Source organism: Chryseobacterium elymi, from assembly GCF_003385495.1.
GTDB classification, from domain to species: domain Bacteria; phylum Bacteroidota; class Bacteroidia; order Flavobacteriales; family Weeksellaceae; genus Chryseobacterium; species Chryseobacterium elymi.
Genome location: NZ_QNUH01000023.1, coordinates 1 through 54,936, shown reverse-complemented (window position 1 = coordinate 54,936; position 54,936 = coordinate 1). Strand labels below are relative to the sequence as shown.

The window sequence follows — 54,936 nt, the reverse complement described above, 5'->3', positions numbered from 1 at the left end:
CTAAAACGGTTTCAATTTTTCTAAGTCCGGATAAAAAGCATGCATCCGACACTAATTTCGCTCCTTTTGCATGATCCGGATGCCTATCATCAATGGCATTGGCTAAGACAATTTCAGGGCGGTATTTACGGATCATTTTTACGATCTCTATCTGATATTCTTCAGAATTCACTAAAAAGCCATCTTTCATCTTTAAATTTTCTCTGGCAGAAACACCAAGTATTCTGGCAGAATCTCCTGCTTCTACTTTTCGGGTTTCATCGGTTCCTCTGGTTCCGAGCTCGCCTCTTGTAAGATCTACAATAACGCATGTTTTACCTTCCGAAATCATTTTGGCAATAGTTCCGCCACATCCCAGCTCTACATCATCAGGATGTGCCCCAAAAGCAAGTATATCTGTTTTCATCTGTTCTTTTTATTTTTTAATTTGTCAGATGGAACGCCCAATAATTTTTCTCGCATTTTCGAATTTTTAACCCCGGACGTTTCATATTTTCAAAGATAAGGTTTAAAATAAAAACTTCCCAAACATTAAGAATGGGAAGTTTTAATATCTATAATTTAAATTTTAAATTACTTATTGATTTCTGCATTTAATTTTACAGCATCCTGATAAGTAGGATCAAGCTGTAAAGATTTAGCTACATAATCTTTAGCCTTTGCAAGATCGGTATCTTTATTCATATACGCTACTGCAAAGTAAGCATAAGCTAAAGTCTGCTTGTTAGCTTCCTGATCTGCAGGTTTTACTGTACTGATGAATTTTTCATACGCTATTTTCGCAGCATCATTATTTCCTGCCTGTTGGTAAGAATATCCCTGACTATAATAAGCTGGCGCCCAATCTGGAAGAAGAACGCTCATTTTCTGCCATGTAAGTACTGCACCGCTCCAGTTTTTAACATCCTGGTAAGCTGTTGCCAATTTAAACAGGGAATCTGAATCCTGTGGGTTAGCTGCAACTTTCTTTTTCAATGCTTCAATTTCGGGCGTAGATGGCCCTTTTTCTGCTTCAGCCTGAGAAGCTCCCCCTCCGGCAATGTTTGCAAGTTCCATATCCCACTTCATTGTTTCATCTTTAGCCGCTTTGGCAATAGCAATTTTTTGCTGTGCTTCTGTTGTTAAAGCCGATTTTTTAGCTGCATCAGTTTCAGTTTTTGCCAGTCCAGCAGCGATCAGCCCCTGAAGCCCCTGGTCAGCCGGCTGTATTCTTGTTTTCTCAGCCTGAGATACGAAAGTATCCATGTTCTGTTTTGCTTCGGCATAGTTTCCGTCTGCATAAGACTGATAAGCTCTCAACTTAAATTTGATTGGATCATCAATTTTATCAAAGATTTTATCTAAAACAGTTTTAGAGTTTGCGTAATCTTCGTTGGTAAAATATAATTTAGAAATTTCTAACTGAGTATATGGATCCTCATCAGCATATTTTGTATAGTTGATAAGGTCTTGTGTTGCTTTTGCATTTTCCTGATATCTGATATCGTAAGAAGCTAAAGCTTTGTAAGCAGGAGCATAAGTAGGATCTACACCAATTGCTTTGTCAATGCTCTGTTTAGCTTGCTGCCATTGCTGTGCTGCCATCCATAACGTAGCCATTCTTGTATAAACAGACGCCTTATTTTTAGCTAAAGGAAGAGCTTTGTCATAAGCAGACATTGCTTCACCCGGAGCTCTTTTTATTCTGTAAGCATCTCCAAGAGTATAGTAATAGTGAGCAGGAACTCCTTTTTTCTGAGCCTTTTCAATAGCCTTGTTCAGGAACTGAATAGCAGGATCCGGCGCATTGTTTTTCTCAAATAAAGTTATAGCTTCTGCTGCTCTGAATAATACTTCAGCATCCTTTTCTCTGGAATCCGCTACAATTTTCTGTATTTCAGCGACTGCGCTTTTATCTCCTTTGCCTAACTTTACAGTAGCCAAACCGATTTGGTTAAGATAGCTCTTTTTATCAGCAGCTAAACCTTTGTTAAAGCTTTCAATCGCTTTAGCATAATCAGGCTCTCCCTGCTTTAAGTAAGTATTTCCTAAATAGAAGTAGTTTTCTGCTGTAGGTGCTTTGGCAACCATTTCTGTAAAATTGGTTTTAGCCTGCGCGTACTTATCACTGTCTATACTGTTAATACCATCCTGCAGTGTCTGTGCAGTGGCTAAACCGGAAAAAAATACTACGGCCGCTCCAAAAGCAATTTTCTTTACATTCATAATCATTATATCTTTCATTTTTATATTTTCTATATTTGACTTATATGCTCCACAATTTTCAGACCAAAATAATATTTTTATAAGGAGCATAATGTTTTTTAATATTTTTTAACGCATCTGCACCTCTCTTTTGTATATATTATAGGGTTGCAAGCCTTCTTTCTCTACAACCATCTGGCCTAGCTGCGTACATGAATATCTGATGAATCCGTTAGCTATATTAAAGTTACCTTCGTTTGTTAAAAAATAGAGAACACGTGTAAAAGGGTATTTCATTTCCCGAAGGCCTGCATTATCAGCAGTATATAGTTTTCCTTTGTCCTCTATTGGAAGAATTTTCACCATACCTCTGAGCTTCTCGGACGCTTTATCGTAAGGGCGGCTGAATGTATTCAGTCCTATAACTCCAATTTTACCAGGGTACTTTCCTAATTCTTCTACAATATTCTGATTTCCCGGAATTATGGAAAATTTAAGATCTTTTGGTTGTTTATTCAGTTTTTGTGCAACGAAGTTCAAGTTGCTTGAATTGGTTCCGTCAAAAATAAAATTTTTAGCATCAGATGCTAATCCATTCTTGATCTCATCCATTGAAATACTCTGTTTTGGAGAATCTTTAGGAACAATAAACACGACTGCATCTGCAGCAAATCTGGCAGGAAGAAATTTCAGGTCTACCTGCTCTTCATAAGCCTTTTTCTCTTCAGGAGTCAGATCTCTGGACATTACAGTTATTCTTGCTTTATCCTTCAACAGGTCAAGAAAAGCCAAATCTTCTTTTTGGGTTACTATTTTTATCTGGGTTTCCGGATAATTGATCATATATCCGTCTGCCAATGCTTCGGTAACACTTTTAAAAGATTCATCTGTAAGTATGGTAAGATCTCCTTTATGATAGGAGGGGGATTTATCTTCTTCTTTGCAGCCTGCCGCAATGATGCTCATCATAGAAAGCAACGCAATTTTTAAACTATTCTTCATTTCCTGAATCTTTAATTCTTGTCACTGCTCTATAGATTCTAAATATTCCATAAAGAATAAGCACTGCACCCATGGCGTAGGCAATGGCAGGCTCTAAAATCGTAAAGAAAAACTTGTAGATAATAACTACAATTCCCAATACGATATAAAATAATCCGGTAACTAAGGATAACCAATTGAACATCATGTAACAAAAATACCAAAAAAAATAAAAAGAGAAGCAATTGCTTCTCTTTTTTATTTATAAGTTGAATAAATAAGTTTTATTCAAAGTTCATAGTAAATGGTACGCTATAGTAAGATCTTACACTCTCCCCGTTTCTTTTCGCAGGAGTCCATTTTTTAAGTTTCTTAACTACACGAACCGCTTCATTGTTAAAGTCGCTATTTGGAGATTTCTCTTCAATAGTAACCGCTGAAACAGTTCCGTCTCTCTCTACAACGAACTTAAGCTTAGCTTTAAGTGTTCCTTCACCTCCTTCCATTAAAGAAGTATCAAAGTTTTCCCCAAGGAACTTTCTTAATGCGCCCATACCTCCAGGATATTCTGCAGACTGGTCTACATCTTTGTAGATCTCATTAGGGTTATTTGTTTTTACTTCCACTGTACTTGCTTTAGTACCAGTAGATGGTGGTGGTGGTGGTGGTGTATAAGCCGGAGCTTTTACCCCTTCCTGATTTTGTAAACCAGTCGTCGTTTCCAACTGCTTAGAAATTGGCGGCGGTGGCGTTTCAATCTTAGGAGCTTTTACAGGCTCAGGAACCACGTTCTGGATCACCTCTATTTTTTCCTCCTCTTTTGGTGGTGGAGGTGGTGGTGGTGGTTCTTCTTCTTTCGGCTGATCAATGATTGGATCCTCTTCAATAATATTTACTAAATCTGCCTTCACTTCTTGCGGTGGAGGAGCGTTTAATTTTTTTATAGTTATATAAATTAGAGGAGACAAAGCAGCCAATAAGAATATTGATGTGCCGATAAGAAAAGACTTGGTCAGCATTCTAGGATACTGATGTCTTATATCGTACGCACCATATTCTTTGTTTCTATTTTCAAATACAATCTCGTCTAAAGTAAGATTCTGACTGTATACATTATCATCTGCCATAGATACACAATTTTATGGTTAAATTACTTTGTAGCCGGTACAGCCGTAGCTCCATTATTTCCAACCTTCTTGTCATAAATAGCTTTCTCCCAAGACTTCACATCGGTTACCCCGTACTGCTCGCTTTGAGTAATGGCCATTTCATCAAGAATATCTACAAAGTTTTTATATACAGCATCGTCAGTGGGCTTGATAATAACAGTAAATTTTGTTTTATCTGCTGCGCCTGCTTTTGCTTTCTCAATTACTTTTCTAATTCCTTCTCTATCATATGTAGTCTCATTAAGAGTTTGATCAGTTAAAGATGTATTATCCTGCTGATGCCAAAAAATCTTATTGTCTTTACCCAATAATAAAGAAATTGAGTTGGAAAGTTTAATCTCTGTTGGAGGTGGTTTCGGCTGATCTTCTTTTGGTTTCGCCGGAAGCCCCAAATCCATTACATTCGGTTTACTGAATGTGGTTGTGAACATAAAGAAGGTAATCAATAGAAAACCCAAGTCCACCATCGGAGTCATATCTACTCTGGTATTCTGCTTCTTGGAACGGACCTTGCCGCCCTTGCCGCCTTTTTCCTGTACTTGTACTTCTGCCATTTCTAAATGATATTATTATGGTTTACCTTCTTGTGATGTAATCAACCAGAATTTAAGAAAATCAATATCTCTTAAACCTTCAAATAGGCTTTTAATTTTAGGATACTCAGTGGTAACGTCTCCTTTGATTGCTAATTTGTAATCAGGATTTACGCTTAAACTCTGTTGTACCCAGTCTACTAGCTGCTTATTTGTACTATCCATAGGAATCCCGTTAGGACTCTTAAAATTCTTCTGCTCCTCATCTGACAAATCGAGATAGCTTTTCAGTTGGCTCATTGGAACCCCAATTGCTTGTACTTTTTGAAAAGCAGCTTTTTGGTTGTTATCAAAAGTTATATTATACTTTTGTCCCATTTTATCTAAAAGCTGCAGTCTCTCTGATGCATTTTCTACCGGCTGGAAATAAAATTTCCCGTCCGGAGTAGCGTTGATAGTCATCAAACTTGCATCAGGAAGTAACTTCTCTGATATTGAAGATGGCGGTTTAATCTGCTCCACGTCAGGTTTTTTAAACTGAGTGGTCAATATAAAGAACGTAAGTAGTAGGAAGGCAACGTCACACATTGCCGTCATATCCGTCACTACTCCATGTCTTTTTGGTTTGACTCTCGCCATTGTTTTGAATTATTTTAAAATTAAACTTCTTTTAATTGGAATGCAAATTCCTTGCTACAAATTCTTAGTTGAATTCAGCGAAAGACTGCTGGATACTCATAGCGATCTCATCGATCTTATAAGTTAATCCGTCAATTTTAGATGTAAAGTAATTGTAAAAAATAATTGCAAATGCTGAAGTACCAATACCTAATGCCGTGTTGATCAAGGCTTCCGAAATACCGATTGATAGAGCCGCTGCATCTGGGGTACCACCACCTGAACCTAATGCAAAGAATGCTTTGATCATCCCGATTACAGTTCCTAAAAGCGCGATCAATGTCGCTACAGTACCTAGAGTAGAAAGAATCATCATATTCTTTTCCAGCATTGGCATTTCAAGAGTAGTAGCCTCTTCGATAGCCTTGTTCAGAGCTACCATTTTTTGCTCTTTATTTAAAGTAGTATCGTGAGAAAGTGCTTTGTAAGTAGTAAGACCTTCTTTCACTACATTACCTACAGATCCTTGTTGTCTGTCACACTCTTCTAAAGCTTCATCAATTTTATTCTGATTTAATAAATTTCTTACCTGAACTACGAAATTGTCCAAATTTCCTTTTCCAGCAGCTTTACCAAGAACGAAAAATCTTTCTAATGAGAAAACAATTACAGTGATCATAAATAAAATAAGGATGTGAACAACAGGTCCTCCCATATAAATAATTCCCATAAAGGATTCAGGATGCAGTTCTTTAGATTCAATATCCGCAAAAGCCACAGATGCTCCTGCAATTCTTGGATCTGCCTTAAAATTACCTGGATTACCAAAAACAAATAAATAAATTGCAAGTGCAATCAAATAAAGAATTGGTAAAATAATTGCAGGGTTTAAACCTCCCGCTTTTCTAGCAACTACTTGCTCATCATTTTTTGAAACATTCATTTCCATATTTAACTAAATTATATTGTTTTAAAATTTTACAGGGTGTAAATTAAAGGCAAAATTAATTAAAATGCAAGAGTCTTAAATAAACATTTTGCATTTTTCTGATAAAGAAAATTTAATACGATTTCGAAATAATAATTATATTAAATTATTTTACTTATTTTTCTCAATTTTAACATTTGAGTTAGAAATTTAAAAAAATAAGACCCTCATTTTTTTTAATTTGCCAATGTTAACTTTTTTTTAAATTACGATATTCACAATACGGTGATGCACTACGATGATTTTTTTAGGTGTTTTACCTTCCAAAATCGGCTTCATTCTTTCATCCGAAATCACCAAATCTTCCACTTCTTTGGCCGATAACTGAGCGGAAAGTGAAATTTTGAACTTCATCTTACCGTTTACACTTACCGGATATTCAATTTCATCTTCTGCCAGATATTCCTCATTCAATATAGGAAATTTCTCAAACTCCACAGATTTCTTATTACCTAATAAACTCCAAATCTCTTCACAGATGTGTGGTGCGTACGGAGAGATGATAACGGCTAATGGTTCTAAAATATTGCGCTTGTTGCATTTTATTTTTTGCAGCTCGTTTACAGCGATCATAAATGAAGATACAGAGGTATTGAATGAGAAGTTCTCAATGTCATAAACCACCTTCTTTATTAAGGTATGTAAAACTTTGTATTCTGCTTTTGTAGGCTCTTCATCAGATACTTCAAAAGTATCTCCGTTGAAATACAAGTTCCAAAATTTCTTAAGGAAACCGTACACTCCACTTAGTCCTTGTGTATTCCATGGCTTGGACTGCTCCAAAGGACCCAGGAACATTTCGTAAAGCCTTAATCCGTCTGCTCCGTATTCTTCACAGATATCGTCAGGATTTACAACGTTGTATTTAGACTTGGACATTTTTTCTACTTCGCGGTCTGTGATATATTTTCCCTCCTCTAAAATAAATTCAGCATTGCCATAGTCAGGTCTCCAGGTTTTAAAGGCTTCAGTATCCAGTTCGTCAGATGCTCCTTTTAATAAGGATACATCAACATGGATCTTTTGAGTATGATAATTACCTGCCAGGTTTTTAGAAACATACTGATTAGTTCCGTCAATTCTGTATACAAATGCACTCATTCCCAAAATCATCCCCTGATTGATCAGTTTTTGGAAAGGTTCATCCTGATTGATATACCCTCTGTCTTTTAGAAACATGTTCCAGAAACGGGAATATAATAAGTGACCGGTTGCATGTTCGCTTCCTCCGATGTATAAATCTACCTGTCCCCAATAATCACTCAGATTTTTATTGGCAAAAACCTCATCATTGGAAGGATCCATATATCTAAGGAAATACCATGAGCTTCCCGCCCAGCCCGGCATGGTAGATAATTCTAACGGGAATATGGTTTTATCATCAATAAGATCTGTAGAAACAACTTTTTGATTGGCTTCATCCCAGGCAAATACTTTGGCATTTCCTAATGGCGGATCTCCGTCTTCAGTTGGTAAATATTTTTCAACATCAGGAAGTTCCAGCGGCAAAGCAGAAACCGGGAGTGTGTAAGGCATTCCTTCCTTATAATAGATAGGAACCGGCTCGCCCCAGTAACGCTGTCTTGAGAAAATAGCATCGCGCTGTCTGTAATTTGTAGTTCCGTGGCCAATTCCTCTGTTTTCGATTTCAGCAATTATTTTTGATTTGGCATCATTATAATTTAATCCGTTTAAGAAATCAGAGTTCACACAGACTGAATCTTTGGAGTCGAAAGATTTTTCCTGAATATCTTCATCGGTATCTACTACCTTTTTAATAGTAAGGTTAAATTTCTTCGCGAATCTGTGATCACGTTCGTCATGTGCAGGAACGGCCATTACAGCACCTGTTCCGTAGCCCATCAATACATAATCTGAAATATAGACAGGCATTTTCTCTCCGCTAAAAGGGTTGATCGCATAACTTCCCGTAAAAGCACCACTCACGTTTTTTACGTCAGCCATTCTGTCTCTTTCCGTTTTTTTGGAAGTTTCTTCAATATAAGAATCTACTTCTGCTTTCTGAGCATCTGTTGTAATAGCATCTACTAAAGGATTTTCAGGCGCCAGCACCATAAATGTTGCTCCGAAAATAGTGTCAGGTCTTGTTGTAAATACCTCAACGATCTCGTCATGACCTTCTACCTGAAACCGAACCTGTGCTCCCTGGGATTTCCCAATCCAGTATTCCTGAGCATCTTTAAGAGGCTGCGGCCAGTCTAATGTATTAAGTCTCTGCAATAATCTTTCGGAGTATGCAGAAATTCTCATGCTCCATTGCATCATTTTCTTTTGAAACACAGGAAAACCTCCTCTTTCCGATTTTCCGTCTTTTACCTCATCATTCGCCAATACGGTTCCTAAAGCCGGACACCAGTTCACGGTAGTCTCTGCTCTGTAAGCCAGACGGTAGTTGAGTAAAATATCTTCTTTATCAAGGTCTGAAGAATCTTTCCATTCTTCTGCTGTGAAATTTAATTCGTCGTTTTGATTGGCATTTAATCCCTCTGTCCCTTTTTCTTCAAATTGTTGAATCAAAGTATTGATGGATTCTGCTTTACCTGTATTTTTATTATACCAAGAATGATACAGCTCGATGAAGATCCACTGCGTCCATTTATAATAGGATGCGTCTGAAGTTCTCACTTCCCTGCTCCAATCGAACGAAAAACCGATCTTTTTCAGCTGCTCTTCATATCTGTTGATATTCTCCTCAGTGGTGATCGCCGGATGCTGACCTGTCTGGATCGCATACTGCTCAGCAGGAAGTCCGAAACTGTCGTATCCTACCGGGTGAAGAACATTAAATCCCTGATGTCTTTTATATCTCGCATAAATATCTGATGCAATATATCCCAGCGGGTGCCCCACATGAAGCCCTGCCCCGGATGGATACGGAAACATATCGAGAACATAAAATTTAGGTTTGTCTGTGTTATTAGAGGTTTTATAGGTCTGATTTTCCTCCCAGTACTTCTGCCACTTTTTTTCTATCTGCTGATGATCGTAAAACACTTTATTATAGATATTAGATGTTAGATATTAGATGTTAGATTTTTTCACTTCCATTCTAATTTTCACAAAAATAATGATTTTAAAAGAAATGGAAATTTTAATTTTAATTAATTCACAAATGCCCTTCAACAAAAAATCTCATCCGGAGATGAGATTTGTATTTAGGTATAAAATGTATATTTATTTATTGAGGAATTCTCTTCATTGTAAACGTTCTGGTTTTATATACAGTAGGATCCTGAGTCTCTTCTCTGAATGCTATATTTAAAGTAACATCATTGAGAGTAATTATCTTACCATTGGATGGCTCCACGATACCCTGATACTTAACTATTACTGTTTTTGCACTTCTATCATAGGTATAGGTGAAATTTCTGTCTGACGTAATAGCACATTGCGGAGTTGTACCAATTTCTCCCCATTCAGTTCTTTTTCCGGATGCTTCAGTATTGAATCTCCATCTGGACTCTTTCTGGCAGTCGGTATATGTAATAAGATCTGAAACAGGCTCCTCCCCCACTTCTACAGTAGTAACCACTTCTTTCAACGGCTGCCAGACACCTACAAGAGGGTATTCCATCTCATTATCGCCATCATCATTACACCCTGTAGCTACAAATAATGATAAACCTGCAAATAGTAATGCTAATTTCTTCATATATAAAATTTTCAAGGCCTAAAATTATAATTTTTTTGATTTATAACCTCATTTTTTGTGAAAAATAATTTTGATAAAGTATATTTCTGAAAACTTCAGAGTATTAATCCTCAAAACAGCCATTATTTAACAAAATATTGAATCCCAGTTTTCTTCTCTATTTATTAAAAAAACTATTTTTGCAGAAAGAAACAAAAATGCAGAGTATAACGAAAAATAATTTTGACTTCATCCGTGTTCTTCTTGCTTTCATTGTCTTTGTAGGACATTTGGGAGCTTTAAGTAGTTCCAGCCAGCTTACTTTTTTAACGCACAGCCCTGTAGAAGTTGCCGTTTTTGCATTTTTCGTTGTCAGCGGATTCCTTATTGCAAGGAGCTACGAGAGATCTTCCAGCCTGAAAAGCTATGCGAAGAAAAGATTCAACAGGATTGTTCCTGCCTATTTACTGGTTGTCTTTCTATGCACCATACTTCTGAGTCTGGTAAGTACTCTTTCTTTTTCCGATTATTTTGGCAACGTACAAGTCTATAAATATTTCTTCTGGAACTCTATTTTCATGAATTTTATGGCTCCCTCTCTTCCCGGAGTATTTGGAAATGGGGCGGTCAACGGTGCACTTTGGACCCTTAAGATTGAGATGTGCTTTTATGCTGCTGTTCCAGTGATCTTTTTATTATTCGGGAAAAATAACAGGTACAGGAATACCAGCCTGATCGTTCTGTATTTCCTCTCTCTGATATTTCTTAATTATTTTGAAATGACCGGAAGAGCTGCCATTTCCAGACAGCTGCCGGGTTCATTATGTTATTTTATCGGTGGAATGCTGATTTATTTTCATTTTGAAAAATTCATCAAGTATAAAAATATTCTGTTTATCATTGCCATCATAACAGTTTGGATAGACCTGATCATAGATATCAGATTATTCTCTCCTATTATGATCAGTATTATTGTGCTGTATATTGCGTATTCACTTAAATTTCTTAACAATTTTGGAAAATACGGAGATTTCACTTACGGTATTTATATATTCCACTTTCCTATTATCAGGGTATTTACTACGCTTGGGCTTTTTGCCAACTACAATCCTTTTTTCATGAGCTTTGTGTGTATGCTGATCGTTATTGGAGTAGGAATTGCATCATGGCATCTTTATGAGAAAAAATTTTTATAATTTTACCCCAGTAAAAATGCAAATGAAAGACTTAGTCTCCATCATCACTCCCTGTTACAATTCTGCCGAATTCATCGAAGAAACGATACAATCTGTTTTAAACCAAACCTATGACAACTGGGAATGGCTGATCACTGATGATCTCTCCAAAGACAATACCGTAGAAATTATAAGAAAATATGATGATCCAAGGATAAAACTACAGGTCCTCGAGAAAAACAGCGGTGCCGGAAATGCTAGGAATAACAGCCTGGAAAGAGCCACTGGACGATATATTGCCTTTCTGGATTCTGATGATTTCTGGTATCCTGAATATCTGGAAACGATGACAGATTATATGCAGGAAAACAATGTGGAACTGGTCTACTGCAATTATTCAAGGTGTAATGAGCAGTTACAGCCTGTTTTAAAAGACTTCATGGCAGACAAGGTGGTAACATTCTCTAATCTCCTGAAAACCTGCAGACTGGCCCCGGTTTCTACTATGTATGACACTAAAAGGGTTGGCAAATTTTTATTCCCTATAAAAAGTAAACGTGAAGATCATGTCATGTGGCTGAATCTGCTAAAAGTAATTCCCGAAGGAATGCCTATCAATAAAACACTCGCAAAATACAGGATGCGTGAAAACAGCGTTTCCCGGAAGAAAAAAAATATCATCAAGGATCAGTATCTGGTCTATAAAGATTTTATGGGATTTTCTACGGTGAAATCCTTTTATTATACTGCCAATTGGGCCATTAACGGATTTCTGAAATATTCTAAAATTTTCAATTAATGGAATATTCAAAAGAGTTCAAGGCAGCCTTAAGTGCTTTTTCCAACATAGAAAAAGACCGGCTTATTTTCAGATTGCTAAAAAAGGATAAGCTTTTGTCTAAAAAACTGTACTTTGAACTGATCGATCAGGAAACTACGGATGATAAGAGAAATGCTATGGAAGAGAATGTTGCAGAACAGATTCTTCTGGCCTCAAAATATGTAGGAAACGCTAAATATTTTCTTACCATTATCCGAAAACTGAGTGCAGAAATAACGGAACACATCAAAATTACAACGGATAAATTCGGGGAAGTTTCGCTGAATCTATTACTGGTGAACAGAATACTGGATTCCAACAATGACTTCAGCAGACAACGATTTGATAATGTGTACAAGCTCTACATTTATATCATTAATAAAGTGTTCAAAGCACTGGTATCAACAAAAAAGCTGGACGAAGATTACTGGATGGAGATCGATGAACTTCTGAGAGAAACACAAAGCAAAATTTTAGAAAATCATTATCTGCAAAAACTTTGTATCAATAATGGCCTAGATTTCAACTGGTTTGAAGCCGAAAAGATTCCGGAAGACATAGAGCAGATCATGAAAGACATCAAAAGTCAGGGATTTTTACGATAATGTGAGAGATAAAGATTCCAGACATCAGATTTGGGACCAGCAACACTCCCAAACACTCCGGTCTCAAACCTAAATTCAGATTAAGATAAAATCTTCTGAATGATAAGGTTAGTGGCATCAGGTTTTTCACCTACAAATTTTCTGGTATTGTCAGACATTTCATTAAGTTCCTCCTCATTATTCAGGAGAAACAGTACAAAATCTGCTGCAGCATATTCTTCTCTAAAAGATCTTCCTCCCTCAGCAGCAATAAGGCCGTCTGCCTCAGGATTTTTTCTGTAATGATTTCCAAAGATCACGGGCACACCAAATGTTGCTGCTTCCAAAATATTATGTAATCCTGCATCATGGAAGCCTCCACCTACAACGGCTACATCTGCATAAGAATAAAGTTTTGACAATAAACCAATACTGTCGATGATCAGTACCTGAGAATTAAGATTTGCAGGCTGAGAGTTTTTAATCTCACTGTATAATAAAGCATCAGGAAAAGACTGCTTGAGATGGGCAACCCTTTTCATATCATGAGGAGCAATAATCAATCTCAAATCGACATTCATTCTGGAAATCGTGATTGCTATTTTTTCCTCTGCCTGCCACGAACTTCCGAATACAACAGCCTGATGATCTCCTATAAATTCTGAAATGAATTCAACATAATTATCCCGCATTCTAAGCTGTTTTACCCGGTCAAATCTTGTATCTCCCGTTACTGAAGAATGATTAAGTCCTATACTTTTGGCTAAAGCAAAAGAAACTTCGGTTTGATGAAAGAACCAGTCTACATTTGTTTTGAGCTGCTTTACGAACCATTTTCCATAAGACGTAAAAAAGGCCTGTCTTTCATAGAACAGGGCTGAGATTACATAGGTCTTAGTGCCTTTCTGTTTAAGTTCAGCCAAAAGGTGATACCAGTAATCGTACTTAACGGTGAAAAACAATTCCGCATCAAACTGGGAAATAAATTCTTTTATGGTGCTTTTTTTATCGAAGGGTAAATAGCAGATTACATCTGCGATATGTTTCTTTTTTACAATATTTTCATAACCGGAAGGGGAAAAGAAGGTTACCAGAATCTTATGAGCTGGAAATTTTTCTTTCAGCTTTTCTAAAACCGGAAGTCCCTGTTCATATTCGCCGAGACTGGCCGCATGCATCCAGATCACCTTATCTGAGGGTAAAAATGCCGTTTTCAGCTTGTTTAAAGACTGCTTTCTTCCTTCAACTCCTTTTTTAGTTTTATCATTAAACCAAGAGAAAATTTTCATTCCGAAAATGAGCAGGCTAACGAATATGTTGTATAGGAAAGACATTTAATTTATTTTTCGATTTCAATTCGGTCATTATTTGTAGATGGGCTGGAGATAACCAGGAACTCCAATTCATCCAGAGATTCATTGGAAATAAAATGTTCTGATTTGGGCTGAATGGAAATACTTTCTCCTGCCTTTACTGAAAACTTTTCATTATTAATATCAAATACAGCTTCTCCCCTTAAAATGTAAAAAAACTGCTCTGCTGCTTCATGAAAATGGAGTTTTTCAGCAGTTCCGGCGGGCATTTTTTCCTGCTTCACGGAAAGATTGCAGGAATCATTCAGAACCCAGCTGTCACAACTATTTCCCCCAATATAGTGCACTGAATTATCTTTAGAATATATCATTTGAATATGGCTACAAAAATAAAAACGATGATTAAACTTCCGATCACTGATAAAATAGCTGTAAATAATGGTACTTTTGGCTTTACATTTTCATCAAAAGAATGTCTGAACATATAATCCTGGCCATTCATAAAAATAAGCATGATTAACACAAACAGCCATCTTATAAAAATTTCCATGATCAGAAACTGGGCATATCTGTTCTTATCTGTAATTTCAACCGGAAAATTAGCGGTTTCCAGATGTCTTAATGCATAGGCGAAAAAACAAAATAAAGCCGTCCCAATAATCGGAATTAAAAAAGAATATTTCTTGTTTCCAAAATTATCGGCCTTTCCGTCAAAATCAAAATGTACGGGAATTCTTTCAGGAAGTGTTTTATAATATTTCAGGGTAAACCACCAGAAAAAAACTACTAATCCGAAATTAAAAATATCAAAAGCTGTAAAAATAATATTCTCCATTCAGACCATATTTTGAGGCTAAAGTACTAAAGTACGTTTTTGATTACTCTCAGCTTATGGGTATGCTTATTCATTTCTTTGTTGAAGATCCCGGTAGAGTCCAGCGTATCTATTCTCACCTTTCCTGAGGCATGAATAATCTTCTGATTCTCAAGCATAATTCCTACATGAATAATTTTACCTTCAGGATTTTCAAAAAATGCTAAATCACCGGGCTGACTCTCTTCCACAAAACTCAAAGGTTCACCTACCTCTGCCTGCTGATAAGTGTCTCTCGGTAATTTAATATCATGAATTTTGTAGACAAGCTGGGTAAAACCGGAACAGTCTACTGCAAAAAAGCTTTTTCCACCCCATAAATAAGGTACATTAAGAAATTCCCTGGCAGCTAAAGCTATACTCTCGCGGAGATCATGACTTCTTCTTGAAGCCACAGCAGGAAATTCCACTTCGGAACCCATTGACAGGAGGGTCTTTCCGTCATTCATTAACACTGAAGAAAAATCTTCAGTCACTACGGTAACTTTTCTTTTTGCCAGTTCCTCGTCTGTTACAGGTTTCAGCTGCTTGGTATCCATCCATCCTTCATAACCGTCATAGTGCATTTTTATTCTGGTCCAGTTTTTACTCACTTCCAGAATATCAGCGCTTTCTCCAAACAGTATTTCCGTAACAATTTCCGCTTTGTCAGAATTCTCTGCACGAACCGGTGCTACCGTAACATTACAAATTCCTTTATTCATTCATTCTAAATTAAAAGATTCAATGATTTAAAGATTAAAGAATTAGATTCCGTGAAATCTTTTAATTTTTAATTTTTAAATCTTTTACCTATTTTCTTCTCAGAAAATTCACTCCGTCACGCAAAGGTAAAATAAGATTTTCAAAATCATCGTCTTTTGCAATCAAATCATTGAGTTCTTTGATGACTTGTGTAGATCTCTGTTTCGGATTTTCTTCCAGTACCTTTCCGTACCATAAAACATTATCAAACATCACTACCGAGCCCGTTTTTGTTCTGGGCTTGATCAATCTGAAGTATTCCGCATAGTTTTCTTTATCAGCGTCTATAAAGACAAGATCAAAAACCTCATCCGTATCTCTTAAAAATTCTTTTGCATCCTGAAGTTTAAAGTCTATCTGTCCGGCATATTCACTTTCTTCAAAATATTTTTTAGGCAGATAAGCAAGGTCTTCATTCACATCCAGTGTGGTAATTTTTCCATCTTTAGCAAGCCCTGCTGTCAGACATAATGTGGCATATCCTGTAAAAGTTCCTATTTCCAGCACATTTTTCGGTTGAATCATTTGGGAAATGATAGTTAAGAGTCTTCCCTGCTGATATCCTGATATCATATGTGGCTGTGTAGTTTTCTGATAGGTCTCTCTTCTCAGTTTTTTCAGAATTTCAGGTTCCGAGGAAGCATGTGTTTCCAGATACCTGTCCATTTCAGGATTTTTCTCTTCAAAAAAGCTCATACTGCAATTCTTTTATGTTATTCAAAAGTACTTAAATAACCTGAGTCCGGGGCAAAAAAAAATTAAGATTAAGTGACTGACAGAAGGAAAAAGAAGCTGCAAGTCATCATTGTCTAGGTTTAAAATCTAGATAAGGATCTAGAATATCCAAAAAAGGAGGAACATGAGTTCCTCCTTTTTTGGATATATCTACTTTTCCATTACAAAGCTATACAGTACTCACCTGGTGTACCACATACCCAACCCGGACAACAGTCTTTCGTCACACGACAAATTATTTGTGGATTACAATTTTGAACTGCACCATGTACATTTTTCATTTGACCTCTTGAAAGTTTTTTTAAATTTTTCATATTTTTTAGTTTAGTATTAATTGACTACTCTTTAAGATTTTCGGATATTCCTGTATTTATTTCTCATTGAAGAGATTTAAATATAAACATTTTTTTTAAAACTAAATAATAGAATTAATAACATTATTTAAATGAGCGTACACATTACTGACTGCCTTTTCCTTGCAAAGAAAGAAATATTAATTATCTGCCAATTCATGATTCCGGGAAAACCACGGTGCAAAATACCGTAAAAATACGGATATGTTTGCCTGAAAGAAAGTTCTACATTTGCATAGAACAAGGGGTAAAAACACTAAGACAAAAACAATGAATGCAGGGGGAAAACTAATTAACACTGAGAATCGGAAGACCGCAAGGCCAAAAGGCAATGCGGATTCTTCGTCTAAAAAAACTAAGACAGAAATATCCAATTCATTTTTTCAACGAATTATTTCATTATTGAAAAAAGAAGAATTAATTTGATTAAAAAAAAATCCCGAATGACTTCGGGATTTTTTATGGGCATGTATGTTCAATTACTTCTTAGGAGCAATATCCATTAATTTCATGAATTCATCCAGCTTAGGCATAATGATGATTTCCGTTCTTCTGTTTTCCGCTCTTCCTGAAACACTCATATTGGTTGCTTTAGGATTGTATTCGGAACGTCCTCCCGCAGTAATTCTTGCTGGATCCACTCCAAACTGCGTCTGAAGAACCTTCGCTATTGCTGTACCTCTCAATGCAGAAAGATCCCAGTTATCTCTTGGCAGATTAGGTGAGTTTAAAGGTGCATTATCTGTATTCCCTTCAATCAATACAGAATACTTATCATAATCATTGATTACCTTAGCTACTTTTCCTAATACTTCCTGAGCAGCAGGCAGTACGTTGTAATCTCCCGTTTTGTATAACATTTTGTCAGAAAGCGAGATCATTACCACTCCTTTCAATACTTTCACCTGTACATCGTCATCCGCTACATTATCAAGAGACCTTTTAAGCTTGTTGGATAACGCCATATTCAGACTGTCATTCTTAGCATTGTTTGAGATCAGCTGTTTGATATATGAATTCGAGGCATTAATTTCCCCCACCAGTTTATCAATATTAGCTGAGCTTTTCCCAGTATTTGAGAGACAAGCATCCAGAGATGATTTCAAAGCATCATGCTGGCTTTTTAAAAGACTATTCTCACCTGACAAGGCAGAATTTTGCGACTTTAAATCCTGGATTTCTCGTTGTCTTTCCCCGATATTTTCAATACACTGCTTATAGTTGGAGCTTAATGCATCATACTGCTTTTTAGTGACACAAGATGTCAATGTCAACGCCATTGCAGATACTCCTAAAATTTTAATAATCTTCATATGTAATCATTTTTAGACGAATCAAAGTTAGGAAAATTGAATTGAATTTTATGGATTATCTTTGCATAAAAGAAATCTTCAACATATATTTTGGAAAAAAAAAGTTTTAAAAATCAACTTGAAACCCTTGTCCGAAATCCGGACACTCAGAGTTATCTTTTGGCTATAAGCGGAGGTGTCGATTCTATGGTTTTGGCCTTTCTTTTTAAGGGTTTAAGGCTTAATTTCCAGATAGCTCATATTAACTATAAACTTCGGGGTGAAGATTCTGATTTGGATCAAAAAACGGTTCAGAGTTTTTGTGAGAAAAATCATATTCGTTTTCATTTGTATGAGGTTTCAGAAAAAGACAATAAACCGGAAAATTCCATTCAGCTTTGGGCAAGGGAAATCCGCTACTGCTTTTTCAGGAAAGTTCAGGAACAGGAAAACCTTGAATTTCTTGTTACCGCGCATCATCTGAATGACCAGCTGGAAACTTTCATCATTAATCTTTCCAAAGCTTCAGGCATTAGCGGACTGAGTGGAATTCCGACACATAAGAACAATACGATCCGACCTCTTCTAAACTTTTCAAAAAAAGAAATTTATGAATATGCTGAGAAAAATAAAATTGATTTCCGGGAAGATCTTTCCAACAAAAAAAGTGATTATTTAAGAAATAAAATCAGAAATGAGATCGTTCCCAAGCTTTTGGAAACCAATGAACATTTTTTAGAAAATTTCAAAAAAAGTTCTTCTTATCTTAATCAAACCAGAAATTTTGTAGAAAAACAGATTGGGGAAATCGAAAATAAACTTACGGTATTTAACCCTGAGCACAAAATCTTATCCAAAGAAAAGCTGGGCCAGGAAAGTGCTTTCGTACAATTTGAAATTTTAAAGAAATACGGATTCGACAAACAAGAAGAAATTTCCAAAATCTTTGCAGCGCAAAGCGGCAGTTCTTTTTTTTCAAAAGATTATCAGCTTATGATCAGCCGCGATGATTTAATTTTCATCAGTAAAAGTCAAAAGCAGGAAGCCGAAGATGAAATTTTTCTGATTGAAAATTTTGATTTTTCTGAAACCCAAATGTACATCAGTCTGGAAAACACGATTGAAAATATTGACGGAATCAACAACAGTTTTGAGTGGAATTTTGATGCCTCAAAACTTCAGTTTCCATTACGTTTGAGAAAACAGCAGGACGGTGACGAGTTCTATCCTACTGGTTTTTCAGGCAAAAAGAAAGTTTCTAAATTTTTTAGGGACGAAAAATTATCTATTTTAGCGAGGCCAAAAATTTGGATCTTAACAGACCGTGAAAATTCCATTTTAGGAATTATTCCTTTCAGGCAGGACCGAAGATTTATGGCAACAAAACACACAGAGAAAGTTCTGACCATTACATGAACAAAAGAACGACAAACGCTTTAGCTATCGAAAATTTCCAAAAAGACAGCAATGTTGCCTTTGCCGTTCTGTATCAAAAATATTTCGGGTACACCAGGAAATTTGTTCTTGGAAACAAAGGGAATTTAGAAGATGCGGAAGATGTTTTTCAGGATGCTTTGATTATTTTATACGAGAAATTGTACGATGACGATTTCAAAGCCTACACTTGTCTTGCCAATTATGTCACCGGAATTTCTAAAAATCTGTGGCTGAAAAAACTAAGAAACCGAAACTTTTTTGTGGAAATTCACGAAACCTATTATTTTGAGAACAAGGAAGAGATTAACCAAGCCATAGAAAACGAAAGAGATTATTGGGACAAACTCAATGATTATATCAATAAAATCTCTTCTCACTGCCAGAATCTCATCCACGATATTTTTATGAAGAATAAAAGTATCGGAGAAATACAGGAAAAATACAAGTATTCCAGCAAACACAATGCTCAGAATCAAAAGCATAAATGTGTAGAACAAATACGGAAAATAAAAAAAGAAGATAATTTTTAAAACTGATTATCAATACATTATAGAAAATCACCTTTTCATTGGGTGATTTTTTTTGTTTTTGGGAACTTCATAGTAAATACTTTATCTTATGTTCACAAAAACAATTTATACACTCTTCTTTTTAATTGCAATTTCGTTCAATGCGCAAAGCAAAACCGGAATTAATTTTCAAACTAAAAATTTAGAAGAAGCCAAAAAACTAGCACAACAGGAAAACAAACTCATCTTCATTGATTTGTACACGACTTGGTGCGGACCCTGTAAACTGATGAAAAAGAATACATTCCCGAATCCTGAACTGGGAGAACTTTTCAATAAAAATTTCATCAGCCTTTATATTGATGCTGAAAAAGAGGGAACAGAACTTGCCAAAAAATTCAAAATCGTTAATTATCCTTCCTTTCTTTTTTTAGACCAAAACGGTGAACTGGTGCAGTATGAATATGGATATTACAACGCTGCACAATTTTTAAATGTCGGACAGTCGGTTTTAGAAAAAAGAAACCCGAACAAAAAAAACAAAACGCTGGAAGAAGTAAAAGGCAAAATGGTGGGCGAAACCATTCCTGATTTTACTGCGAAAGACCAATTTGAAAAAACATTTTCGCTGTCTCAGGAAAAAAAGAAAACGGTGTTGGTTTTTATTCGTGGGCAATGGTGTCCGTACTGTAATAAATACATCGAAAGCCTCCAAAATCTTACTCCGGAATTACAATCGAAAAACACAAGATTGGTCATCATTTCTCCCGAAAAACCTGAGTTTATCGAAAAAACCATCAGCAAAACCAAAACTGCCTATTCTATTTTGTATGATGAAAACTACAGAATTGCAGAACTTTTTGATGTTCTGCACACACCAGAGAAAAAAACGCTTGATTTCTACGAAAAACATTTGGGAGACGATTTCAGAAAAAGCCGTTCCGATGAGTCTGGGAGACTGCCGGTTTCTGCCACCTACATTTTAGACGAAAATCAAAAAATAATCTGGAGACATTTCAATCCCGACTATAAAGAAAGAGCTTCTTTGGAAGATATTTTAAAACAACTTTAATATGAAAAATATAATAATCATCCTGACTTTTTGGGTTTCGTTTTCTGCACCTGCTCAAAAAAACGAACACCGAAATTTAGAAAACAAACTGGCAATTCAGGGCTATGATCCTGTTTCTTACATCGAACAGAAAAAAGCGGTAAAAGGTAAAAAAGAATTGGCAGTCAATGTAAACGGAGCTATTTATTACACTTCTTCGGAAAAAAATAAAGAACTTCTGAAAAAAGATCCCGCCAAATACGAACCTGTTTACGGTGGTTGGTGTGCTTTTGCACTTGGAGATTATGGTGAAAAAGTGGAAATCAATCCTACAACTTTTAAAATAATCGGTGGAAAAACTCATTTGTTCTACAATAAATTTTTCAACAATACCCTCTCTTCCTGGAATAAGAACGAGGAAAAACTGAAAAAAAGCGCAGACCAAAACTGGAAAAAACTGACCAATTAATCCCCATCAAAAAATTAAAATTATGAAACCCTTTAAAATTTCCTTGGGAACAGCATTTTTACTATTTCTGCAAAGCAACTATTTATTTGCACAAGGATGCAGTGATGCTGGTTTTTGTACAGTTAACAGCTTTCAGCCAAATAATAATGACAGCGTAAAAACTTATCGTAATCAAATCAAGACAGGGATTTTCTTTGGCAAAGCATATAATTCGATTTCTGTTTTTGGAAATTACGTAGAATACAACAGACAAATCGGAGATAAATTTGGCATTGATGCAAAATTGACCACTTTGGCACAAAACGGAAATAATATTTCCACTTTCGGACTTTCCGATCTTTTTCTGAATGCCAATTATAAAGCCGGTAACAGTTTGAAGTTTACTTTGGGTGCAAAAATTCCTTTGTCAGACGCAGGAAACTCCAATAACAATTTACCGTTACCAATGGATTATCAGTCCAGTCTGGGAACTTTTGACCTGATTCTAGGAATTGGATATGAAATTAAAAAAATACAGTTGGTTGCCGCTCTTCAACAGCCGTTAACACATAATGACAATCAGTTTCTGGCTTCACAATATCCTGCAAGTTCGGAGTTGAGAGGATTTTTATCCACCAATAAATTCCAAAGAAGCGGTGATGTTTTGCTGAGAGTTTCTTATCCTCTAATGATTAATTCAAAAATAAGACTTACCCCAAGCATTTTGCCGATTTATCACCTGAAAAACGATCGATTTACTAACCAAAACAATGTAGAACAAGAGATTAAAAACTCAGAAGGACTTACGCTGAACGGAAATGTTTATCTGGACTACGAAATCAACCGAAGAAATGGCATTCAGCTTAATATGGGTGTTCCTTTTCTTGTGAGAAAATCCAGACCCGATGGATTGACGAGAAGCTTCATCGCCAATGTAGAATACAGAATAAAGTTTTAATACCCTCAATCAGAAAATTTATCACAAATAAAAACATCAGAAGTTATGAAAACAATGATCATTACCTTCATTACAGCCCTTCTTTTGGTTTCCTGCATCCGAGAAAATACCGCAACAGAAGATTTAATGGAAATGGCTCCGGAAAACGCTACGTTAAAATATTCCGGAAACTTTATGCAGGGACCTTATGGAAATAACGTCAACGGAAAAGCTGAAATTTATCAAAAAGAAGGAACTTATACTTTGGTTCTTAATGATGGTTTCACAATTAGCAATGGTCCGGATTTGTATGTTTATGTCAGCAAAGAACAGCAACCTTCACAATTTGTTTCGTTAGGAAAACTGAAATCTGTAAACGGCGGACAAGCCTATACTTTCACAAGCCCGGTAAACTTTGATGAGTACAAATACGCAGTTGTTCATTGCCAACAGTACAATCATTTATTTTCTTATGCCTTACTTGAAAAATTATAATTATACAAATATGAAAAACTTTATCAATTGGGCATTAAGATTACTTCCCGCTATCATTTTGCTGCAAACTTTATTCTTCAAATTTACGGCTCATCCGGATTCTGTCGCTATTTTTTCTAAGCTTCATGCAGAACCTTTTGGACGGATCTTTTCAGGTATTTTGGAACTCATCACGGCAGTTTTAATTCTGAATCCGAAAACTACTTTTTGGGGAGCCTTTTTAGGATTTTTTACGATGATTGGAGCTATAACTTCACACATTTTCATTCTAGGAATTGAAACCAATAACGATGGTGGAAAATTATTTTATCTTGCTTTTACCGTTCTTGTTTTCTGTGTGATTCTTTTATTTAAATTTAAAAAAAGTAAAGTATGAATAAGGACGAATCGGTTTATGCCATCTTACACGAGATTCTTACCGAACAACAGAATTTACTTAGAAAAGTTTCAGCAAAAATGTACACCCACAATATTCCTTCACTGGACGGTTCTACTATTGGTGGTCATACGAGACATATTATTGAGTTCTTGGAAATTTTACTGAACACTTATGATACTAATCAAATTAATTATGACGAAAGACAAAGAAATCTGGAATTAGAAAAAAATCCTGAAAAAGCGATACAGGCTATTTCCGAAATACTTGCCAACATCAACTTGCCAAACAAAAATTTGATGATGCATCAGACCGTGGGAAATGTTTCTTTGGAAATCCCCACCAATTTCTTTCGGGAACTTTTGTACAACATCGAGCATTGCATTCATCATCAGGCATTGATAAAAGTGGCTTTTAACGAGATTAAAATGAGTCATTTACTCAACAAAAATTTCGGGGTTGCACCTTCAACTATTCAATACAGAGAAACTCAAAACCTAAACTAAATGTGTACTGTAACGTATTTTCCGCTGAAAGACAAAATCATTCTGACTTCCAACAGAGACGAAAAACCCAATCGCTCTGCACAGGAAATTCACAATGAAAATCACATCTTTTATCCGAAAGATGCCACAAAAAAAGGAACTTGGTTTGCGGTTTCAGAAAATGGGAATGCTCTAATTTTATTAAACGGAGCTTTCGAAAATCATCAAAGAGAAGCAGAATATCGAAAAAGCCGAGGAATCATTGTTTTAGATTTAATGGAGAAAGAAAACATCTCCAACGCATTACAACTAATTGATTTGCAAAACATTGAACCTTTCACTTTGGTTGTTTTTCAGGAAAATCAATTGGCAGAATTCCATTGGGATGGTTCGGAAAAACATTTTAAAATATTAGATTTAAATCGTCCATACATTTGGTCTTCCGCTACTTTGTATGATAAAACTGCAACAGAAAAAAGAAAACAAATTTTTAAAGAATTTCTGAAAAACAAGACGATTTCTGAAAAAACGATCTGGGATTTCCACCATCAAAAAACCGATGATCTGGAGAACGGAATTACTATAAAAAGAAAAAACACGATACAAACCATCAGTACAACACAGCTCGTTATTTCTGGTAAAATCACATTGAAACATCACAACCTACTTAATCCATTTTCAAAACCTGAAAAAATTTCCCTTAAAAATGAAACTCAAACATCGCCTTCATAAACTTGCACATTGGGAATACTGGTCAACTTTTTCCATTTATTTACCACTTTTTCCGGTTTGGCTCTACTGTGCCTGGAAAGCAAGAACGCTCTTGTTTTTCCATGGTGCAAATCCTTCCATAAAATATGGCGGAATGGCAATGGAAAGCAAAAAAGAAATCTATGATTTGATTCCCGAAAACTGGATTCCGAAAACCATTTTTGCTTCCTCAGAAACTTCATTTCAGGAAATTTTATCTGAACTAACATCACAAACGATCAACTTCCCTGTTATTGTAAAACCAAACATTGGATTGAAAGGTTTAGGTGTTGTTCAGCTCGAAGATTTAAATGAATTAGAACGGTATCAAAACAATAATGATTGTGATTTTTTAATTCAGGAAAAAATAAATTACCGGAATGAAGTTGGCATTTTTTACCATCGTTTTCCAGACGAGAAAAAAGGAAAAATTACCGGAATGGTGAAAAAGGAATTTCTTTCTGTAAAAGGAAACGGCAAAAAAAACTTGAGAGAACTGGTAATGGAAAATCCTAGAAGCGCTTTTCAAATCAAAGCTATAGAACAAAAAATGGGGAATGAAATGAAAAAAATAGTTCCTGAAAACCAGGAAATTGTTTTAATTCCGTTTGGAAGCCATACCAGAGGAGCTAAATTTATAGACATTTCAACTGATGTTACAGAAAAATTAGAGCAAAAAATAAATGAAATCTGCACCAAAGTAAATGGCTTTTATTTCGGAAGGCTGGATGTGATGTTTGAAAATTTAGAGCTGTTACAAAAGGGCAAAAATTTCAAAATCATAGAGATAAACGGTGCTAAAAGTGAGCCAACTCATATGTATGACCCAAAACATTCCTTATTTTTTGCATGGAAAGAAATCACCAAACACTGGAAAATAATGGCGGAAATCAGCAGGAAAAATCACGAAACAGGTTTTCCTTATTTGGAAATAAAAGAGGGATTTTTAGCTTTAAAAAATAATCTGGCTATAGAAAAAAAGCTGAGGAAGATTTCTTCGGTTGATTAGTGTGTAAAAAACAATTACTTTTGTATAACAGTATTTACTTAAAATAAAAATATGCGATTCTCTTCGATTTATAAAATTTCGTTTCTCCTTTTCTTTTTTCTTACTCTCGGATTTTCGGCACAGATCAAGAACCCTGTAAAGTTTAAGTTCACTGTAAACGATTTAGGGAACAACCAATATGAAGCGGTTTTAAATGCTACGATGGAAAGCGGCTGGCATATTTATTCCAAAGATCTTCCTGAAGACACAGGAATTCCTACTGAATATAAGGTTTCAGGGAAAAATATTGAACTGATCGGAAAGTTTACTGAAGTCGGCAAAAAACACGAGGAATTTTCAGAAGCTTTTGGAGGGACGATTGTTTTTTATTCCAATTCTGCTGGTTTCAAACAGAAGTTTAAATTAAAAGACCCTACAAAACCTGCTGACGTTACTTCTGAAATTACTTATCAGACCTGTGATGACAGGGTTTGTCTGGCCCCGAATACTTTAGAATTCAATCAGAAAATAACCCCAAAAGGAGCTACTGAAGAAACGGTAGAAGAAAAAACTGAAACCATAAAAGATTCGGTAAAAACTATAGAAACGGTTGCTACAGCTCCTGAACAGGGAGAAGTAGTGGTTACAGAAACTTCAAAACTGGATCCGAAACAGTTGAAAATAGCAACAATAGATTTCCAAAAACCTTTGACGGACTGCGGAACAGCCGTGGAAGAAATCGGAGAAAATTACTGGACTTATTTATTCTTAGGATTTGTAGGTGGTCTAATTGCTTTGCTGACACCATGTGTTTTCCCTATGATCCCTCTGACGGTTTCTTTCTTTACAAAAGGAAATAAGAATAAGGCAAAAGGTAAAAGAGATGCTATGATCTATGGATTTTTCATCCTTCTGATCTTTGTCCTTCTGAGTCTTCCTTTCCATCTGATCGATGGAATTGCCGGGAATATTTTCAATGAAATATCTACAAGCGTATGGCTGAATATTGCCTTCTTTATCATATTCATTTTCTTCGCAGGAAGTTTCTTCGGATATTATGATATCACATTACCGAGCTCTATTGCCAATAAATCTTCAAAAGCAGAAGAAGCAGGAGGAATCATCGGGATTTTCTTTATGGCACTCACGCTGGTTATTGTTTCTTTTTCATGTACCGGACCTATCCTGGGAAGTCTACTGGGAAGCGCAGTGACGGGATCTACCAACGTTCCTATGCTGCTTACCTTTGCGCTGGCAGGATTCGGACTTGCATGGGCCATTGTTTTTGGATTGCTGGCTTTATTCCCACAGGCTTTACAAAGTCTTCCAAAATCCGGCGGATGGATGAATACCGTGAAAGTAGTTCTTGGTTTTGTAGAATTGGCTTTAGCTTTAAAATTCTTATCCAAAGCGGATTTAGTTTCAAAGACTTTCTTATTAAAAAGAGAACTTTTCATTGCTATCTGGATAGTCATTGCATTGGGACTGGCCCTTTATTTATTTGGATTGATAAGATTTCCGCACGATGATAAAAAACCGAAGATTTCTATTACAAGAAAGATATTAGGCGCTTTGGGAATAGGTTTTGTGATCTATCTGATCCAGGGATTAATTCCGGCAGAACGTCCAAAACTACAGCTGTTAAGCGGAATTCTGCCTCCTTTGAACGTAAGTTATCTTCATGATGAAAAAGACGGAATTCTGGGAATGCATCCCGAGCATGATTTCTTTAAAGCTATTGAACTGGCTAAAAAGGAAAACAAACCAATTTTGATTGACTTCACAGGTTATGGCTGCGAAAATTGCCGAAAAATGGAGGAATTCGTATGGAGCGAGCCGGATATCCTTCCGATTTTACAGAACGATGTTGTATTAGCATCTCTATACGTAGATGATAAGGAAGAGCTTCCTGAAGATCAGAAAACAAAAATAGATCTTGGAGAAGGACAGGTAAAAAAGGTAAAAACGATTGGTGACCGTTGGAGCTTATTCCAGCAGGTGAATTTCAACAACAATTCCCAACCTCACTACGTTTTGATAACACCGGACGGAAAAGTAATCAATACGCCTGTATCCGGATATATGCCGAAAGAAGATTTCAAAAAATTCTTAGAATGCGGGGTTAATTATTACAAGACAACGAAGTAAGATTTAATCTAAACATAATGAGCCTTATCAATTTATTTTGGTAAGGCTTTTTTGTACACCTATTAGAAACATGATGGCATTTACTAATTTATTGAATAAAAAGAGTAATTTTTCGTAGATTCGACAAAATTTCAAATAAATACAAATGAAAAAATTATTTTACATTCTGGCAGCCTTAGGCTGCTCTCTAACTCTTTATGCCCAGGCCCCTGCTATTCAGTGGCAAAAAACCGTAGGCGGAAGTGAATTTGATTATGCCCGGGAAATACAAAAAACCACAGATGGAGGTTATATCACCATTGGATTTTCAAACTCTGCTGATAATGATGTGACCGGAAGTCATGGCGGAGAAGATTGTTGGGTAGTAAAAATGGACGCCTCAGGTACTGTACAATGGCAAAAATCCCTAGGGGGCAGCAGCGATGACAAAGGCTCAAGTATTAAGCAAACTACAGATGGAGGATATATCATTGTAGGATCCACATCTTCTTTAGATGGTGATGTGACCGAAAATAAAGGGATGAGTGATTACTGGGTAATAAAACTAGATCCCTCAGGAAATATACAATGGCAAAAAACTTATGGGAGCAGCCAGGAAGATCAAGGATTAAGTGTTGCCCAAACTACAGATGGTGGATATGTTGCTGCAGGAACTGCAGGAGCTCCTGATGAAGATGTAATAGGCAATCACAGCAACGACTTTTGGATACTAAAATTAAACTCTTTAGGTAATATACAGTGGCAGAAATCTATAGGTGGAAGCGGTTATGAATATCTGAAAACTATTCAGCAAACTACAGATAACGGATATATTATTACTGGGTGGTTAGGATCCAACGATGGAGATGCAATCGGAGGACATGGCAATGACGACTATTGGGTAATAAAACTAGATTCTTCCGGAAATATTCAATGGAAGAAAGCCTTAGGTGGAAGCGGTAATGATTATTCCATGGATATTAAACAAACTACCGACGGAGGGTACATAGCCGTTGGAACCAGTAATTCTACAGACGGCGATGTAACCGGAAATCATGGAGATAGTGATTATTGGGTTGTTAAAATGGATTCCTCGGGAAATATGCAGTGGCAAAAATCTTTCGGAACAAGTAATGAAGACGTTGCCATGAGTGTTCAGCAGACCACAGACGGAGGATATGCCGTTGCGGGGTATTCTAATCAATATTCAGGATTTAACATTCACGGTACTAATTATTGGATAATAAAATTAAATAGCACAGGTACTCTTCTATGGGAAAAGACATTGGGAGGTAGCGCCAGAGATGAACCAGTAAGTATACAGGAGACAGGAGACGGAGGATTAATCATTGGCGGATATTCAGCCTCATCTGATGGCGATCTTACTAGCAACAATGGAAAGGTAGATTACTGGGTAGTGAAATTGGGAAGTTCTTTAACACTGGGAACATCAGAAGCAAGCAAATCCAATTCGCTTTCATTTTATCCCAACCCTGCAAAAGAACTTGTTTATGTAGATCATCTTCCTACGGAATCCACTATCAGCATTACAGATCTTTCCGGAAGAAAATTATTCTCTGAAAAGTATAATAATATAAAAGTTTCTATAAATATTGCTCAATTCATAAACGGAACCTACATTATTCAAGTAGAAAACCAGGGAAAGATTATTCTATCTGAGAAATTACTCATAAACAAATAATAATCACCCTCTTAAAAACTCATAAAGCCTTGCGAATATAAAACCCCATAAGGCTTTTCTATGTCAAACATTTTATAAATTTAAAATTTTCTTACCATTTATTAATTTTAGGTATAAACTTTGTATAGATTCCTCCAAATAAGTATCAACACTTTATTTTCACCAAAAACCGTTTAACATTTAAAATATTAATTATGGCTGAAGTAATTGCACAAGACAAGCAGGGAGGCAAGCAAAAGAAAAAATTAATCCTGGTAGACATGACTCCAATGGTGGATCTGGGATTTTTACTGATCACATTCTTTATGTTCACTACCAATTTTACAAAACCCAATGTGATGGATCTGGGACTTCCGGCAAAAGGCAATCCCCCTACAGGACCTGTTGTTGACCAAAAAAATCAAGTTACCTTTATTCTCGGAAAAGACAACAGGGTATTTTACCACCAGAGTAACGAGAAAGATCTGAATGCCGGAAATTTGAAAGAAACAGATTTCAGCGGGGTGAAAATTTCTAAGATCATCTCTGAGGCTTATAAAAACGCTCCGGTGCCGGAGAACTTTACAGTCATTGTAAAACCAACCGATGATGCCAATTATAAAAACTTTGTGGATGTACTGGACAATATCGCAATCTCTAAAAAAGAAAGATACGGGATCACAGATATAAAACCATGGGAAGAGAAAATTTATACTGAATTAATCAGATAATACAAAGGAGCATTTTTACAATGCTCTTTTTTATTTAAATTTGAAGAAACAACTAAGATTATGCTGAATTTTGAAAGAAAAGGAAACGGAAAAGAAACTTTAATACTGCTTCACGGCTTTATGGAAAACCTTTCCATCTGGAGCGATATGGAACCTCACCTTTCCGATCAATTTTCACTATTGAAGATCGATCTTCCTGGCCACGGTCAGTCTGATATTTTAGCTGAGGTTCACACCATGGAACTGATGGCTGATGAGGTGAAAAAAGTTTTAGACCAGGAGAAGCTGGATAAAGTACATCTTTTGGGACATTCCATGGGAGGATACACTTCTCTGGCTTTTGCAGAAAAGTATCCTGAAACTCTTAAAAGTCTTACCCTATTCTTTTCCACCTATTTCCCTGACGATGAAGAGAAAAAACAGCAACGGATAAAAAGCTACAGGATCATCAAAGATGCTTTTGCCCATTACGTGCGGGCAGGAATTCCGAATCTTTTCAATTCTAATGAAAGAGATGTTTTGGAAGGTAAAATTGAAACCGCGCTTGAGACCGCACTTTCTACAAATAATATCGGAGCTCTTGCCTGCGTAAAAGGCATGGTGGAAAGAACGGACAAAAAACATATCATGGAAAGCCTGGAAGCGAAAATTTTAGTATTGGCAGGAAAACATGATAATGCCGTAAAAACAGATATAATGATCAAACATCTACCGGACAGAACCAATATAAAATCTTATATCCTGGACTGCGGGCACAACGGGCACTGGGAAAGGCCTAGCATCTGCGCGGAAATTATCAACACAGAACTTCTTCACAACCTTCCCAAGAAATTAGTCCTGTAAATACAGGCAATGACTCCTTAGCCGGTATATATTCAAAATTTCTTGTATCTTAGTAAGGAATAATTATTTCAATGGGTCTATTCTCGTTCAAAAAAAAGAAACCGCCGGTCATCGGCCTTACGCTTTCCGGTGGGGGTATGCGTGGAATTGCCCATATCGCAGTACTGAAAGCGCTGGAAGAATATAATCTGAAACCGCATATCATTTCGGGAACCAGTGCCGGCTCTATTGTGGGAGCATTTTATTCCTTCGGGAAGTCACCGGATGAAATGATGGATATTGTAAAACAAACGACGTTCTTTTCAAGATCCTACCTGAAACTTTCTAAAAACGGTATTTTCAGCTCAAATTTCATAATAAAACTTTTTAATGATCATTTTCCCGAGAATGATTTTAAGATCTTAAAAATTCCTGTTTACGTTACTGCTACAGAAATGACCCACGGAATTGTAGATTTTTTTTCGGAAGGTGAGCTTTTCGGACCGCTCTTGGCCTCATCAAGCGTTCCGTTCATTTTGCCTCCTGTGAAAATAGGTGAAAAAATATATGTTGATGGAGGTGTTTTAGATAATCTTCCCATAGAACCTATTATCGACAAATGCGATTTTTTAATTGCCTCACATGTCAATTCAATAAGCTATGATGGATTAAAGAAAATGAGCCTGATGAAGGAATTCGACCGTATTCTCCATTTAGCGATTGCAAAATCAGTCTACTCCAAAGCAAAGTCCTGCAACATTTTTTTAGATCCGCCTAAAATGACGAAATTCAGCTTATTCAGTAAGAAAAATCTTGATATTATGTTTCAGGAAGTGTACGAGTACACCTGTCAAGAGCTTGAAAGCAAAGGATATACTAAAGATTCAAGTACCGGAGTGTAAGCGTTGAAAGTTTAGTTCATAAGTTTACTGACCGAAAATCAGTCCTGTATTCTCATACAATCCTTTTCCTTATAGCTCCTCCTGCTCCAGTCTTTTCTTGAATGTTTCGATCGTATCCGGGAGAGATTCGTTAGATTTTCCACCTGCTGCATTGATGTGTCCGCCGCCACTGAAATACTTTCTGGAAAACTGGTTCACATCCACATCATCCTTACTTCTGAAAGAGATCTTGATAAAATCATCATACAGGTCTTCCATAAAAAAGGCCGCCATTTTTACTCCTGCAATGCTCAGTCCATAGTTAACAAAACCTTCTGTATCCCCTTTCTGGAAACCAAATTCCTTTAACTCATTTCTTGTGAGGGACAGTACGGCTACTTTGCCATCATTTACCACCTCTATCCTTCCCAGCACGAGAGCAAGAAGATGAAGACGGGAAACCGTGTTGGTATCCCACGTATTTGAGGTTATAACGGAAGGATCAGCTCCTTTCTCTATCAGATTGGCAATAATCCTGTGCGTTGTTGCGCTTGTAGAACGGAAACGGAAACCTCCTGTATCTGTCATGATCCCAGTATAAAGACATTCTGCAATATCATGATTCACCAGCTTTTCATCTTCCATTGCTTCAATAAAATGATAGATCATCTGTGAAGTGGCAGGAATTACCGTATCGGAATACACAAAATCAAAATTCTCCGGCTGCTGATGATGATCGATGAGAATCTTCTTAGCTGTAGATTTGCTCAGCCATTCACCTAATAATCCTATTCTTGAAGCAGAATTAAAATCAAGACAGAAAATCACGTCTGCACCACTAATCAGATCAAATGCATATTTTCTTTTATACTCTCCGATGATCACCTTTTTAGATTCCGGCATCCATTTCAGAAATTTCGGAAAATCATTGGGAACGATTACTTCCGCCGGAATTCCCTTTGCCCCAAGATAATGCTTTAATCCCAGACTGGAGCCTATAGCGTCACCATCCGGATTATAGTGGGTAAGGATAATTATTTTATTTTCGGGTGTAAGTAATGTATTGATATCTAAAAGTTCTGCTGGTGTAAACATCGTGTGTTTATTTTCTTTAAATTTGAGTTTTCAAAGATAGAGCTTTTAAATAAATCAGCTAAATATTATTTCTTTACATGAAATTTCTTTTCTTGGCGCAGTTTGTCAATATTGGAATAAAAAGCATTTCAAATAATTTCTAAAAAAAGATGAGTAAAATTTGTAACTTTTAAAAATTTCTATATCTTTGCAACCTGAAAATTAATAGATTAATTACGATTTAAATATATAGTAATGAGTAAAAGAACATTCCAGCCATCAGAAAGAAAGAAAAGAAACAAACACGGTTTCAGAGAAAGAATGTCTACGCCAAATGGTAGAAGAGTTTTGGCAGCAAGAAGAGCTAAAGGCAGAAAGAGTTTAACTGTTAGTGCAGCCCGCGCTAAGAGATAATATCTCGAATTATCATATACAGATCATGCTTGAAAAGAAGTTTTTCAGGCATTTTTTGTTGTTAAAATTTCCTAAAGTTTAGGGTTTTTAAGCTTCTTTTTTCTATTTTTAAGATCTGAAAAAATATTTTAGAAATAGCTACTATAAAATTGAATTATGCCGCATACACATATCTCCGGAGATAATATTATAAGCTTACAACACGCAAAAATTGCGCAAAAAAACTTTACTGTTCTTTCTGACGTTAATCTTAACATCAAAAAGGGCAGATTCTGTTACCTCATCGGAAAAACAGGTTCCGGAAAAAGCTCGCTTCTGAAAACACTTTACGGACACATTCCTTTAGCATCAGGACATGGAGCTGTGGTAGGCTTTGAACTTGCCAAACTGAGACCATCTGATATTCCTAACCTGAGAAGAAAACTGGGGATTGTATTCCAGGATTTCCAGCTGCTTTCCGACAGAACGGTTGAGAAAAACCTAAAATTCGTCCTTGAAGCAACAGGATGGAACGATAAAATAAAAATGGAAGACCGTATCAATGAAGTTCTGGGTAGTGTAAACATGAAAAGCAAAAAGCACAAGATGCCGCATGAACTTTCAGGTGGAGAGCAGCAACGTATTGCTATTGCAAGAGCTTTACTGAATCATCCGGATCTTATCTTAGCGGATGAGCCTACAGGAAACCTTGACCCGGAAACATCCAACGAAATCATGACGCTTCTGAAGCAGGTAGCCCTTGAAAACGGTGCTGCTGTAGTAATGGCGACACATGATTACCATATGATCCAGAATTTTCCGGGAGAAGCGATCAGATGTGAAGACGGAAAAGTTTCCGTGTTGGATACTGCAGAATTATTTGAATAAGATATAAAATAAAGAATTGAAAATTGGAGGTACAGGCTGAATATGACCTTCTAACTTCTAACCTCTAGTTTCTAACTTCTACTTTTAAAGACATGAAACTCCTTCGTGAGTTCAAGATATTGGTCCGAGTATTGTCTCGGACTTTTTTCTATGACAAAATCAGATTCTTCAATAGCCCTTTCTATGAAAGAAAATTCCAGAACTAATCTTTTCGTTTTTGAATTCTCAATTCCTTTAATATTAACTTTTCGATTTAAAAACAAATGATTTCCAAACGCTATTTCAATAAAGATCCTTCCGGCTTCAACAGGAATAATCACTGACAAAACACCATGATCAGACAGAAGTTTTGCAGAAGCAGAAACAAGCTGCTGAAAATCCAGCTCTACAGTCTGACGTGCTATTTTATCTTTATCAGACTTGGATTCTTCGAAATAAGGAGGATTTGAAATGATCAGATCAAATTTTTTTTCTGTTTCAAATGTTTTAAGATCCTGATGAATATTCTTCAGCCTTGAATGAAAAGGAGATTGTTCAAAATTCGTTTTAGTCAGCAAAGCGGCATCTGCATTGATATCAAGACCCAGAAAAGAAGCGTGATCATTTCTCTGGGCAAGCATTAACGAAATCAGGCCGGTTCCGGTTCCTATCTCCAAAACTTCCGAAGCACTCTTTACATCAGCCAGAATACCCAGCAAAACGCCGTCTGTTCCTACACGAAAGACCTCTTTCGACTGTTGAATTTCAAAATATTTAAATTTAAAAGGCTTCACTATAAATTCGTAGGTAGTGTAATAGTAAATGTTGACCCCTTCCCTACTTCTGATTTTACCGCGATTTCTCCTTTGTAATCTTCTATCATTTTTCTTACCATAGAAAGTCCAAGACCCATACCGCTGTTTTTAGAGGTGAAATTGGGTTCAAATATTCTTTCATACATATTTTCAGGAATTCCAATCCCATTGTCCTGTACGGAAATCATTACCCTTCTCTGATGCTGTTCCACATCTACGTTGATGATCAGTTTCCGTTCTTCACTCTGGGCTTGCTTAGCATTGGTGACAAGATTGGTTATGATCCGGGAAAGATAAATCCTGTCCATATTAATCATAATATTTGATTTATTGGAGTGCATAAAAATACTGTCATCATTGAAAACACGCAGAATATCTTCAACTTCGCTATTAAGATTAATGACCTCGTTATTTTTTTCAGGAAGTTTTGCAAATTCTGAGAAAGCTGAGGCCACCGTAGCAATCAGATCGATTTGATCTACCATAGTTTTGCTCATCAGTTTTACCCTTTCTCGGATGTTTGGGTCTTCAGGATTAAATTTTCTTTCAAAATTCTGGATGGTAAGCTTCATTGGGGTAAGAGGGTTCTTAACCTCATGGGCTACCTGTTTTGCCATTTCCCTCCAGGCTTCTTCAGACGCTTTGAAACGCAGTCTTTCTTTCTGGTCCTGGATCTGAAGAATCATTCTGTTATAAGCTCTTGCCAATGCATTAAGCTCATCGTTTTTATAATATCTGATAGGCCGCATTTCATTTTCAAACAATGTAATACGGGTGATCATATCAGAAAATTTAGTAATATTTTTTGCCAGACTGTTAGAAGTTACCCAGCTTATCCAGATACTGAACAGAATCAGGAAAATATCTACCAATAGGATATATTTAATGTATTGATGAAGAACATCAAGATAGGCAGATTCATTGTGATATAAAGGAATATATACAATCCCTATAGGTTCGAGCTCATTGTTTTTTAGGAGAAGATAAGATGAAGTAAGCCTTGCATCTTTTGTTTTGTCATAGCCCTTAATATCAACTCTGGAATCGGTGGCCAGGATTTTATTGACAATATTGAGCGGGATGGTTTTCTGGTCAATAAGACTTTCATCTTTATTGGAAAGAAGGTAGCTTCCCTTCAGATCATAAATCACAATATCGTGCTGGTTGATATCTGCTATTTCAAAAATTTTATTTCCCAGAACCTGCGGCAGATCTTCCGTTTCAACAAGGGTACGGCTGACTGCATAATCCAGATATCTCATCACCGCGTTAGTCTTCTCCTGCATATCAATATTACTCTGCTGCAGGGAATTATTTCTTAAAACAAAATAGGGAACCAGTGATGTACCAACAACACTTAAAAAACATACGAGTAAGAACCCGAAAAATACCCGGTTCCTTAAGCTGTATCCTCTGTATCTACTTACTGGCATCCTATTTTTTAATTAACCTAGCAATATACTTACCAATAATGTCAAATTCTAAATTAACTTTATCTCCGATTTTCAAATGCTGCATATTGGTAAACTCCCAGGTATAGGGAATAATCGCTACAGAAAATTGTGTATCCTCACTTTTTGCTACCGTAAGGCTTATCCCATTCACCGTAATAGAACCCTGTGGAACAGTTACAAAACTACCATCGTCTTCATATTTAATGGTAATAAAATAACTCCCGTCTTTATTTTCAATTCCTGCTACTTCACCTGTTTTGTCAACATGTCCCTGAACAATATGCCCGTCTAACCTTCCATCCATTTTCATGCATCGCTCAAGATTTACCACGGTTCCTACATCCCATTTACCAAGATTGGTCTTTTCCAGTGTTTCATTGATTGCCGTTACCACATATTGGTTATCCTTAATCTCAACAACTGTAAGACAGCACCCGTTATGAGCAAGGCTTTGGTCTATTTTCAGTTCGCCTGTAAAAGGGCATGTTAATGTGAAATCTATGTTACTTCCTTTTTCTTCAATCTTTTCAATAACGCCAACTGCTTCAATAATTCCTGTGAACATATTATTTTTTGCTAAATTTGTAAATTATAATCTTCAAAGATAATCAAAATGAGCCCAAAAAACCATAAAGTACGAGTAGGAATTTCAATCGGTGATTTTAACGGCATCGGTCCGGAGATCATCATGAAATCCCTGAGTGACAAAACCATTACGGATTTTTTCACTCCGGTGATTTTTGGCTCGGGAAAGTTATTTACCTTCCAGAAAAATATTTTCAAGCTGAATCTGAATTTCAACTACATCAATGAAGCATCGCAGGCTCATGCAGGAAAACTAAATATGGTGAACCTCACCAAGGATAATGTGAATGTAGAATTAGGTGTTCCTACAGAAGAATCAACCAAAATGGCTATTGATTCCCTGGAACTGGCCACCGAAGCCTTAATGAAAGGAGAGATTGATGTGCTTGTCACTGCTCCTATCAACAAGGATGAAATGGTAAAGATGGGCTTTAAACATGCGGGACACACAGGATATTTCGAGGAAAAATTCAGTAAAAAAGGACTGATGTTCCTGGTTACAGAAGGTCTGAAAGTAGCTGTTTCTACCCATCATATCCCGATTGCCAGTGTTGCAGAAAATATTTCCAAAGAGAAAATAAAAAAACAGATCAGAGCTCTGAATCAGACGTTAATTGAAGATTTTTGCATACAGAGACCAAAAATTGCAGTATTGGGACTGAACCCACATGCTGGAGACGGAGGCGTGATCGGAAAAGAAGAGATCGAGATCATAGAACCGGCAATAAAAGAACTTTCTGATAATGGAATACTGGCCTTTGGACCTTATCCTGCTGACAGTTTCTTCCAACCTAATAAATACAAGAGTTTTGATGCTGTTTTAGCCATGTACCATGATCAGGGGCTTGCCCCATTCAAAACATTAGCCTATGAAGAAGGTGTAAATTATACGGCAGGACTTCCGTTTATAAGAACTTCTCCGGACCACGGAGTTGCCTACGATATTGCTGGAAAAAACATTGCTGATGAGCAGAGTTTTACTGAAGCCATCTTTACTGCTATTAAAATTTTCAGGAACAGAAGCGAATATAACGATCTGATGAGCAATCGTATGCAGCCGAGAAAAATGGTTGTTGATAACGGAGTAGATGAAGATCTTCCGGATGAAAACGAAGGATAAATTGTTAAAACAAATTTTAAATTAATTTGTTATGGATTTTATTTGTTATTATAAAAAAATTGCATATTTTTGCACACTCATTTTATGGACAAGTTAAGAAACTATGACGTAAGCTTTTCCGGACTTAAAAACGGAAAGCATGTGTTCAAATTTGAGATAGATAAAACGTTCTTTCAATTATTTGACACTGAACAGGAATTTACAAATCCTAAAATAACAGCAGATGTTTTTCTTGAAAAGCATACTACATTTTTAGAATTTGAGATCAAAGTACATGGAACAGTAGAGCTTATTTGTGATATCACAAATGATGTATTCGGCTATCCTATTGAAAACGAGATCAGAATTTTGGTGAATTTTGGTGAAGAATACGACGACAGCAATGAAGACGTCATTACCATTCCAGCCTCAGATCACGCATTCAATGTGGCACAGCTGATCTACGAAAACGTACAGCTTTCTATACCAATGAAAAAGATTTCACCGAATGTAAGCGATGAAGATCTGGAAATTCTAAACAGGTTCAGTCCAAAAGATATTGAGGAGCCCGAGGAGGAAAATCATGAGAGTGATCCCAGATGGGACGCGCTGAGAAAGTTAAAAGACAATAATTAAATAAAATAATTTAAATATGATGAGATGATGAATCTCATCGCTCATCAATTAAAAAAGTTATTCAAAATGGCACATCCTAAGAGAAGACAGTCGTCCACAAGAAGAGATAAGAGAAGAACTCATTATAAAGCAGTAGTTCCTCAATTAGCTAAAGATGCAACAACTGGTGAACTTCACCTTTACCACAGAGCTCACTGGCATGAAGGAAAACTTTACTACAGAGGTAAAGTAGTATTGGAGAAAGAAGTAGCAACTACAGAAGAAAACTAAAGAGTCGCTTTTCACTGAAAAAGCCTCATTTTAATACAAAAACCGCTCAATTTTGATAAAATTAGGCGGTTTTTTGTTGTTTTTTGTGTTTTTTTGGTATCTTTGGGACAAAATCAAATATCAAATTTATGGACATTAAAGACATACAAAATCTTATTAAGTTTGTATCTAAAGCTGAAGTTTCAGAGGTAAAATACAAAACTAAAGATTTCGAAATCACTATTAAAACTCCATTAGCCGGTAACGATGCGGTTTATGCACAGCCAGCAGTTTACCATACGGCCCCTCAGGCTGCAGCAGCGCCTGCCCCTGTAGCAGCTCAGGTAGCGGCTCCTGCTGAAAAAGCAGAAGTGGCATCTGATGACAGCAAATATGTGGCTATAAAATCTCCTATGATTGGTACTTTCTACAGAAAGCCTTCACCGGATAAAGATGTATTTGTAAATGTTGGTGACGAAGTTTCTGCAGGAAAAGTAGTTTGTGTCATTGAAGCAATGAAGTTATTCAACCAGATCGATTCTGAGATCAGCGGAAAAATCGTGAAGATCTTGGTAGACGATGCTACTCCGGTAGAATATGATCAGCCATTATTCTTAGTAGATCCATCTTAATTTAGAAGTTAGATGTTAGACATTAGATGTTAGACTTAATTCTGCATTCAAAATAACATTACCTAATTTTCAAATTATCTAATTTTCAAATTGAAGAAGATGTTCAAAAAAATATTAATAGCCAATCGTGGCGAAATTGCAATGCGTATTTTACGTACCTGCAAAGAAATGGGGATAAAAACCGTTGCGGTATATTCTACTGCAGACAAAGACAGTCTTCACGTAAGATTTGCTGATGAAGCAGTTTGTATAGGTCCTGCTATGAGTAAGGACTCTTACCTTAAAATCCCTAATATCATTGCTGCAGCAGAAATTACAAATGCTGACGCTATTCATCCAGGTTACGGATTTCTTTCTGAAAATGCCAATTTCTCCAGAATCTGTCAGAAAAATAACATCAAGTTTATTGGTGCTTCTCCTGAACAGATTGAAAAGATGGGTGATAAAGCAAACGCCAAAGCAACGATGAAAGCGGCAGGAGTACCATGTGTACCTGGTTCCGACGGATTAATCGAATCTTACGAGCATGCTGTAAAAGTGGCTGAAGAAACAGGATATCCTGTCATGATTAAAGCTACTGCTGGTGGTGGTGGAAAAGGAATGAGAGCTGTATGGAAAGCTGAAGACCTTAAAGATCACTGGGAATCTGCAATTCAGGAAGCTGTGGCGGCCTTCGGAAACGGAGGAATGTACATGGAGAAACTGATTGAAGAACCAAGACATATTGAGATCCAGGTTGCCGGTGACCAGTTTGGTAAAGCGTGCCACCTTTCTGAAAGAGATTGTTCTGTACAAAGAAGAAACCAGAAACTGACCGAAGAAACTCCTTCTCCGTTCATGACTGATGAACTTCGTGAAAAAATGGGTGAAGCTGCTGTAAAAGCTGCTGAATTTATTGGATACGAAGGGGTGGGAACTATTGAATTCCTTGTAGACAAACATAGAAATTTCTATTTCATGGAGATGAATACAAGAATCCAGGTAGAGCACCCTATCACTGAACAGGTAATAGATTATGACCTGATCAGAGAACAAATTCTTCTTGCTGCAGGAACTCCTATTTCAGGAATTAATTACTACCCTAAACTACACTCAATTGAGTGCAGAATCAATGCTGAAGATCCATATGCAGACTTCAGACCGTCTCCTGGGAAAATTACGGGATTAAACATTCCTGGCGGACACGGAATCAGAGTAGATACTCACGTATATTCTGGATACACAATTCCTTCCAACTATGACTCAATGATCGCTAAGCTTATCACTACAGCCCAAACCCGTGAGGAGGCTATCGCTAAAATGAAACGTGCATTGGAAGAATTCTATATTGAAGGGGTAAAAACAACTATTCCTTTCCACAGACAGCTGATGGATAATGAAGATTATCTTGCAGGAAACTATACGACAAAATTCATGGAAGATTTTGTAATGGATAGAAAATATGATAATCACTAAGATTATTGATATATAAATTTTAACTGCCTCAGAAATGAGGCAGTTTTTTTGTCCAATTTTACAAACCTCATTTTTTTTGAAAAACATTGATATGTGTTTCAAAATCCCTCCATTTGTTCTATTCATCGGGTGTTGACGAATGCTCAGTGTGACAATTTATAAACCACTGATTACCAAACAACAACCCACCTAACAATTGTTAGTCGAAGAATTACGACACTTTTAAAGATTTTCTCAATTTTTTTTTCCTGATAATATAATTACTTCTAAATTTGGTGACATAAGATAATCCAATCACACACTATTAACATTTAAAATTTACTAATCATGGCAGAAAGAAATTCAAGAGGAATTCTAAAATTCAACGGCGGTGAAGGACAGAAGTTATTAAAACTTAACTACAGTGTATCCCGTTCTACAGATGTATCAGGAAGAGTGGCATCAGATCCTTCTAATGCATTGATCAAAATTACAGTTGAAGCTACGGAAAAATCAGATATCCTGGAAAGTCTTCTTAACGGAAAATACAAACCTACAACCGGAGAGGTTACATTCAACAAATCTCACGAAGAAGGAACACTGACTACTTTGAAATGGGAAAACGGATATGTAATCCAGCACGAAGTAGATTTTGACGCGGTAGATGAGAACAGTATGTACATCAGCTTCGTAGTAAGTGCAGAACTTATTGATTTGGGTAATTCTTCTTACAGAGCGGAATGGCCTACATCTTAAGAATGTAATTTCTACATCAAAAAAACAGCAGACAGAATGGTAAACCCGAAGTGAGGGATGCTGTTCTGTCTTTTTTGGCTGTACAGACTGTCTTTATTCATTTTTCTGCAAAAAATAAGCAGATGATATAGAGTTATATTATTCGGTTTATACTTTTTTACACCCAAACACCAATAATCATGGAAAAAAACAACAATTTTCCGTTCCCTCCCAATCACTATAAAGCTTCTGCCAATGCGGATAAGATTTCTGTAAATCATATTCCCGGGATTAACCGTGTGGTAAAACTGGATATTGTAATTGAAGGGAAATCTGTCAATCATTTTAAACATTTCCGATTACAGCAGAGTGCGAGGCGCCATCATCATTTTGAGCTTATTCTCGCTCATGACTCTTTGGGATCCACACAGAACCACAATCTGGAGGAAGCCCGTCAGTTCTTAGGAAAACGGATAACTGTCGTTTTTAAATACAAGGATTACGAAAATGAAAGCCCTGAAAGAACTTTTGTAGGCGTAATCACAAGAGCGGCATTCAGCCAGGAAAAAATGAGCCTGGGTAATATTGTTCTGAAAGGCCACAGCCCGACAATCCTGATGGATTCGGCTCCCCATACACAGAGTTTCGGCGGAACTCAAGCTGTTAATACTGGAATTATTGCAGACAAAATCATTAAAGAAGCATTGGGCTCTTCAAAATTTGATTTTAGAGTTGACACACAAAATAAAAGCTATATCAATTACACCTCACAGTACAACGAAACTCATTACAATTTTCTTGCGAGAACTGCCGAGGCTTATGGCGAACAGTTTTATTACGATGGCGAGATCCTCCACTTCGGAAAGCTTCCGCCATCTGAGAAACCTGTCCGACTTATTTATGGCAGCAATGTAAGCGATGTGCATGTAGAACTGAAAGCAGTGCACACAAAACCTGAATTTTTTGGATATAACAGCAGCAGTCATACTAAAATGGAAGGCTCCGAAAATAATATCAGACACCTGGGAGAGATTCCTGCTAAAGCCTATGAATTGAATAACAATATTTTCAAAACACGTTCGCTCTCTCCTGCTCCGGTTAATGCCAATATGTTCATGGATGTTGATGACTCGCAGAAAAGTGCAGCAGGAAGTGCAGCAGTAGAGGTTTTTACAGTCTCGGGAAACACTACGGTTCCGTTTCTCTATCCGGGATGTTCCGCAGATATTGAAATGCGTAAGCCCGATACAAGTGAAACCTCATATTTTACAAAGGTTACCATTACAGAAGTGCTTCATGAAGTAAATGCAAGAGGATATTATACCGGAAGCTTTGAAGCAGTAGCAGAAGGCACCGGATTCATGCCTAAACCTGATTTTATGATTCCTAATGCACAACCACAAATAGCCACCGTAATTTCCAATACGGATCCTATGAACCAGGGACGCATACAGGTGCAGTTTGACTGGCAGCGAAATCCTGATATGACTCATTATATCAGAATGATGAGTCCTGATGCCGGAGGAACAGATGCCATTACTCAGAACAGAGGGTTCGTGGCGGTTCCGGAAGTTGGAGACCAGGTAATGGTAGGATTTGAATATCATCATCCGGATTTTCCTTTTGCCATGGGTGGAATGTTTCATGGACAGGTAGCACTGGGAGGCGGTCTTAATAATCACATTAAATCCATCCAGACCAGAAGCGGAAACAAGATTATCTTTAATGACCTGGAAGGAAGCATCTTTATAGAAGATCCTAGTGGTAATACGTATTTAATGGATGGAAAGGGAAATATTACCGTCAATGCACCCAAAAACATCACGTTCACCGCAGGGGAAAATGTACAGATCAATGCCGGGCGTAATATTATTGCTTCGGCACAGAGAAATATTAACATTATGGCGGGAGAAGATATTACGGAAACCGCCAATGATGATTATAACCTGACGGCCAGCAACATCATTGAAACCGCGGAAGCCGGAAGAAGCTCGAGAGCAAAAAATATCACGGAGAATATGGAAGCCGGTTCCTACATCAGTACGAAAGACGCAATTAATGTGGAAAGTGCGAAGGAAGTCAATATCAATAGTGGCAAGCAGGTAAAAATGCAGTAATCTTTATGAATCTGCCAAAAAAAATTTTCAGGTCTGTTTTTATCTTAGGCATCATATGGTTTGTCATTCATTCTATTTATATCATTGCCGATGGGCTGCAGGATACAAAACAGAATGCTGATCTGGCAGTCGTATTTGGCAATACCGTAAATAAAGACGGAACCTTATCACATAGGCTAAAAGCCCGCCTGGATGAGAGCATTGAATTACACAGAGATCAGAAGGTAAAAGCAATTCTGGTAAGTGGAGGCTTTGGTAAAGAGGGATATTGGGAAGGAAACGAAATGAGAAAATATCTGATTGAGAACAAAATTCCTTCTGATAGGATCATCACAGACAATTATGGGGATAATACTGAGAAAACAGTTATTAATTCAATAAAAATTGCTGACAGCCTACATTATAAAAGTATGATTTCGGTATCTCAGTATTATCATCAGACCCGGATCAAAAAGTTATTTAAAAAGAATCACTTTGATTATATAAGCAGTTCAAGTCCTGAGTATTTTGAGATCAGAGATATCTATTCAATTTTTAGAGAATTTTTTGCATTCTATTTATAAAAAAGAGATTAAAATCTCAGCAAATAAAATAAAAATATAGCAGAACATCCATTGTAAAACTTTAGAAAACAACCATGGAAGGAGGAAATATCATACGGAATGTCTTTGGCAAATCTTATAAGGAAGCAGAACATATTATGAAAGATGCTTCCAGGGGCACGTTGGATTTTAAATCTCCGCAGGAAAATACCTTTTACGGGAAAAACGGTGGGAAAAAGCTGGATGAATATGAGGCTAAGAAAGACAATACTTTACTGGTCACTAAAGTTGAAGGCCCATTTGATGATAATGGCGGAAAAATAAGCAAGCCCAAAGAAGGCGAAAAGCATTGGTTCAAGGCCACATTTAACAGATCTGCGGAAAAAAGAGAGTATAAAAAACTTCGGTGGCAGCTGAAAATCGGGACTACATTTGTTCCTTTCTTTTTTGATTATTCTTCGATTGAAGGAAGTACCCAAACCATACAGGTGAAACTGTCATGCTATGATATGCGGGTGTATGCATACTTTAAAATCCCAATTGATCAGGTGAGTGTGGAGGTAAGTATCAAGAAACTTACATTTCCTATGTTGATCCTACAGGGAACAAGAAGAAAAGGAAAAAAAATTATTGTTAAGGACGGAAAAAAAGTCAGCAGTAACGACACAGCAATAGATATGCTTTATGGTGACTATCCGGAAAATCAGGTAGGATTTGATAAACTTAAAGCCGAATTATATTCCGAAAATTATGATGTAGAAAAACAGGATAGTTGGTACAATATCACTTCCCGGGAAGATAATGCCACCAATAATGCTGATTCTACTGTAAAAAAAGTAGAAAACTTCTGTAAAAAATCCAGTGACGATCTTTTTAAAATTTTCAAAAGCGAAATTGAATGGTATTCACAAGGTGAAATAGAAACTGTTGCAAAAAAAATGGTTGACAGAATGCAGGCCAGTTCAGGAGGCGAATTTTCAGATAAAACCCTTACAGAAGCTGTTATTCAGCATGAGAAATCACAAGCTTTCATTTCATCAATAAAATCAGTAATAAAGGCTTACCTAACTAAAAATAATGGAGAAATTCAAAATCTGGAAATCACAGACTCTTCAAATGGAATTCTTTATAAAGATCTTGTTGACAGAGGAGTAGACAATCCAAAATTCAGTGATAAATTCAGTGGTTTAGGTATTACAATCAATGACGTCTGGGCTTATCAGGTCTATATAACCCGGTACAAAAAAAACGGACGTAGTTTTGAAATGGGACTGGAATATATTTATTATGATCATTTTGGTTTAGATTATCCTGATATCCAAAAATATGACAAGGATATATTTTACAGTTGGTTTATTTTGCAACATTTCAGAGGGTATAAACCATTTATTACCAAAATAGATATTGTAGGAGAATTTAAAGGTACATTCTAAAAAATGATTAAATCGATGGGCAAAAAAATTTTTACAATCATTATTCTCGCGCTGGCTGTACTTGCTGGTATTATAATTTATAACAATACAAAAATGAGTGACATCAATATACAACCAATAGATAAAGAATTTAATTCACAGTTGGAATTTGGAATTCAATATTATACAATTTCCGGTTACAGTAATCATGAGCCTGAAGAACTGGCTTTATATATTCACAGTTATCTGGATCAAAACAAAAAAAATATTAAGACCGCAAAAATGATTTTATTTTATGAAGACTCATTTTTCAGCAATTATAAAAAAAACATGCGGGAATCTGCAAGAGATAATGAGTTCGGAGGGATTGAAGGCCATCAGGATAATTTAGTCTGTAAAGTATGGTATGATACATCCGGAAATCACTCTGAAGAACATCTTGTGATTTACAAGGATGGTAAGATGATATTGGATAAAGTAAAATAAGAATCTACATTTCATGCCGGAGAAAATAATTATAGACAATTGCAAATAATAAAATGTATGGAAGAAAACCGCGTAAAACCTTTTCAGAAATTTTCAGGAACACATATCTATCATGTGGACAGCTCACTTGAAGTACAGTTTGGTGAAAAAAAAGGCTTTCATTCTTCCTGTAAAATCAATATAGAAGAAACTGAAAATGAAGACCACACAAAAAACTGGCTGATAGAAAAGCTGGAAGACGCACCTCTGCCTTCTGAAAACAGCTTTATGGAAATTCTTCATGAGCTGGAACAAAGCTCTTATCCTATTGAAATACAAGTAGACGAAAAAGGAGTTTTTCTTAATGCTTCAAACCATCACAAAAATGTAGAAAACTGGAAACATAAAACTAGCGGTATTCAGGAAAAATATCAGAATGCAGACCTGTTCAGAAACCAGTATCTAACAGTTCTTGAAGATGAGAATATCTTTTACAGAAATAAGCTGAAAGAACCCTTCTGGAACCTTCTTCTCTTTGCTCCTTCCTATGTGGATAACGGTGGAAAAACCCATGAATCCTTAACATGGAATATAAAAGGAATCGGAGATATAGAATGCACAGGAACTATTATAGCAGAACAAAGGGATTACGGATTTGATGCTTTTTTCACTTCAGAAACCATACTTCCTGATCCTATAAAAGAGGAAATAGAGAAAAAATATCTGCACCATGCAGGGCAATACAAAGCAGAACTCCATATACAGATGGAATATAACTCCCCGAAAAAACAGTATTCAAAAAAGAAGGCAGATTTTGTCCTTTCTGACGGAGACAGGATATTATACAGAGAGACAAGCAGTATTATATAACTTGATGAAAACATGACATGGCGAATAAAGGATTAATCATTGTAGAAGGAGCTACCGCGTTCTGCAGCAGTTCTGCAGCCAACAATTCCAAAGGGACTGCCGTTCCCATGGAAGTAAAAAGCCAGAAGAAAAAACTTGGAAAAAATAAATATTTTGCCCAAAACAAACCTGTAGCTACTTATCTGGACGACAAAGCTGAAAGTTTTGGCGGTGGAAACGGATTTGGCAAATGTAAAGCTCCGGATGGCAAAACTTATGATTGTAAAGACAGATGCAAACTCATATACAAAGACTATTACGAAAATGTAGAGTTTAACAAAAGCATGAAGGTACTGCTTGATGTCTCCACAGCCAAATGTCCCGGATATGGGCTTGAGGGAACTGTTGAATTTGCCACCACAGGACAATCCAACAATGTTTCCCAAATTGATGTAAAGGAAGCAGACGAGTTCTCCGTAGCCAATGCCTCACCGCAATGGGCAACCTCATCAGGAACCTCCTCTTCCACTTCCGTATCATCCATTTCAATGAATCTTCCGATACCTGTAGCTAAACCCACCGGAATCTATTATTATATTTCAATGCCTTCTTCGCCCTGGAATTCATTTTTACCTTCTTTTACTGCCGATAACCTCTACCTTCAGGCACAGTTCAAAGGAGATGTTACAAAAATTATCTGGGTCCTTTTCAAAGGAGAAGACACCAAGGACAAGGTTAAAACATTTATAGGTCTGGGAAGTATTTTCAATCAGCCCATGGCAAAAATCTTTGAAAACCTGCCGGAAGGAAAGTACAGAATAGAAGCTTACGGAAAAAAAGCAGGGGATAAAAACTGTGCCATCATCATTGAAGTGGTAAAAGATTTTGTAAAAAAAATAAGTATTCCGGGAAATTCTACACTGGTCAAAATTCCCATTCCCGTATCCATAGAATATAAACTCAATACCGCTGCGGACCAGATGAAAATACTGAATCGGAGTATTTTCAACCCGCTTGGTACTGCGACACATTGGAGGATAAAGCAAGGGACAACAGTATTGTACAACAGTCTTATCGGAACTTCCGCACCTCATATCGTTGCTGTAAATAAAGTTGGAAATACAGCAATGCTTACATTTAACAATGCGGGAACATATACGGTGGAAGCTTTCACAGATGCCAACGACCCAAAACCTGAATCTGTTCAGATAAAAATTGAAAATACGCTGGGTATTATGGGTGTAACCGGTGAACCGGGAATACTCCGCTCAAGCGATATGCTGAAAGTTCAGGCATCCAGATTCAATGTTGCCTATCTTCCCGCAGCAGGAAAAACAGCACACTGGTATCTGAAAAAGGAAGGATCTGGAAGAATTGCAGCCTTTGAAAACTCTTCTTCCTTCAAGACCCCCATAATTAATAAAAGAGCAGATGCACTTCTAAGCCAGGATGCCCATTTGTCCACCGGGCAGTATTTAGGAAAATACACATTGGAAGCTTACGCTAATCCTATTGGTGCAGGAAAACAACCTGCATTTTCAGGATCGGACACTTTTAATTTTGAGATTATAAAAAATGTCATTGATAAATTTACACTGCCAGCAGGAAATATTCCCAAGGGAACCAAAGTGAAGTACACTGCCGCCGCAAGAATTGCAACACTGACAGGAAATGAAGCTATAAAAATAGAAGTCCCGCAGAACGTTACCGATAATAGTGATGGTACCCTTACGTTCAACGAACTGGGTGAATTTACAATCTCCGCCCATTTAACAGGTGATAACACGGACAGTAAAAAAATTGACACCAAAATAAAAGTTTCTGAACCCGCTGTTAAAAGAGCACTCTGGGCCTATGGAACCGGCGTAAAGCGTACGGAAACAGGTTTTGGAGAAGACACTTACGGCTTTATTGAAATTGACGGACTACAAAATCAGGCTTTGAAAGTGAAAATCTGGGTAAAAGGCGAAGGCGATGATTTTTACAAGGAAAAGGAAAAATATATGCTGGAGGAAAAGGCTGTAACCCTCAATAGCGAAGGAAAAGCCTCTTTCATGATCAACACCACTGAAGACTACAGGAAAAAACTGGATACCGCTATTCCCAAAACAACTGAAAATCCTACTCCAAAGTATCGTCTTGTATTCACCATAGAATTACAGGCATCTACATCCACAGAGGTTGTACTGCCCGCCGGCATTTCAATAGCAGGAACAAAACCCGTAGTGATAGATGCGGCCACGACTTATCTTGAAGTTCTGGACTCCAATGAAGAACTTGTCATCACTTCAGAGCAAAAGATTGTTTCCATCATGTTTTCTACTGAGAATGGAAAAGATATCCAGCGTATGCAGACCTTCTATGGAAAGACCCACAAAATATGGGTCCATACAGTGAATATGACAGAAGAGACTCTGAAAATAGATGTTTTCAAAGAAGTCCCGAAAGAAGGTCTCAACGAACAGGACCACATCATCTACACCCACGAAAGCAAAGAAAACTTCAAAGATGAAAAAGTAGGAAAAGACGGTCTGTTAGAAGTTTCATTTACAGCCAAAGAAGAATGGAAAACCCCGCCTAAAAATTTCGACTACTATATCGCCCAGGTCTCCCGACAGCTGAAAGATCCCGCAGATCCTGCAAAAAAAATATGGAAAGCCGAAAAGATTCAAGTCACCATCAATAATACCCTTCCCGCCGATCTGGTACGCACTGAAGACATGGAAAAACTGGGAATTAAGGCTTACAAACAAGACGGAACTCCTTTCACCCAGCAAGAAATGCTTGAATTACGAAAACAGTTTATCTTTTATGAAAGCGGATGCCTTAAGGTTTCACAAAAGGAAACACCGGAAGTAATTGATAATGATGTAGTGCCTGTGATGGTGGAAATGGCGGAGGTGAGGAAGCAGAAGACTTGTTATTGTGATAGAGATTTTACAGAACAGGAAGTAAGTGATATGGTAAAAAAAATAAAAGGGACTGAATTAATATTTAACCATAAAGATTGTACAATAAAAGATAAAAGCATAAAAAAATTTACGGCTGCACTCAACACTGCTTTCCGAACTCATAATATTAATAAATGTATCCAAAAAATAACCTTCTTAGCCCAAGCATTCCATGAATCAGATGAGTTTAATACTGCCGAAGAATATCCAAGTGAAGAGGCATCCAGTAAAAGTGTTTACAAAGGGAGAGGCTTGATACAAATGACCGGAACAAAGAAAGAAGAAGAAACCTTTTATAACACTCCAGGTCCATATAAAGAATATGGAAAATATATTGGTGATGAAAATAAATTTATAAAAAATCCAAGTTTGATTGCATCTGATTTATTCTATGCAGTTGATTCTGCTGGGTGGCTATGGTCTGTTAATAAAAAAAGTGTAAAGTATTCTAAAAATTCAGATATAGAAGCTCTTAGATGGAAAGCTGAATATTTTAAAGATGCATTAGGTATGTCACTTAATGAAATAGCTATCGTTATGGAAAATGTTGATGAAAGTAAGTATTATTATTTTCAATCAAAAGTACTTAACGGTTATTCTCCAAAACATAAGCTTGAAAAAGACCCAAATGGCTGGGCAAAAAGAAAAAAATATTTTGAATCATTAAAAACTTGGTTTAAATATGACAAAAACATCTGTAAAGAAGGCGGAGTAATAGATCTGGCAGAAGGTTGGCATGAACCAGTAGACAGTCCACAAATAACGATGTATATGCAAAGTGGAGGGTACTGGCCTAAATATGCATCTTTCGGACTAACACGGACACAAACAAGAGCCTCCGGTGTACATCAGGGCTTAGACCTATTTGCTATGGATGATGGTACAACACAAGCATATGCTTGTTTGTCTGGAAAAGTTGTTTTCGCTGACACTGCAGGAGCTTACGGGAAAATGGTAATTTTAGAAATTAGTAAACCCGATCAACTGGAAATTTTTAAGAAAAGAAAAAGGGATTACATTCTTAGGTATTCAGGAGAAGGTGAAAAAAATCAAGGAGATGGTTTTGTTGACACAGGCAAAATATATATAAAATATGCACACTTAAAAGAAATTAAAGTTGAACTGGAAAAAGAGATTGATGCAGGTAAAGTTGTTGGTATTGCAGGAACAACTGGTGTTCCTAATGGAACCTGTGGTCCCCATATTCATTTTGAAATTGCATCTTCTAAATCAAGTTCTGGTCTTGAAAATAGAATCAATCCAGGATATTATGTATATTACAAAAATGAAGATGAAATGACTACAGAAGAAAAAAAGGTACAAGAAGATAGAAAAAAAATAGGAAAAAGATAAAAATTATGAAAAATTACTTATTACTGATAATTCTTATTGGCTTTACCAATTTACATAGTTGTCAAAAAAATAGATCTAACAACACTTTAAGCAGTAATAATAAACAAAGTGATACAATAAAAAAAATAAACATGACAATAGATGAAGATGCCATAAAAGAACTTTATAAACGACATCAGTCTCCAGCAAATAAAGGAGAACATGAAGAAGAAGAAGATTTTTATATTACTGAAAAAGATGTTGATTTGATGATCCCTGTCTTGGCACAGGGGTTAAGAGAGAATGGTTTCAAAGCTTTAAACAATGAAGAATATAGGGCTAAACTAAAAGAAATATTTAATATTAGTGATAATCAAAATTGCCCCATTTTGTTTCAACATCAAAATTTTTCAACTTATGTAATACAAGATTGTAAACATATGACAACATCTGATTGTAATGAAAATGCAAAATTGATGGAGTTCTTGTATGATAACAATGTCTTTTTTATAAATAAAATCAATGCAATAACATCTCTTCCAAAAGTTGAATTATTTACAAAGCTTAAAAATGATAAAATTATTGTAGACATCCCAAACAACATTATTTACCGAAATTTATTTCTTTTCAACAATGATAACAGTAAGTTTTTGTGGCTCGTAAAAAACGACACAAAATTTATGGAAAATCTCGTAAAAGAATTTGGCTATACTAATAATACTGCGCTTTTAAAATGGGTTATAGAGAAAACAAAGTTTGATAAAAACAACGCTTCAGATTATGGAAAATTATTTTGGACAAAAAACTGTAGCGAGAATATGAGACTACATGCTAATACTTTTAAACTCCTACAAAAGCTATATATCCCAAATGATCCTTCTGAAAACAGATTTATCCCTGATAATATAAAAAATTATTTAGAGTATTTGAACAGCAATGAAAATTCAGAAGTCAAAACTTTATCTAAAGTGGAAAAACTAAAAATCATGGCGAATCTAGCTTATTTCGCAGAACAGTATAATTATGATACAAAATTTAATGATGATAATAAAATGATGGCAAGATTGCGTTATTTTCTAAATGATGATGATTTTGAGATCATAAAGAAGAATAATTACTTCAGTCTTCCAAAATTTAAAGAATGGTGGGACAACGCAGACTATGATGAATACTTTGTTACCGAATGTGAATATGAAGGCTCTTGTGGTTCAGGATATCAACCGATGGACTATACAGAATGGCGAAAGCAGCATCCTAAAAAATAACCCAAAAGCATAGCCCCAAACGGTTATGCTTTTTTAAACACAACTAAATGATGACAACTATTTCAATTAAAAAATCCCTCCAATTAGTTTTCACTCTGCTGATTCTTTTACTCCTCCCGGTGTCCGTTTCTGCACAGGAACTGGATCAGGTAATTTTAAAGCAGGATCTCCACAAAATATTACGAAACTATTTTCTTTTCTAAAGAGGGAGTAATAACAAAGAGAGAACTGTATCGGGAGGGAGAAAAAGAAGAAATGGAAACTTCATATTATCATTACAGCAATAGCAAGCTTGACAGCATAACAAACAATACCCATACAGCGAAACAGGTTTTTACCTATGATGATCAGAATAAGCTTGTTAAAAGGGTCAGTTATGGAAGATATGAAGAAAATAAGGATGAAATAGATAAGAGCAAACCTATTTACGGCGCAGCAGCAGTTATTGATTGGGGAGACAATGAGGCAGCAACTGCAAATGGAAGTAGTGTAGGAGGAGACGGACATATCACATTTGTGATTGGAAAAAGTGAAGACGGAAAACATTACTATTGTTTGGGCGGAAATCAGGGCGGAGTAAAAGGTGCCAGAACAGTGAAAATTTCAAAATATTCAGAATCTGATATCGACTGGTTTGTAATTCCTCCTAATTATACCCCTACAGAGGATGAGTATAATCTGAAAGTGATGACCAGCGAAGCTGATGTTGATTCTCAGTCAAACACAAGAAGTAATTAAATATTATATATTATGAAAAGTATTTTGTTATTAGGAATTTTTTTAATGATGAATAAATGTGACTCTCAAACTCCAACTAATACACAAACTATGGATTATACTCAGCAAGATTCTTATATTCCTGTCCTGAAATCTCAGCTATCAGCCGGAGCAAGCGGGGAAAAGAATGAAACGGATTACCCAACCTATCAATTTACATTAAAAGATATAGAAGCCACCGAGTCCATTATATTACAGGAATTAAAAGATAATGGCTTCAAAAAACCTTCAGCGGAAGAATTTAATAACAAAATTAAAGAAGTATTTCATAGGATTATTGATCCGAAATCAGAAACAAAATATCTCCAGATCAAATTTGAAGATAAATGTTCAAAAAACTTCAAACTTTTTAAGAACTCAAATAGTATAGATGCCAATCCTCACAGTACTTACGTTTTTAAGAATGGATTATTTATTTCAGATTTTTATAGCATCCCGGAGATATTGGATTATACTAAAAATTCTGATCTCACAAAATACGAAAGCGAAGCAGAGGCAACTAACCGGTCTACAGATGTAAAAATATATTACTGGAAAGATCTATCTGATTTAAAAAATATCAGGAAACAGAATTTAAAAACTATTGTCGCCAGAAATATGTACTTTTTTAATAACAGTACATCTTCAATCACCTGGCTTGTACAACATGATCAACTTTTTATCAGAAACCTTATTAAATACTTTGGTTACGATAAGGAAGCTAAATTTAATGAATATGTAATTAACTATTTAAATTCTAACCCTCTGGATAATTCAAAAGATCTGTCTGATTATATTGCATCTAAAAACTGTGAGGGAAAACTGGAAATCAGATCTACATTTATCAATTCTTACGAAACCTTATTCAATACTTCGAAGAATGTTAAGGATTTAATTATTTTAAAATATTTAAGCTCAAAAATAATTAATAATGAAATCCAAAACACATTTAATGATCAGGATAAAATGAAGATACTGGCTTTCATGGCTAACACTTATGATCCTCTATTCAAACAATATCATAATCAAAATAATGATTGGGGACAAATGACCATATTAGCGGACTACAGAGATTTTGTTGGTGATGAAGAGTGGATTAAAGCGAAGAATGAATATAAGTCAAATAATTATTACGGATTACCCAACCTGAAATCTATGATTGAATATGCAGATATGTTTGATCGTGTGGGAGCCCCAGATTAAAAACATATTTACTTAAGCAATAAAGCATATCCACGCAGATATGCTTTAAATATCCAATAAAACACAAATAATAATGACCACTATCTCAATTAAAAAATCCCTCCAATCAGTTTTCACGCTGCTGATTCTTTTACTCCTCCCGGTGTCCGTTTCTGCACAGGAACTGGATCAGGTAATTTTAAAGCAGGATCTCCACAAAATATTACGAAACTATTTTCTTTTCCAAGGCGGGAATAATAACAAAGAGAGAACTGTATCGGGAGGGAGAAAAAGAAGAAATGGAAACTTCATATTATCATTACAGCAATAGCAAGCTTGACAGCATAACAAACAATACC

At 36.3% G+C, this 54,936-nt stretch carries 57 protein-coding genes; 36 read left to right on the top strand and 21 right to left on the bottom strand.

Features of this window, described 5'->3' with window-relative positions; genetic code table 11:
• From bshB1 to DRF60_RS18545, 10 genes are all read right to left on the bottom strand, one after another.
• A partial coding sequence (bshB1, locus tag DRF60_RS18590; RefSeq protein WP_116014309.1) for a bacillithiol biosynthesis deacetylase BshB1 occupies positions 1 to 406 on the bottom strand: 406 nt, incomplete at its 3' end.
• Positions 407 to 573: 167 nt separating this feature from the next.
• Positions 574 to 2,223 (bottom strand): tetratricopeptide repeat protein, encoded by a 1,650-nt coding sequence (locus DRF60_RS18585; RefSeq protein WP_116014307.1) that lies wholly within the window; start codon positions 2,221 to 2,223, stop codon positions 574 to 576.
• Positions 2,224 to 2,313: 90 nt separating this feature from the next.
• Positions 2,314 to 3,186 (bottom strand): PstS family phosphate ABC transporter substrate-binding protein, encoded by an 873-nt coding sequence (locus DRF60_RS18580; RefSeq protein ID WP_116014304.1) that lies wholly within the window; start codon positions 3,184 to 3,186, stop codon positions 2,314 to 2,316.
• A complete protein-coding gene (locus DRF60_RS18575; RefSeq protein ID WP_111955508.1) occupies positions 3,176 to 3,373 on the bottom strand; it encodes a DUF308 domain-containing protein in 198 nt (65 codons plus the stop codon). Before DRF60_RS18575 ends, DRF60_RS18580 begins: the two co-directional genes overlap by 11 nt.
• A 76-nt stretch (positions 3,374 to 3,449) precedes the next feature.
• Positions 3,450 to 4,292 (bottom strand): energy transducer TonB, encoded by an 843-nt coding sequence (locus DRF60_RS18570; RefSeq protein WP_116014302.1) that lies wholly within the window; start codon positions 4,290 to 4,292, stop codon positions 3,450 to 3,452.
• A gap of 23 nt (positions 4,293 to 4,315) precedes the next feature.
• Positions 4,316 to 4,888 carry an ExbD/TolR family protein gene (locus tag DRF60_RS18565; RefSeq protein WP_116014299.1) on the bottom strand — a complete coding sequence of 191 codons (573 nt, stop codon included), beginning with the start codon at positions 4,886 to 4,888 and terminating at the stop codon, positions 4,316 to 4,318.
• Positions 4,889 to 4,903: 15 nt separating this feature from the next.
• Complete coding sequence (locus DRF60_RS18560; RefSeq protein ID WP_116014296.1) at positions 4,904 to 5,506, bottom strand: ExbD/TolR family protein; 603 nt, start codon at positions 5,504 to 5,506, stop codon at positions 4,904 to 4,906.
• Between the two features lie 64 nt (positions 5,507 to 5,570).
• On the bottom strand, positions 5,571 to 6,434 hold the full coding sequence (locus DRF60_RS18555) for a MotA/TolQ/ExbB proton channel family protein (RefSeq protein WP_116014293.1): 864 nt from the start codon (positions 6,432 to 6,434) through the stop codon (positions 5,571 to 5,573).
• Positions 6,435 to 6,674: 240 nt separating this feature from the next.
• Complete coding sequence (gene leuS, locus DRF60_RS18550; protein ID WP_116014290.1) at positions 6,675 to 9,488, bottom strand: leucine--tRNA ligase; 2,814 nt, start codon at positions 9,486 to 9,488, stop codon at positions 6,675 to 6,677.
• Positions 9,489 to 9,672: 184 nt separating this feature from the next.
• Complete coding sequence (locus DRF60_RS18545) at positions 9,673 to 10,146, bottom strand: lipocalin-like domain-containing protein (protein ID WP_116014287.1); 474 nt, start codon at positions 10,144 to 10,146, stop codon at positions 9,673 to 9,675.
• 197 nt (positions 10,147 to 10,343) lie between these two features.
• Between DRF60_RS18545 and DRF60_RS18540 the strand changes: the two genes are divergently transcribed.
• From DRF60_RS18540 to DRF60_RS18530, 3 genes are read left to right on the top strand one after another with little or no spacing between them, the layout of a single operon-like run.
• On the top strand, positions 10,344 to 11,321 hold the full coding sequence (locus DRF60_RS18540) for an acyltransferase family protein (protein ID WP_116014285.1): 978 nt from the start codon (positions 10,344 to 10,346) through the stop codon (positions 11,319 to 11,321).
• A gap of 22 nt (positions 11,322 to 11,343) precedes the next feature.
• Positions 11,344 to 12,099: a glycosyltransferase family 2 protein gene (locus tag DRF60_RS18535; protein WP_116014318.1), complete on the top strand. Its 756-nt coding sequence runs from the start codon at positions 11,344 to 11,346 to the stop codon at positions 12,097 to 12,099.
• Positions 12,099 to 12,725 carry a deoxyuridine 5'-triphosphate nucleotidohydrolase gene (locus tag DRF60_RS18530; RefSeq protein WP_116014282.1) on the top strand — a complete coding sequence of 209 codons (627 nt, stop codon included), beginning with the start codon at positions 12,099 to 12,101 and terminating at the stop codon, positions 12,723 to 12,725. Before DRF60_RS18535 ends, DRF60_RS18530 begins: the two co-directional genes overlap by 1 nt.
• Before the next feature lie 80 nt (positions 12,726 to 12,805).
• Here DRF60_RS18530 and DRF60_RS18525 read toward each other — a convergent pair whose 3' ends face one another.
• The 7 genes from DRF60_RS18525 to DRF60_RS18495 all read right to left on the bottom strand — a co-directional run bounded on the left by DRF60_RS18525 (position 12,806) and on the right by DRF60_RS18495 (position 18,036).
• Positions 12,806 to 14,038, bottom strand: coding sequence for a 3-deoxy-D-manno-octulosonic acid transferase (locus DRF60_RS18525; RefSeq protein ID WP_116014279.1), 1,233 nt, complete (start codon positions 14,036 to 14,038; stop codon positions 12,806 to 12,808).
• A 5-nt stretch (positions 14,039 to 14,043) separates the two neighbouring features.
• Entirely contained in the window at positions 14,044 to 14,364 is a 321-nt protein-coding gene (locus tag DRF60_RS18520; RefSeq protein WP_238640242.1) for a cupin domain-containing protein, read from the bottom strand.
• A 20-nt stretch (positions 14,365 to 14,384) separates the two neighbouring features.
• Entirely contained in the window at positions 14,385 to 14,852 is a 468-nt protein-coding gene (locus DRF60_RS18515; RefSeq protein WP_116014273.1) for a DUF1648 domain-containing protein, read from the bottom strand.
• A 26-nt stretch (positions 14,853 to 14,878) separates the two neighbouring features.
• Positions 14,879 to 15,595, bottom strand: a complete 717-nt coding sequence (locus tag DRF60_RS18510; RefSeq protein ID WP_116014270.1) for a C40 family peptidase — start codon at positions 15,593 to 15,595, stop codon at positions 14,879 to 14,881.
• An 88-nt stretch (positions 15,596 to 15,683) separates the two neighbouring features.
• The gene (locus DRF60_RS18505) at positions 15,684 to 16,331 is read right to left on the bottom strand and encodes an O-methyltransferase (protein ID WP_116014267.1); all 648 of its coding nucleotides are present in this window, start codon (positions 16,329 to 16,331) and stop codon (positions 15,684 to 15,686) included.
• 200 nt (positions 16,332 to 16,531) lie between these two features.
• A complete protein-coding gene (locus DRF60_RS18500) occupies positions 16,532 to 16,684 on the bottom strand; it encodes a CCPGW family putative bacteriocin (RefSeq protein WP_116014264.1) in 153 nt (50 codons plus the stop codon).
• A 518-nt stretch (positions 16,685 to 17,202) separates the two neighbouring features.
• Positions 17,203 to 18,036 carry an OmpA family protein gene (locus tag DRF60_RS18495; protein WP_116014262.1) on the bottom strand — a complete coding sequence of 278 codons (834 nt, stop codon included), beginning with the start codon at positions 18,034 to 18,036 and terminating at the stop codon, positions 17,203 to 17,205.
• 87 nt (positions 18,037 to 18,123) lie between these two features.
• Between DRF60_RS18495 and tilS the strand changes: the two genes are divergently transcribed.
• From tilS to DRF60_RS18420, 15 genes are all read left to right on the top strand, one after another.
• Complete coding sequence (gene tilS / locus DRF60_RS18490; RefSeq protein WP_116014259.1) at positions 18,124 to 19,431, top strand: tRNA lysidine(34) synthetase TilS; 1,308 nt, start codon at positions 18,124 to 18,126, stop codon at positions 19,429 to 19,431.
• Positions 19,428 to 19,982, top strand: coding sequence for an RNA polymerase sigma factor (locus DRF60_RS18485; protein WP_116014256.1), 555 nt, complete (start codon positions 19,428 to 19,430; stop codon positions 19,980 to 19,982). Before tilS ends, DRF60_RS18485 begins: the two co-directional genes overlap by 4 nt.
• 88 nt (positions 19,983 to 20,070) lie before the next feature.
• Positions 20,071 to 21,033, top strand: coding sequence for a redoxin domain-containing protein (locus DRF60_RS18480; protein WP_116014253.1), 963 nt, complete (start codon positions 20,071 to 20,073; stop codon positions 21,031 to 21,033).
• A 1-nt stretch (position 21,034) separates the two neighbouring features.
• Complete coding sequence (locus DRF60_RS18475; protein WP_116014250.1) at positions 21,035 to 21,481, top strand: YHS domain-containing (seleno)protein; 447 nt, start codon at positions 21,035 to 21,037, stop codon at positions 21,479 to 21,481.
• Between the two features lie 22 nt (positions 21,482 to 21,503).
• On the top strand, positions 21,504 to 22,418 hold the full coding sequence (locus tag DRF60_RS18470) for a hypothetical protein (RefSeq protein WP_116014247.1): 915 nt from the start codon (positions 21,504 to 21,506) through the stop codon (positions 22,416 to 22,418).
• A 45-nt stretch (positions 22,419 to 22,463) separates the two neighbouring features.
• Positions 22,464 to 22,892, top strand: coding sequence for a DM13 domain-containing protein (locus DRF60_RS18465; RefSeq protein ID WP_116014244.1), 429 nt, complete (start codon positions 22,464 to 22,466; stop codon positions 22,890 to 22,892).
• 10 nt (positions 22,893 to 22,902) lie between these two features.
• Positions 22,903 to 23,268, top strand: a complete 366-nt coding sequence (locus tag DRF60_RS18460; RefSeq protein WP_116014315.1) for a DoxX family protein — start codon at positions 22,903 to 22,905, stop codon at positions 23,266 to 23,268.
• The gene (locus DRF60_RS18455) at positions 23,265 to 23,774 is read left to right on the top strand and encodes a hypothetical protein (RefSeq protein WP_051884457.1); all 510 of its coding nucleotides are present in this window, start codon (positions 23,265 to 23,267) and stop codon (positions 23,772 to 23,774) included. Before DRF60_RS18460 ends, DRF60_RS18455 begins: the two co-directional genes overlap by 4 nt.
• Entirely contained in the window at positions 23,775 to 24,485 is a 711-nt protein-coding gene (locus DRF60_RS18450; RefSeq protein ID WP_116014241.1) for an NRDE family protein, read from the top strand. It begins immediately after the preceding gene.
• Positions 24,460 to 25,512, top strand: coding sequence for an ATP-grasp domain-containing protein (locus tag DRF60_RS18445; RefSeq protein ID WP_116014238.1), 1,053 nt, complete (start codon positions 24,460 to 24,462; stop codon positions 25,510 to 25,512). The genes DRF60_RS18450 and DRF60_RS18445 overlap by 26 nt, the downstream gene beginning before the upstream one ends.
• A 51-nt stretch (positions 25,513 to 25,563) precedes the next feature.
• Positions 25,564 to 27,639 (top strand): protein-disulfide reductase DsbD family protein, encoded by a 2,076-nt coding sequence (locus DRF60_RS18440; RefSeq protein ID WP_116014236.1) that lies wholly within the window; start codon positions 25,564 to 25,566, stop codon positions 27,637 to 27,639.
• Positions 27,640 to 27,784: 145 nt separating this feature from the next.
• Entirely contained in the window at positions 27,785 to 29,320 is a 1,536-nt protein-coding gene (locus DRF60_RS18435) for a T9SS type A sorting domain-containing protein (protein WP_116014233.1), read from the top strand.
• Positions 29,321 to 29,514: 194 nt separating this feature from the next.
• Positions 29,515 to 30,030 carry a biopolymer transporter ExbD gene (locus tag DRF60_RS18430; protein ID WP_116014231.1) on the top strand — a complete coding sequence of 172 codons (516 nt, stop codon included), beginning with the start codon at positions 29,515 to 29,517 and terminating at the stop codon, positions 30,028 to 30,030.
• A 60-nt stretch (positions 30,031 to 30,090) separates the two neighbouring features.
• Positions 30,091 to 30,873, top strand: a complete 783-nt coding sequence (locus tag DRF60_RS18425; RefSeq protein WP_116014229.1) for an alpha/beta fold hydrolase — start codon at positions 30,091 to 30,093, stop codon at positions 30,871 to 30,873.
• Between the two features lie 71 nt (positions 30,874 to 30,944).
• Complete coding sequence (locus DRF60_RS18420) at positions 30,945 to 31,754, top strand: patatin-like phospholipase family protein (protein ID WP_116014226.1); 810 nt, start codon at positions 30,945 to 30,947, stop codon at positions 31,752 to 31,754.
• Between the two features lie 69 nt (positions 31,755 to 31,823).
• Here DRF60_RS18420 and DRF60_RS18415 read toward each other — a convergent pair whose 3' ends face one another.
• Positions 31,824 to 32,828: a DHH family phosphoesterase gene (locus DRF60_RS18415; protein ID WP_116014223.1), complete on the bottom strand. Its 1,005-nt coding sequence runs from the start codon at positions 32,826 to 32,828 to the stop codon at positions 31,824 to 31,826.
• Positions 32,829 to 33,062: 234 nt separating this feature from the next.
• On the opposite strand from DRF60_RS18415, the gene rpmH reads away from it, so the two are divergent.
• Both rpmH and DRF60_RS18405 read left to right on the top strand, forming a co-directional pair.
• Positions 33,063 to 33,221: a 50S ribosomal protein L34 gene (gene rpmH, locus DRF60_RS18410; RefSeq protein WP_034701860.1), complete on the top strand. Its 159-nt coding sequence runs from the start codon at positions 33,063 to 33,065 to the stop codon at positions 33,219 to 33,221.
• A gap of 156 nt (positions 33,222 to 33,377) precedes the next feature.
• Entirely contained in the window at positions 33,378 to 34,088 is a 711-nt protein-coding gene (locus DRF60_RS18405) for a cell division ATP-binding protein FtsE (protein WP_116014220.1), read from the top strand.
• A gap of 71 nt (positions 34,089 to 34,159) precedes the next feature.
• Here DRF60_RS18405 and DRF60_RS18400 read toward each other — a convergent pair whose 3' ends face one another.
• Genes DRF60_RS18400 through DRF60_RS18390 form a run of 3 tightly spaced genes read right to left on the bottom strand, consistent with a single transcriptional unit; the run spans position 34,160 to position 36,901 of the window.
• A complete protein-coding gene (locus tag DRF60_RS18400; RefSeq protein WP_116014217.1) occupies positions 34,160 to 34,861 on the bottom strand; it encodes a tRNA1(Val) (adenine(37)-N6)-methyltransferase in 702 nt (233 codons plus the stop codon).
• A complete protein-coding gene (locus DRF60_RS18395; protein ID WP_116014214.1) occupies positions 34,861 to 36,315 on the bottom strand; it encodes a sensor histidine kinase in 1,455 nt (484 codons plus the stop codon). The genes DRF60_RS18400 and DRF60_RS18395 overlap by 1 nt, the downstream gene beginning before the upstream one ends.
• Before the next feature lies 1 nt (position 36,316).
• Positions 36,317 to 36,901: a riboflavin synthase gene (locus DRF60_RS18390; RefSeq protein WP_116014211.1), complete on the bottom strand. Its 585-nt coding sequence runs from the start codon at positions 36,899 to 36,901 to the stop codon at positions 36,317 to 36,319.
• A 48-nt stretch (positions 36,902 to 36,949) separates the two neighbouring features.
• Here DRF60_RS18390 and pdxA point away from each other — a divergent pair, with 48 nt between their 5' ends.
• The 16 genes from pdxA to DRF60_RS18310 all read left to right on the top strand — a co-directional run bounded on the left by pdxA (position 36,950) and on the right by DRF60_RS18310 (position 54,908).
• Complete coding sequence (pdxA, locus tag DRF60_RS18385; protein ID WP_116014208.1) at positions 36,950 to 38,041, top strand: 4-hydroxythreonine-4-phosphate dehydrogenase PdxA; 1,092 nt, start codon at positions 36,950 to 36,952, stop codon at positions 38,039 to 38,041.
• Positions 38,042 to 38,125: 84 nt separating this feature from the next.
• Positions 38,126 to 38,656 carry a YceD family protein gene (locus DRF60_RS18380; RefSeq protein WP_116014206.1) on the top strand — a complete coding sequence of 177 codons (531 nt, stop codon included), beginning with the start codon at positions 38,126 to 38,128 and terminating at the stop codon, positions 38,654 to 38,656.
• Between the two features lie 66 nt (positions 38,657 to 38,722).
• Positions 38,723 to 38,926, top strand: coding sequence for a 50S ribosomal protein L32 (gene rpmF, locus DRF60_RS18375; protein ID WP_007843326.1), 204 nt, complete (start codon positions 38,723 to 38,725; stop codon positions 38,924 to 38,926).
• A 128-nt stretch (positions 38,927 to 39,054) separates the two neighbouring features.
• Positions 39,055 to 39,537, top strand: a complete 483-nt coding sequence (gene accB, locus DRF60_RS18370) for an acetyl-CoA carboxylase biotin carboxyl carrier protein (RefSeq protein WP_116014203.1) — start codon at positions 39,055 to 39,057, stop codon at positions 39,535 to 39,537.
• A gap of 99 nt (positions 39,538 to 39,636) precedes the next feature.
• Positions 39,637 to 40,992 (top strand): acetyl-CoA carboxylase biotin carboxylase subunit, encoded by a 1,356-nt coding sequence (accC, locus tag DRF60_RS18365; protein ID WP_116014201.1) that lies wholly within the window; start codon positions 39,637 to 39,639, stop codon positions 40,990 to 40,992.
• A gap of 327 nt (positions 40,993 to 41,319) precedes the next feature.
• The gene (gene tssD, locus DRF60_RS18360; RefSeq protein WP_116014198.1) at positions 41,320 to 41,727 is read left to right on the top strand and encodes a type VI secretion system tube protein TssD; all 408 of its coding nucleotides are present in this window, start codon (positions 41,320 to 41,322) and stop codon (positions 41,725 to 41,727) included.
• Positions 41,728 to 41,906: 179 nt separating this feature from the next.
• Positions 41,907 to 43,823 (top strand): type VI secretion system Vgr family protein, encoded by a 1,917-nt coding sequence (locus DRF60_RS18355; protein WP_116014196.1) that lies wholly within the window; start codon positions 41,907 to 41,909, stop codon positions 43,821 to 43,823.
• A gap of 5 nt (positions 43,824 to 43,828) precedes the next feature.
• On the top strand, positions 43,829 to 44,386 hold the full coding sequence (locus tag DRF60_RS18350; protein WP_116014193.1) for a YdcF family protein: 558 nt from the start codon (positions 43,829 to 43,831) through the stop codon (positions 44,384 to 44,386).
• Between the two features lie 74 nt (positions 44,387 to 44,460).
• A complete protein-coding gene (locus DRF60_RS18345) occupies positions 44,461 to 45,798 on the top strand; it encodes a DUF3289 family protein (protein WP_116014190.1) in 1,338 nt (445 codons plus the stop codon).
• Positions 45,799 to 45,813: 15 nt separating this feature from the next.
• Positions 45,814 to 46,263: a hypothetical protein gene (locus tag DRF60_RS18340; protein WP_116014187.1), complete on the top strand. Its 450-nt coding sequence runs from the start codon at positions 45,814 to 45,816 to the stop codon at positions 46,261 to 46,263.
• A 57-nt stretch (positions 46,264 to 46,320) separates the two neighbouring features.
• Positions 46,321 to 47,112: a hypothetical protein gene (locus DRF60_RS18335; RefSeq protein ID WP_116014184.1), complete on the top strand. Its 792-nt coding sequence runs from the start codon at positions 46,321 to 46,323 to the stop codon at positions 47,110 to 47,112.
• A 17-nt stretch (positions 47,113 to 47,129) separates the two neighbouring features.
• Entirely contained in the window at positions 47,130 to 51,395 is a 4,266-nt protein-coding gene (locus DRF60_RS18330; RefSeq protein WP_116014182.1) for a peptidoglycan DD-metalloendopeptidase family protein, read from the top strand.
• A gap of 5 nt (positions 51,396 to 51,400) precedes the next feature.
• The gene (locus DRF60_RS21660) at positions 51,401 to 52,639 is read left to right on the top strand and encodes a hypothetical protein (RefSeq protein WP_238640241.1); all 1,239 of its coding nucleotides are present in this window, start codon (positions 51,401 to 51,403) and stop codon (positions 52,637 to 52,639) included.
• Positions 52,640 to 52,894: 255 nt separating this feature from the next.
• On the top strand, positions 52,895 to 53,377 hold the full coding sequence (locus DRF60_RS18320) for a C40 family peptidase (protein WP_116014179.1): 483 nt from the start codon (positions 52,895 to 52,897) through the stop codon (positions 53,375 to 53,377).
• 12 nt (positions 53,378 to 53,389) lie between these two features.
• Positions 53,390 to 54,598, top strand: coding sequence for a hypothetical protein (locus tag DRF60_RS18315; RefSeq protein WP_123902703.1), 1,209 nt, complete (start codon positions 53,390 to 53,392; stop codon positions 54,596 to 54,598).
• Positions 54,599 to 54,671: 73 nt separating this feature from the next.
• Positions 54,672 to 54,908 carry a hypothetical protein gene (locus tag DRF60_RS18310; protein ID WP_116014173.1) on the top strand — a complete coding sequence of 79 codons (237 nt, stop codon included), beginning with the start codon at positions 54,672 to 54,674 and terminating at the stop codon, positions 54,906 to 54,908.
• Positions 54,909 to 54,936 lie beyond the last annotated feature (28 nt).

What these genes read in the sequence shown, in the direction of transcription:
- DRF60_RS18515 (WP_116014273.1), bottom strand. Translation starts at nt 14,852, where the DNA reads ATGGAGAATATTATTTTTACAGCTTTTGATATTTTTAATTTCGGATTA.
- DRF60_RS18540 (WP_116014285.1), top strand. Translation starts at nt 10,344, where the DNA reads ATGCAGAGTATAACGAAAAATAATTTTGACTTCATCCGTGTTCTTCTT.
- DRF60_RS18525 (WP_116014279.1), bottom strand. Translation starts at nt 14,038, where the DNA reads ATGTCTTTCCTATACAACATATTCGTTAGCCTGCTCATTTTCGGAATG.
- accB (WP_116014203.1), top strand. Translation starts at nt 39,055, where the DNA reads ATGGACATTAAAGACATACAAAATCTTATTAAGTTTGTATCTAAAGCT.
- DRF60_RS18440 (WP_116014236.1), top strand. Translation starts at nt 25,564, where the DNA reads ATGCGATTCTCTTCGATTTATAAAATTTCGTTTCTCCTTTTCTTTTTT.
- accC (WP_116014201.1), top strand. Translation starts at nt 39,637, where the DNA reads ATGTTCAAAAAAATATTAATAGCCAATCGTGGCGAAATTGCAATGCGT.
- DRF60_RS18405 (WP_116014220.1), top strand. Translation starts at nt 33,378, where the DNA reads ATGCCGCATACACATATCTCCGGAGATAATATTATAAGCTTACAACAC.
- DRF60_RS18455 (WP_051884457.1), top strand. Translation starts at nt 23,265, where the DNA reads ATGAATAAGGACGAATCGGTTTATGCCATCTTACACGAGATTCTTACC.
- DRF60_RS18430 (WP_116014231.1), top strand. Translation starts at nt 29,515, where the DNA reads ATGGCTGAAGTAATTGCACAAGACAAGCAGGGAGGCAAGCAAAAGAAA.
- DRF60_RS18535 (WP_116014318.1), top strand. Translation starts at nt 11,344, where the DNA reads ATGAAAGACTTAGTCTCCATCATCACTCCCTGTTACAATTCTGCCGAA.
- DRF60_RS18395 (WP_116014214.1), bottom strand. Translation starts at nt 36,315, where the DNA reads ATGCCAGTAAGTAGATACAGAGGATACAGCTTAAGGAACCGGGTATTT.
- DRF60_RS18530 (WP_116014282.1), top strand. Translation starts at nt 12,099, where the DNA reads ATGGAATATTCAAAAGAGTTCAAGGCAGCCTTAAGTGCTTTTTCCAAC.
- DRF60_RS18555 (WP_116014293.1), bottom strand. Translation starts at nt 6,434, where the DNA reads ATGGAAATGAATGTTTCAAAAAATGATGAGCAAGTAGTTGCTAGAAAA.
- pdxA (WP_116014208.1), top strand. Translation starts at nt 36,950, where the DNA reads ATGAGCCCAAAAAACCATAAAGTACGAGTAGGAATTTCAATCGGTGAT.
- DRF60_RS18315 (WP_123902703.1), top strand. Translation starts at nt 53,390, where the DNA reads ATGAAAAGTATTTTGTTATTAGGAATTTTTTTAATGATGAATAAATGT.
- DRF60_RS18505 (WP_116014267.1), bottom strand. Translation starts at nt 16,331, where the DNA reads ATGAGCTTTTTTGAAGAGAAAAATCCTGAAATGGACAGGTATCTGGAA.
- DRF60_RS18425 (WP_116014229.1), top strand. Translation starts at nt 30,091, where the DNA reads ATGCTGAATTTTGAAAGAAAAGGAAACGGAAAAGAAACTTTAATACTG.
- DRF60_RS18495 (WP_116014262.1), bottom strand. Translation starts at nt 18,036, where the DNA reads ATGAAGATTATTAAAATTTTAGGAGTATCTGCAATGGCGTTGACATTG.
- DRF60_RS18310 (WP_116014173.1), top strand. Translation starts at nt 54,672, where the DNA reads ATGACCACTATCTCAATTAAAAAATCCCTCCAATCAGTTTTCACGCTG.
- DRF60_RS18500 (WP_116014264.1), bottom strand. Translation starts at nt 16,684, where the DNA reads ATGAAAAATTTAAAAAAACTTTCAAGAGGTCAAATGAAAAATGTACAT.
- rpmF (WP_007843326.1), top strand. Translation starts at nt 38,723, where the DNA reads ATGGCACATCCTAAGAGAAGACAGTCGTCCACAAGAAGAGATAAGAGA.
- DRF60_RS18575 (WP_111955508.1), bottom strand. Translation starts at nt 3,373, where the DNA reads ATGATGTTCAATTGGTTATCCTTAGTTACCGGATTATTTTATATCGTA.
- DRF60_RS18565 (WP_116014299.1), bottom strand. Translation starts at nt 4,888, where the DNA reads ATGGCAGAAGTACAAGTACAGGAAAAAGGCGGCAAGGGCGGCAAGGTC.
- DRF60_RS18445 (WP_116014238.1), top strand. Translation starts at nt 24,460, where the DNA reads ATGAAACTCAAACATCGCCTTCATAAACTTGCACATTGGGAATACTGG.
- DRF60_RS18570 (WP_116014302.1), bottom strand. Translation starts at nt 4,292, where the DNA reads ATGGCAGATGATAATGTATACAGTCAGAATCTTACTTTAGACGAGATT.
- DRF60_RS18545 (WP_116014287.1), bottom strand. Translation starts at nt 10,146, where the DNA reads ATGAAGAAATTAGCATTACTATTTGCAGGTTTATCATTATTTGTAGCT.
- DRF60_RS18340 (WP_116014187.1), top strand. Translation starts at nt 45,814, where the DNA reads ATGGGCAAAAAAATTTTTACAATCATTATTCTCGCGCTGGCTGTACTT.
- DRF60_RS18380 (WP_116014206.1), top strand. Translation starts at nt 38,126, where the DNA reads ATGGACAAGTTAAGAAACTATGACGTAAGCTTTTCCGGACTTAAAAAC.
- DRF60_RS18335 (WP_116014184.1), top strand. Translation starts at nt 46,321, where the DNA reads ATGGAAGAAAACCGCGTAAAACCTTTTCAGAAATTTTCAGGAACACAT.
- DRF60_RS18320 (WP_116014179.1), top strand. Translation starts at nt 52,895, where the DNA reads ATGGAAACTTCATATTATCATTACAGCAATAGCAAGCTTGACAGCATA.
- DRF60_RS18420 (WP_116014226.1), top strand. Translation starts at nt 30,945, where the DNA reads ATGGGTCTATTCTCGTTCAAAAAAAAGAAACCGCCGGTCATCGGCCTT.
- DRF60_RS18510 (WP_116014270.1), bottom strand. Translation starts at nt 15,595, where the DNA reads ATGAATAAAGGAATTTGTAATGTTACGGTAGCACCGGTTCGTGCAGAG.
- DRF60_RS18470 (WP_116014247.1), top strand. Translation starts at nt 21,504, where the DNA reads ATGAAACCCTTTAAAATTTCCTTGGGAACAGCATTTTTACTATTTCTG.
- DRF60_RS18580 (WP_116014304.1), bottom strand. Translation starts at nt 3,186, where the DNA reads ATGAAGAATAGTTTAAAAATTGCGTTGCTTTCTATGATGAGCATCATT.
- DRF60_RS18465 (WP_116014244.1), top strand. Translation starts at nt 22,464, where the DNA reads ATGAAAACAATGATCATTACCTTCATTACAGCCCTTCTTTTGGTTTCC.
- rpmH (WP_034701860.1), top strand. Translation starts at nt 33,063, where the DNA reads ATGAGTAAAAGAACATTCCAGCCATCAGAAAGAAAGAAAAGAAACAAA.
- DRF60_RS18485 (WP_116014256.1), top strand. Translation starts at nt 19,428, where the DNA reads ATGAACAAAAGAACGACAAACGCTTTAGCTATCGAAAATTTCCAAAAA.
- DRF60_RS18330 (WP_116014182.1), top strand. Translation starts at nt 47,130, where the DNA reads ATGGCGAATAAAGGATTAATCATTGTAGAAGGAGCTACCGCGTTCTGC.
- DRF60_RS18475 (WP_116014250.1), top strand. Translation starts at nt 21,035, where the DNA reads ATGAAAAATATAATAATCATCCTGACTTTTTGGGTTTCGTTTTCTGCA.
- DRF60_RS18350 (WP_116014193.1), top strand. Translation starts at nt 43,829, where the DNA reads ATGAATCTGCCAAAAAAAATTTTCAGGTCTGTTTTTATCTTAGGCATC.
- DRF60_RS18450 (WP_116014241.1), top strand. Translation starts at nt 23,775, where the DNA reads ATGTGTACTGTAACGTATTTTCCGCTGAAAGACAAAATCATTCTGACT.
- DRF60_RS18345 (WP_116014190.1), top strand. Translation starts at nt 44,461, where the DNA reads ATGGAAGGAGGAAATATCATACGGAATGTCTTTGGCAAATCTTATAAG.
- DRF60_RS18585 (WP_116014307.1), bottom strand. Translation starts at nt 2,223, where the DNA reads ATGAAAGATATAATGATTATGAATGTAAAGAAAATTGCTTTTGGAGCG.
- DRF60_RS21660 (WP_238640241.1), top strand. Translation starts at nt 51,401, where the DNA reads ATGAAAAATTACTTATTACTGATAATTCTTATTGGCTTTACCAATTTA.
- DRF60_RS18355 (WP_116014196.1), top strand. Translation starts at nt 41,907, where the DNA reads ATGGAAAAAAACAACAATTTTCCGTTCCCTCCCAATCACTATAAAGCT.
- tssD (WP_116014198.1), top strand. Translation starts at nt 41,320, where the DNA reads ATGGCAGAAAGAAATTCAAGAGGAATTCTAAAATTCAACGGCGGTGAA.
- DRF60_RS18390 (WP_116014211.1), bottom strand. Translation starts at nt 36,901, where the DNA reads ATGTTCACAGGAATTATTGAAGCAGTTGGCGTTATTGAAAAGATTGAA.
- DRF60_RS18415 (WP_116014223.1), bottom strand. Translation starts at nt 32,828, where the DNA reads ATGTTTACACCAGCAGAACTTTTAGATATCAATACATTACTTACACCC.
- DRF60_RS18435 (WP_116014233.1), top strand. Translation starts at nt 27,785, where the DNA reads ATGAAAAAATTATTTTACATTCTGGCAGCCTTAGGCTGCTCTCTAACT.
- DRF60_RS18460 (WP_116014315.1), top strand. Translation starts at nt 22,903, where the DNA reads ATGAAAAACTTTATCAATTGGGCATTAAGATTACTTCCCGCTATCATT.
- DRF60_RS18560 (WP_116014296.1), bottom strand. Translation starts at nt 5,506, where the DNA reads ATGGCGAGAGTCAAACCAAAAAGACATGGAGTAGTGACGGATATGACG.
- DRF60_RS18480 (WP_116014253.1), top strand. Translation starts at nt 20,071, where the DNA reads ATGTTCACAAAAACAATTTATACACTCTTCTTTTTAATTGCAATTTCG.